This is a genomic window from Zestosphaera sp. (assembly GCA_038843015.1).
Lineage (GTDB): Archaea > Thermoproteota > Thermoprotei_A > Sulfolobales > NBVN01 > Zestomicrobium.
Genome location: JAWBSH010000002.1, coordinates 1 through 57,671, shown reverse-complemented (window position 1 = coordinate 57,671; position 57,671 = coordinate 1). Strand labels below are relative to the sequence as shown.

Here is a 57,671-nt window from a genome sequence, read left to right as displayed (position 1 = left end):
TTCCTTAACTAGGACGGCCCCCCTAGTTCCTGCAGAGACTGGTTATGTCTGGATTAAAGATGTTGACGGCAACGTTTTTCTAGATTTTGGTTCAGGGATTGCTGTTACGAATGTGGGTCATAGACATCCGAGAGTTGTTAAGGCATTGAAAGAAGTCATTGATTTACTCGACCATACAAACTCTTGCGACTTCTACAGCCATCTTCAGGTGGTTTATGCTGAGAAGTTACTCCCGCTAATACCGGGAGATTTTAAAAAGAGGGTCTTCTTCGGTAATTCAGGAACAGAGTCTGTAGAGTGTGCTCTGAAAGCTGTTAAGTGGCATTCTCCTGGCAAGCCATACATACTAGGTTTCGTACCAGGCTTTCACGGGAGAACTATGGGTTCGCTGTCATTCACCACAACAAAATTAAGTGCTAGGAGAAGGTTCTTCCCGTTCATGGCTGGAGCTGTTCACATACCTTTCCCTAACACGTATAGGTGTCCCTTCAAAGGTCTTGAAGGAGACGAGTGTGTGGAGGCAGTCTTGTCTTACATTGAGGACTTCTTGTTCCAGCATGTAGTCCCTCCTGACGAGGTTGCTGGAGCGATAATTGAGCCAATACTTGGTGCTGGAGGAGTTGTACCAGCTCCTGAGAGATTCTTGAGAGAGCTGTACAAAATGAGCAGAAAATATGGGTTCTACTTGATAATAGATGAGGTACAGACAGGGTTTGGAAGGACAGGCAAGTTATGGGCAGTACAGCACTATGAAGGCGTGATACCTGACGTAATGACTATGTCTAAGGCCGCGGCGAACGGGTTGCCTTTCGGCCCCTGTGTTGCTAGGGCTGAATTACTTGAGTGGGAGCCGGACGCGCACGAGAACACACTAGGCGGTAACCCGATAGTAGTCGCTGCAGCGATAGCAGTCTTAGACGTGATTTTAGAAGAGAAGCTCCCAGAAAACGCGGCTAAGCAGGGCGAGTATTTAATGAAGAGATTGAGCGAACTTAAAGAGAAATATGAGGAGGTAGGTGACGTGAGGGGTAAGGGATTAATGGTTGGTGTTGAGTTTGTTAAAAGTAAAGAGACGAAAGAACCTAACAAGAAATTTAGGGAGAAAGTCATAGAAGAAGCTTTCAGGAGAGGCCTAATATTACTGGGTGCGGGCATATCATCTCTAAGGCTACAACCACCACTCGTTATTAAGGAAGAACACATAGACGTAGCTGTCGAGATATTAGAGGAATCTATAAAAAGTGCTAGAACTTAAGTAGTGAGAGGTTCGGGCATGAGTTCAGATATAAGATTGTTTTTTGAGCCCAAATCAGTAGCTGTTATAGGAGCTTCTAGAGACCCATTAAAGACGGGACACATCATACTCAGAAACATTATTGAGGGTGGGTACAAGGGAGGAATATATCCGATTAACCCTTCAGCTGACGAGATCCTTGGTTTAAAATGTTATAAGTCAGTTTTAGAAGTTCCTGAAAGCATAGATCTGGCAGTCGTAGTTGTTCCAGCTAGGTTGGTGCCTAATGTTATTAACGAACTAAGCATTAAGGGAGTTAAAGCCGCCGTGATCATTTCAGGCGGTTTCAGAGAAACTGGCACTCAGGAAGGGCTTAGACTAGAAGAAGAACTTAAATTTAGAGCTCGTGAGAGTGGCGTAAGAGTTTTAGGACCTAACTGTCAGGGAGTAAATAATCCTCACGTAGGGTTGTGTGCTTCATGGCCTCTAATAAAGACTAAGGGACCTCTATCCATAATATCACAGAGCGGCACTATAGCAGCAGCTTTCGAGTTGTGGGCTGAGGAGGAGGGCATAGGCGTGAGTAAGATGGCGGCATTAGGGAATAAGATAGATGTTGACGAGACTGACTTACTAGAGTATTTAAGAGAAGACGCTGACACCAAGTCTATTGCTATGTACATAGAAAGCGTTAAAGATGGCAGGAGATTCTTGAAAGTAGCTACTGAGACTAGCCTCGTAAAGCCTGTAGTGGTTCTTAAATCAGGCAGGACTCCTTCAGGGGTTAGGGCAGTAGCCTCACATACAGGCTCGTTAGCCGGCTCTTACGCTATCTACTATTCAGCTTTCAGGAAAGCCGGGATAGCAGTTGCTGATACTATAGAGGAACTCTATGATATGGCTAAGGGTCTAGCTTTACTGCCCAGAACGTACGGTGACCGTGTTCAGATAGTCACTTCTTCAGGAGGTTCTGGAATAGTGTCTGTAGATTATGCAGAGATGCTTGGTTTAAGACTAGCTAACTTAGACGATTCATCTAAGGAGAGCTTACGTAGTGAACTGCCATCCCACTGCATAGTAGGTAATCCGCTAGACCTTACCGGAGATGCTGACGCGTCAAGATACGATAAAGTCTTAAGAGTCCTGGCAAAAGACCCCAACATAGACATAGTCTTAACTATATTCGGCGATCCAATACCTAACGCAAGCGAAGTCGTTAAGAGATGGTTTAATTCGGGGAAGACTATAGTTCCAGTATACATAGGTGGGGGTTCTGTTGAGGTAGTAGAGAGAAGGAAGATGCATGAATCTAGAATACCTACTTTCAAGACACCTGAGCGAGCAGTTAAGGTAGTGAAGGCTTTAGTAGACTACACCAGGTTCTTAAAAATTCATCAAGTCTTATGAAATTAAACCTATTTATTAAGTCTACTACATTATTTAAGTTCTGGTAGTCTCATTGCGTAGTTTAAATAACAGTTTACTAAAATAGATTAATCCATGTTTAAAATTGACGGTAATGCGTTACTTACTTGTGGTGTTGTAGTAGTGCATATTGTTGGACTAGACAAACCCGGAGTTAGGTTCCTTCTTCAAGGTAATGAAGCAGTAGCTAGAGGCGCTTTAGAAGGGGGTGTTCAAGTAGCTACTGGCTATCCCGGCACGCCGTCTTCAGAAGTTATTGAGACTTTGTCTGAGATAGCTAAAGATTACGGGATTTACGTGGAGTGGTCTGTTAACGAGAAAGTAGCTTTTGATGTTGCTGTAGGTGCCGCCGTTGTTGGTGCTCGTGCTCTAGTGACTGCTAAAAACGCCGGGGTTAACTGGTACATGGATATGTTTGCTACGGTAGTTTATGGAGGGCTTCCCGGAGGTCTCGTAGTGTACGCTGCCGACGATCCTGGAGCATTCTACAGCTCTACAGAACAAGACACGAGACCTTTAGCTAAGAGTGTGGGCGTCTTGATTTTAGAGCCTGCTGATCAAGGAGAGTCTAAAGAGATGGTGAAGTTAGGTTTTGATTACTCAGAAAGATTTGAATTACCCGTGTTTGTTAGGTCTGTGACTAGGATTAGTCACTCAACCGGTGACGTATTGTTCGGTGAAATCAAGAAGGAAAGAAATAAAGTCTTCTTCAATAGGCATTACGGGTTGCCCTTCAGATATAACGTTTATGGTCCCTATAAGTACAAGGGTGAGGTAGGTCCTTCAGCTAAGCATGCATGGCAACTAGAAAAGTTAGAAATCATTAAAGAATTTGTTGAGGAAGTGCCTTTTAATTGGGTTGAGGAAGGAGACACAGACGTTGGTATAGTTGCTTCAGGTATTGGATATTCTTATGTTAAAGATGTTTTAGCAAGACTAGACGGTAGTGTTAAACCATGGGTGTTTAAGATAGGGACTCCATACCCTCTCCCTATCAGAAAATTATCTAAGTTTTTGAGCAACTTAAGAGAAGTCTTAGTCGTCGAGGAAGGTGACCCTCTAGTCGAAGAAGAGATTAAGGCTTTGAGCAAGGATTGCTGTCCTGAGATCAAGATTCTAGGTAGAGAGTCAGGCACTATAAGAAGCTTTGGCGAGTTAGGACTCTCTCAAGTCTTGAAAGCTGTTTCTGAGTTGACAGGCTCTAAATATTATGAGCCAAGCAACGAGAGGAGAAATATTAAAGCAGAGATAAAGAAGATCATAGCTCCAAGGTCCTCAATGCTATGTGCTGGTTGCCCGCACTTAGGGACTTACTGGGTGCTCAGATTCGCTCTCCATAAGACAGTTAACAAGTATAGGGATAGGTTTAAGGGTGCCTGGATAGTCAACGGTGATATAGGTTGCTACGAGATGGGCGGTTATGGACTCTTCGCGCGTGAGATAGAGCCCTGGAGAGAAAAAACTACTAAGAGAGTAAGCTTTGATAATCCGTACGAAATTCTCGACACTAACTACATAATGGGTGGTGGTATAGGTTTAGCACAGGGTCAGTATCATGCCGGCTACCGCGAGGGCCCTATAGTAGCAGTAGCTGGTGACTCCACATTCTTCCATGCGTGTATGCCCGCACTACTTAACGCAACATATAATAAGGCCGCGATAACCTTCCTGGTGCTAGATAATTCCTGGACAGCTATGACAGGTCATCAACCAGCCCCCACAACAGGTTTCACTGCCACGGGTTCGCCAAGCAAGACTTACAGAATAGAAGACGTTGCTAGAGCTTTAGGAGTAGATGATGTGTGGGTTGTCGACCCATACGACATAAAAAGCGCTGAAGAAGCTTTATTGAAAGCTATGGACAAGACCATAAATGAGAGTAAAACTACTTTAGTTGTCTTCAGGCGAGAGTGTGCGTTACAAGTGGTTAGGAGACTCACTAGAGAAGGTAAGGTAATAACACATTACCTAGTTGACGTGAGTAAGTGTGTGGGTTGCAGGCTCTGTGTGCAGTTAGGGTGTCCAGCTATTGGGTGGGACGAGAGTTCTAGGAAAGCTTTTATAGACTCTACTCTCTGCGTTTCATGCTCTCTCTGTGCTCAGGTGTGTCCAGTAAAAGCGATAAAACCATCAACTGAGAAAGTAGTGGGTGTTAAGGAGGTGTGACTCAGTGAAGTACTATCATATAATGATAGCTGGTGTTGGGGGGCAGGGTAATCTACTCCTCTCAAGAATCATAGGTGATGCAGCTCTCTCTAGAGGCTTAAGAGTCAGGCTAGGAGAGACTTTCGGCGCGGCTCAGAGAGGCGGGTCAGTACACTCTCACGTGAGAATTGGGAGAGAAGTCTACGGGCCATTGATGCTTGAGGATGAAGCAGACGCGTTACTAGCGCTAGAACCTCTTGAAGGATTAAGACGGGGTGTTCAGTACTTAAAAGAAGGGGGCTTAGCAGTCCTGAATACTAGGAAAGTGAGTTCCATCGATGTTAATGTGGGTATAGCCAAGTACCCCAACATAGAAGAAATAATTGAGTCTTTCAAGAAGTTAAAGGCCAGGATAATATACCACGACTTTACTAAGATAGCTGAGGAAGTGGGGTCCCCAAGACTAATGAACGTCGTTATACTAGGTGTGTTTGCCGGGATCGCTGAGAATGAGCTTCCCTTTACTACGGAAGACTTGAGAACTGCCGTAAGAAACAGAGTTCCGTCAAGATGGGTTGAATTAAATTTAAGAGCTTTCGATAGAGGTTATGAATTCTCTAAGAGTTACTCTAGTAGTCTTTAGTAATCAGTAATTCAGCCTAGAAACAACTTTAAAGACCTTTTTTATTGTTTTCTTGGAAAAGTCTAGTACTGAAATATCTTGCTGCATAGTCTGGAAGAAGAGTAACTATTTTCTTTCCTTCACCAATACCAAACCTTCTAGCTATCTTAATAGCTGCTGCTACGTTAGCACCTGAAGATATTCCTACCGCAAGTCCCTCAAGCCTAGCTAATTTTCTAGACATTTCTATAGCTTCTCCCGAACTAACTACTTCAAAGTGATCTATTAGGTGCTTATACTTCTTAACTATATTCGGCACGAACCCGTCTCCCACGCCTTCTATCTCATGTCTACCCCAGGGTCCTTCTACGCCAGTGTAGAACCAGTGGTATGCTACGGGACATTCGGCAGGTTCTGCACCAACAACGAGGGTTCTGGGATTGACTTCCTTAAGCTTCTTAGCAACACCTACTAGAGTTCCTCCAGTACCTACGTGAGCTACGAAAGCGTCTACAGTACCCAATTGCTTAATTATCTCTTTTCCTGTAGTTTCATAGTGTGCTTCGACGTTTGCTTCATCATCCCACTGGTCTAAGAAGACGTACTTGTCAGGATACTTTCTTTCGAGTTCTCTACCGTACTCTAGAGCTTTAAAAGCGTCTGACTCGCCACCAGGCACCTTAACAATCTCTGCACCGTAATGCTCAATCAATGAGAATCTTTCTCTACTCATTTCTTCCGGAATCACTATAACTACTTTATAGCCTAACGCAGCACCTAAAGCAGCAAAAGCTATCCCAGTATTGCCTGTGGTCGCTACTACTATAGCTTTGCCCTTACTTAGCCTGCCTTCTCTCTCAGCTTTTTTAATCATGTAGAGAGCCATCCTATCCTTAACACTACCTGAAGGATTCATGAATTCTAGCTTAACCCAAATCTCAGCCTTCACATCCTCCGGTATTACTTTCTTAAGCTTCACTACGGGAGTTTCACCTACCACATCCGCTATTGACTCGCCAACTCTCATTCACGAACTCACCTACCCACCTCAAATTAAGGGGGCCTTTCTTATATAAAATATTTCACAGAATCTGAAGAAACGTTAAATACGAGCATCTTACTCAACAAATTTTTATTGTCTCATGTAAGTGAGACGTGGTGTTAAACTTTGGCGTACCCCGTCATAGATTTACATGAAGATGTTTCACTTTACTTCTTGTTATTTGGCGGAGGACAGCCTTTAGCAGACTTTAGCGATGATGTGATGGGCAGAAACGCGGACATGCCTAAGTATGTTCGCGGCAACGTGAGGTTAGTATTCTCGTCTATTTTTCCAGGCACTCACACTTTCGACATAAAACTACTTGAGCAGAGGGGGAGAGATAAGTGGCTACCTAAAGTCATTATGAGGTACCCTCAAATACAAGTCTTTGAGCACCTTAAGATCTATTACTCACTTTCTGAAGCTTACAACATAAGAGTAGTTGAGTCTTTTAGAGAAGCTGACGAGATTATCAGGTCGAGTGACTATAAGTTAGGCTTCATTATTCATGTAGAGGGGGCTGACGCTATCGACGACCCGTACGACCTAGTTCTTCTTAAGAAGCTCGGTGTGAGATCTTTAGGGATAACGTGGAATTACAATAATAAGTGGGCTTCATCCTGCTTCTCAAGTAAAGACTATGGGTTGACTCCTGAGGGAGAAGAACTAGTTAAGTATGCTAACAAGCTAGGCATGATAATAGACTTAGCTCACGCAAGTAAAAAGACTGCAGTAGATGTGCTTCAAGCTTCTAAGAAGCCTGTTATAATAAGTCATGCTAACATAAAGTCACTACACGACCATAAGAGAAACGTAGATGATGAGGTTTTAGAACTCCTCTCGTCAAATAAGGGAGTGATTGGGTTGTCTTTTGTGAGTTCTTTCATATCTTCTAAGAAGAAATCTAACGTTAATGACTTAGTCAATCACTTCGTGTACGTTTACGAGAGATTCGGCTCGAGCATACTAGCTATAGGCACTGACTTTCACGGACTTTTAGGTCTTCCAGGACCTGAAGGACTTGAGTCTGTCGATAAGGTGCAGGTACTTCTAGACGCGTTGAGAGACAGAGGCCTCAACGAATCAGACATTAGGAAGATAGCGTATGAGAATGTTCTTACTTTGTTAGAGAATGTTTTCAGCTAAAGTAGCCCTAGAGCCAAGCCATCACCTCTTACGTCAACGTAACCCGCCTTCACGTTGTCTTTGGTCTCCGCGATTGCCGCCACACCGAGTCTTGCAGGATACTTGACTTTCCGCAACGTATACTCCTCAATAACCCCCTCTTCAAAACCTTCTTCAAGTTCTATGATGTTAGTTCCAGGATACCACACAAATCTGGGGTGTTCTATAGCTTCCTGCGGGTTCATCTTATACTTGAAGATATTCTGGAATATTTCTGCATGTAATTGCGGTCTGAAGTGACCTCCTGAGAGTCCTAAAGCCATCTCTCTATCTCTAGCTACTATTATCATCGCCGAGAGTGTGTGTAAGGGTTTCTTTAGCGGAGCTAGTGAATTCGGGTGATTCGGAATCAGGTTAAAAGAAGAAGCTCTAGAGTTTAAGGTTATACCGTACGTAGGTTCTGTTATTTTAGAGCCAAAAGGATAAAAAAGTGACTGGATCCCTGATACTATGGCGCCCTCACTATCTACGACTGCGAAATAAGTAGTGTCGCCGCCATATACTCTATGCTGGCCTGCGGCGCTACTACGTAGGAAGTCTATGTTTAGTAGCTCGTTCGTTTTAACGTGCATGTAACGTGGGTCTCCCACGTGAGAGTCTCTAATCTTGTATACTGTCTTAAACAGGTGTATGTATGTTTTTAATCTGTTAATAGAGTTCGGCTTGTCAACATGTTCTTCTTCAAGGAGCTTTAGCAGTTGGAGGGTTGTAATGCCTTGAGTATTGGGGGGCATTTCGTATACTGTGATATCATCTAAGGATAACTTAATCGGTTCTCCGATTTCTGCTCTGTAGTTTCTCATGTCCTCGTAGCTTAACACTCCACCCACGGACCTCACATATTGTGAGATCTTGACGGCTATATCGCCTTCGTAGAACTGTCTAGGATCTTCTCTGATGAGTTCTAACGCTTTAATCATGCCGTCAAACCTAATGAGTTGTCCTGGCAAGTAATAGTGGGCGCTACTGTAGTAAGTCTTTCTAGAGCCTTCATCTCTGAGTAGCAGGTCTCTGAAGTTGTTGAGAGCTGTGGCAAAACCTGGCGAGACTGGAAAGCCGTTCTTTAATGAGCTTATCACTAGGTCTACAATCTTTCTCCACTCAAGAGATCCTAGCTTCTCCCACATGAGTCTGAGTCCGTCAACTATTCCCGGAACTACGATTGAGAGAGGCCCTTCTAAGGGGATTTCCTTAAGACCCATTGACTTGATAAGCTCTATGCTCATCATTGAGGGGGCGTAGCCCGAGCCATTGATAAACGTGATTCTCCCTTGAGAGTCTTTAACTAGAGCGAAGAAATCGCCCCCCAAGCCACCTAAATGAGGTATATTAACTGAGAGCATTAAAGATGTAGCTACGGAAGCGTCTACGGCGTTACCTCCAACTTCAAGAATCTTAACCCCTACGGCAGAGGCTAAAGTAGTTTCACTAGCTACTACACCTCTAGAAGAATAGAAAGGAACCCTAAGCACGTACATCACCACATATTAAGAGACTAACACGAGAATAAATAAAAACTTCACATGCTTGCACGAGGTCTTCGTTTTGCTGGGGCGGTGCCGGCTATAGCCCGCCTTCAGTACTACGGCGGCATTAAGCTCAACGGCCTACCCGCGCCTCACGCGGTCCTCATCGGCGCTACTTGGCCTTGCTCCCGAGGGGGCAGCCGTTTCAACGCATCCGCTCCCATACTCAGCGGGTTACTGACGCTTCGTTGCCGAAGCGTCCTCGCCGCCTCATTGACATTCGGGAGCGGCCGTGTCGTTTCTGTGCTGTTGCCGCGGGTCTCCCCGCACCCCTTACGGGGTCCTCGCACCGCGTGGAGGGCGGTGCTTCCTCAGGAGTGCAACTCCCGTGGCCGCCAGCCGGCTCCGCCCAAAACTAATGAGACTTCTAAAGTTTTAAACCTTCGAAATAATTCTGAAGTATCCGAGTCTCAAGGGCTCCGTTGGGTCTTCTGGCTCAACATACCTTACCAACTCTGTTTCTAACCCTACTTCCCTAAAAACATAGACGAGGTCCTCAATCCAGTCATATATGCCGCACCACATGCAAAAACTGCCTGAAAATTTAACAACTATGATATCTCCCTTAACTTCAAGAAGTTCTGCGAAGGCTTCCGGAGCTCTCTGCTTATTGTAGGCTTCAATACCTGCCTTAATTAATTCAATTAGTGCTTCACCACTCATTAAAGACCCTAGTATGTCTAAGTTGAAGAAGATAAATAGTTAACTACTATGTCAACTATCTTAGAACACCCGCATAAATTATTTGAGAGTTGATGATAAAAAAGAGTAGATTCTATGCTCACAACTTACTTCTTTTTCGCAAAAGCCAGGACTAACGAAACTATCGATAAGACTAAAGCTACACCGCCTAAAGCTAGTGATGTAGTAATGTTTGTCGCAGCACCCTCAAGACTTGAAACACGTGACTCTAATGTATTAACAGAACCTTCAAGAGTTGTGACACGGTTATTTAAATTCCCTACCGAGCCTTGAATGTTTGTAACGGTATTCTGTAATGAAGACACTGAATTACTTAAGCTGTTGACGCTTGAGGCTAACTGATTTAAGTCAGAACTTAGTTTCTGAGTCTCGCTGACTACATTCATTAAGACGCTCTTACCTTCAAGCAATTCTTTATAAGCTAGTAACTCACCGTAGTATCTAGTAGCCCATAACACTATGTTCCTAAATAATCTCATACCCTGCATTACGACACCATAATACACGTAGGTCAACCCTGACTGGTAGCCACCGTAGGGCGACTCACCACTCACTATTACTCTATTCTCGTTAGGTAAAATCTCTACAGCTAAGAGAGGAAATACTCCAGTGTCGCCAGGCGAGTATAGCTGGTGAATCATTCCTGGAGCACCAGGCGCTGAGGGCTGATACTCACTTATTTTACCGCCTTCCGTAGTTCTAGCCACTATGTAGACGTTAGGTATTTTAACGTTTATGGGATTAACCCAAGTACCATTATCTAAGACTGCTGCAAGAGGTCCTGGGCCGTGGAATAACGCTACCTGAACACCGTAACCTAACTCAGCAACTTCAGGGTCAGGGTCTACAATCCCCACAACCCTGTAAGTCGCTTTAGCATTTGAGATCGTGTCATCCACAGCAACATAGTCTATTCTTAGGTGGGACCCCAACGCTTCCGCAATCATATTAACCACTTGCTGCGCTATTTCGTTGCCTTGTGCGGGGTAGTCACTATCGCCAGCTAGCCATATAGCTCTAGGTGTACTATTAAACCATGAGACTAGAGCACTTATTTCCTCAGGCGTCACTAGCCTCAACGCCTGCCCGATTATGACCATCTCAACATCTTTCAAAGTAGTTGAGGTAAAACCTCCGTACCTAATCTCAGCATTATTCTTGATATAATCGGGGAGTGTCTCCAGATCTGCTTCACTAGATAGTAGAACGACCCAATTAGCCTCGGGAATCATCTTCATCATTTCAATAACCCCACCGACTGTCTGGCCATGTGATAAGTCTATTAGTATGCCTATCCCGACCTTAGCTGCCTTGAGTTGCGGAGTCACCAAGCCGGTAATGGGGGCGAGAAGCAATAAGAGTAGGGCTATAGTAGCTAACTTACGCATAGAGGCACCTCAATTAGAACTACTACGGAGAGGTTAATAAATAGAATCACGAAAACTGCTAAACGCGTGTATACTCTGAATGAATTAGAAGTTTTTATTTATACGAACTATAATCTTACTGGAGATGAGTATGAAGTACTGTAAAGCACTCTCAAAATTGAGTGTCTTAGTTATTAGTGTCGTGATTTTAAGTGCTGTTGCCGCTACTGTGTTGTTTTTCATGACCACACGAGCACCACCAACAACTACAACACCGACAACCACACCAACCACGACACCGACAACTACACCGACTACAACACCGACTACAACGCCAACTACTACACCAACTACGACACCAACTACGGAGGGTGTAGTGCTGTACGTAGTCACCAGACATTCAGGTGATATTCAGGAAGTCGCTAGAAGTGAGTTCTTGAATTCTGAGATTGCGAGGAGGTATAACATCAAAGACGTTAAATTCGTGTACTTGGAGGCCGGGTGGTGGGTCCCCATTATTCAGCAGAAGAATTACGATGTTGGCTGGGGAGGCGGTCCCACGCTCTTTGATACTCTGTATCAAGCTGGATTACTGGCTCCCTTAACTTCAGGAGAAGTTTTAGATGCAGTGAATCAAATACCGGACTACATAGCCGGCGCTCCGATGAAGAGGTTAGGTCCGGATAACAAGATATATTGGGTTGCTGCGGCAATGTCTTCTTTTGGATTTACCGTGAACTTAGCTACTCTCAATTCTTATGGTTTGCCTCAACCGACTAAGTGGAGTGACTTAGGTAGCGTAGATTACGCTCGTAAGCTCATTCTTTTAGGTAAAGAAGCAGTAGGAATAGCTAACCCAACTCAATCAACCAGCAACACTAGAATGTATGAAATAATCTTACAGGCTTACGGATGGACAAACGGCTGGAAAGTACTAACTACCATGGCTGCTAATGCTAAAGTATATCAGGGGTCAGCAGACGTGAGAGACGGTGTTATCGCGGGAGACATAGATGTGGGGATTACTATAGACTTTTACGGGTATATAGCTCAATCACAAAACCCTGACTGCAAGTATTTAATTCCTACTGGCGAAACAATAGTCAACGGAGACCCTATAGCTCTCCTAAAAACCTCCCGTAACCCTGAAGCTGCTCAGGCCTTCATAGCATGGGTCCTTACTGAGGGTCAGTGGAAGGTTTGGTTTAAGCCTGACATAAACAGACTCCCAGTAAATCCAAGAGCTTTCGAAACTCCTGAGGGAATGAAAAGACAAGACCTCTATCAAGCGTTCCTAGAAATAAACAGAACTGTTGGCATCCCATTCGATGATAACTTAGCCCTATCCTATGAGAAAGCAGTGATACACTACTTCGAGGCTGTATTAGTAAACCTCAATAGTGATTTGAAGCAGGTCTGGAAAACGTTAGTCAGCAAATATCTAAGCGGGCAACTCTCTCAGAGTCAGTTCGATTATTATGTGAGCATTCTTAGCGCCCCACTCACCTACATCGACCCCAAAACAGGGCAAGCGTCAACATTTACGCAGGAAGACGCTATAAGGGTAACCAGCATCGTAGGGAGTGAACCACAAATGCTAGACCTCTATAAGCTTGCGTGGACGCAAGCAGCGTCCCAGCGATATCAGCAAATACTAAGCGAGCTTGGGAGATAAGCTAAGACACACTCATGGTTCAAATCATTATAATTAATTTTCATAGGAACTATAATCACTCTCGTATCGCTTAGCGCGAGTCCTGTTCATTACTGGTGAATCCTTGTAGCGACATTAATTAGAGTAGCTGAGAAAGAGAGTCAGTGATTTTTCTAATTAGTCATGGGTTAGTTCCTCAAGTAGGGGTCTGAGTTTATTGACTTTGTATTTCACGTACCTTATAAAGGCTTTCAAGAGTATCCTGACGGGTAAGTATTTTGATTCTTTAATGTAAAACTTATTCATTATGTCTTCGGCCCAGTATATAGAGTGGTGTAGTGTTTTGAGCATCACGTCTATGTGTTCTCTCCTGATAGCGTTCTTCCTAAACCAGTCTCTATCTTTTAAGGCACCCATAGGAACGAAAAACATGGGCACCACGAGACTTCTATACTGGCGTATCCTGTCTAGGAGCTCAGACGTTTTAATTAAGTCGTCAGGAGTTTCTTCTGGTATTCCCAGAATTAGTGTCACGGCAGGCACTATCCTGTTCTCGTGGAGTATTTTAAGAGCTTCCTCAACTACCTCAGGCCATTTTTCAGGGGGGTATGGCGCTGATTTAGCAGGCATTATTTTCTTAGCTAGGTTCGGGCTACCTGTCTCAAGACCTATCTCAACGCCTAGGTAGTCTTGCTTGTCATATAGTATGTCGTTCATTATCTTAGATAATAATCTGTAGTTGTCTTCAGCAAACTTGACTGCCGCGAAGCTGGTGTGTGCCCAAGCTATGCTGTCTGGAGTTAGTCTTTTAACTAGCTCGTGTAACTTAATTAAAGGTTCTTCTTTAGGCTTAATGCCGTCAGCACCGTATAGCAAGACATCCTCACTATGAAGTATTGTGTTCTTGACCCCGTTACGCACGTTAATCTCTACCTCAGCTCTAATCTTCTCTAGCGGTATGTACCTGAGCGGCCTTAACGTAACCGAACAGAATTTGCAGCCTCTGGGACATCCCCGCATTATCTCTACAAGTCCGTTCACACTCGCTCCTCTAATCACAGGTATTTCACTCACTTGCGGCACTTCATAAGGTCCTACGAAAACGTATTGAGGTAATTCCTCGTTGTTTAAGGCTCTCTCAACTATGTCGCCAATTACTAGCTCAGCTTCCCCGTCAATCACTGTATCAACACCAAACTCACGCATCAACTCAACCTCCCACAACCACTGCCACGCCGCCGGACCACCAGCTATTATTTTTACGCCCTTTTCTCTAGCTTTACGTACCGGCTCACTCCTCATAAATCTCACGAATGATTTCCTATTCACGGGTTCCTTACCTGTGATGAACCACCACTCACTGCTTGGGGGTCCGTAAGCAAAGTAGTCGTGATGTCCTATCATGAGGATCTTCATGTTATTTAAGTGTTTGCTTATATAGTCAGGGTCTATGACGGCTGCCTTGTAACCTAAGTCCTGAAGTCTTGCTTCGATTTTCCTTAGCCCGTAAGGTGCTTCAACAGGTCTACCTAGCTCATCAACTTTCACTTTAGGAGCTGCGATCCACATCCATAAAAACTCAGGGATGCCTATAGCAGGGCCCGTAGTCATGAACCCCAGGAATTCCTTCCCCCTATGGTTTGTCATCATCGTTCTATCAGTAGTTATTACTATCTCAAAACTCACAGACTCTCACCCGCCAGGATTGGTGTGATTCCGAATTGCTTAATTACTTCTAAGTACTCATCACTCAAACTACGTGAAGAATATACTCTGAGGTCGTTGCCTGACTCAACTAGCTTCTGCAGCAGTTTTTTCAGTGAGTCAGCGTCGCGACCAGAATACCTGACGACTATACCTACATGTATATTCGACAAGAGCAAGTCTCTGATTTGCTTAAGGTATAAAGGGGGTGGCAGAGGACTTATTACGTAAAGCTGTATCTTCTTATACTTACCTCTAACACTCTCTCTAATGATATCATACGTTAAATAGCGGTGCATGAAGTCATCTTCCCTACTCAAAATAACTACAGCATTCAATACCTTATGAGAAGTAGCCGCACCCCCGGGATTTGAGAGAGGTGTCACGTGAGGGGGTTGCACGTAATTCATGCACCATGCCTCACTAATCTATTAGTGATAGCTTCATAAAAATGTTTAGCTTTACACAATAATCACTATCATTTATAACTAGTGTTGAGTAATTAATTAACGGTGTCTTTAAAATGAAGTATGTTTATACAGACAAAGCTCCTAAGCCTGTAGGACCGTATTCTCAGGGAGTTTTAGTCGGCAACTTTCTCTTCATTTCAGGGCAGTTGCCCATAAACCCCTTAACTAGTGAGTTAGTGAAGAATGATTTTAAAGGGGCTGCTAAACAGGCTTTAACTAACGTGATAGAGATAGTTCGCGCGTCCGGAGGAGACGTGAGAAACATAGTTAAAGTTACTGTATACTTGAAAGACATAGCCAAGTTTAGTGAGTTTAATGAGGTCTATAGTGAATTATTAGGCGATCATAAACCAGCTAGAGCTGTAGTAGCTGTGTCCTCAATACCTAGAGATGCTGACTTAATGATTGAGGCAATAGCATACATAGAAAGTTAAGTGATTGGGCGAAACACTATGGTGTGACTCTCTATTTCCTTATTTTATCTTGCTTGATAAGTATCTACTCAGTTCCCGAAGCATTACTCTATACATGTCTACAGCTTTCCTCAACTCGACAATCTCAACATACTCGTTAGGTTTATGAGCTAATATCTCATCCCCCGGACCTAAACCAAGTCCTTCAGAGTCAAACTCGTTCACAACAACTAAGTCTGTCGAGAATCTCCAGTAATGTCTTGAGACGCTACTATATGTCTTTTTGAGAGACTCTATTAAGGACTTAATTAGGTTTACGTCCTCGTTTATCCAGCCAGGAAATAACTCCTTAGTACGTAAGAGGTAACCTCTCCAAGACCTAACTTCTTCTTCTCTTAATGAAGGTCTGCACTCAGTTTTCTTCAAGTTCTTTACCTGGTTACATAAATCTTCGTACGTCTTGATTATGTCTGCCTCGCTCCTGCCTGGCAGTAACCTATGATCTATAGTGACTAAACACTTATCAGGTATTTGGGGCTGTATTTTAGGCTGACAGTCGATGAGGGTAGTCGTAGCTGATTCGCTACCAAGTAGTTCGTGAGTGGGTAAGTTACTAGACATCTCAACCACCTTCAAGATAGTTAGGGCGGCGCCTTCAAGAGAGTTAATACCTTCACTAGGCATTGACGCGTGAGCTGAAACTCCAGAAACTTCGATGTCTATTACGGCCCTGCCCCTATGTCCTAAACCTAACTTAAGAGAAGTAGCTTCTCCAGTCACTATCACGTCAGGACGTATTCTCAGTGAGTCTCTTAGAGCGTGTCTTAACGCGACACCCTCAATTATTTCTTCATGTATCGTGTATATCACGTAAAGATCACTTTCTAAAGTCTTCAAATCCTCAAGCGCTTTCACTTGAGAAGCGATCGCGCCCTTCATGTCAACAGCTCCTCTCCCGTATACTCTCCCCTCAATCTCAGCGCCAGAAAAAGGCTCAACAACCCACTGCCTCAAATCACCGGCATCCACAGTATCTAGGTGTCCTTCTAAGACGACAGTCCCCAAACCACTACCCTTTACCGGTGCAATCACATTTCCCACACTATCTATAAATACTTTATCAACTCCTGCATAACCTAAAAACTCTTTAACTATGTTTGCTAAGTCTCCTTCACTTCCCGGTAAGCTCTTTATCTTTACGAGCTCCTTAGTTAATTTAACTACGTCCATGCTTACTTCCCTACCCTGACAACCCACTTAGTGCCTGACGGTGTGTCTTGGAGTTCTATACCTAGTCCTCTCAAATCTTCTCTTATCTTATCTGACAACTCCCACATTTTCCTCTTCCTGAGTTCAGACCTGACATCAACTAACAACTTAATCAAATTCTCAACTAATTCTCCAGTCTTACTCGGTCTCACCACGAAGCCTAGGACGCTGTTCATGTATTCTAGTGTGTTAATGACTAACTCGTGTGTGAGTGCGTCAATATCGCTTCTCTTATTAGTGTATTCGTTTATAGCCGATATTAGGTCTAGGTAGCTAGCTACGGCCTCAGCAGTGTTGAGGTCGTTATTCATGGATGTATCAAACTTTTCTCTAGTCTTCTCAGCTTTCTTTCTTAACTCTATTTCGTCATCACTAACTTTGCTGTCTCTCCTAATTTCTAGTTGCTCTAATCTTGAGTGAGCTACTTCAATCCTGGAGAAAGTCTTGTAAGCGCTCTCAAGCGCGTCCCACGTGAAGTCTATAGGTGACCTGTAATGAGTTTGCAGCAGATATAATCTTAGAGCGTTAGCGCCGTACTTACTGACAGCTTCTCTTATAGTAACGTAATTACCTAAAGACTTACTCATTTTCTCACCACCTACTGTAAGCAGACCTACGTGAATCCAGAAATTAACGAAGGGCTTTATACCCGTAAAAGACTCTGCTTGAGCTATCTCGGCCTCATGATGAGGGAATATCAACTCTACCGCACCGCCGTGTATGTCGTACTGCGGGCCGAAATGCCTGATAGTTATTGCAGTATCTTCTATGTGCCATCCAGGCCTGCCGTAACCCCACGGCGAGTCCCAGCCGAACTCGTATTTAGGCCTAACTCTCCATAAAGCGAAGTCTCCCGGGTTCTTCTTCGTCGGGTCTGGCTCAATCCTGTGAACAATCAATTCTTTAGGGTCCCTACCTGATAACTTGCCGTAGTCACTGAATGTAGTTATGTCAAAGTATACGCCAGTCGGCGTAACGTACGCGTGATTCTCACTCACTAGCTTCTCTATCTGCTCGAATATCTCTCTCAAGTAATCAGAGGCTCTCGCATACAGGTTGGGAGACGTAACATTAAGTGACATCATGTCTTCAAGGAAAAATTTCTCGTACTTCCTAGCAAGATCTAGCGGGTGAACCCCCTCCTCAACCGCTCTCCCAACAATCTTATCATCAACGTCAGTTATGTTAACTATATAAAACAGTGAATACCCTAACCTCCTCAACCAACGCGCCACAACATCAAAGAACACAAAGACTCTCGCGTGACCTATATGAGAATAGTCATAAACTGTGGGACCACACACAAACATAAACACTCTATTACTATTAAGAGGCTTGAATACTTCTAGAGACCTAGTCCTAGTATTATAAATCTTGAGCTCCGCAAACATACCCACCCACTAACACACACCTCTCATAATATTCATAACATAACGATATTTAAACTTGCAACGTGCCCGCGAGTAGGAAAAGACTGTGTATTAGCTACTTAATTTGGTTGTTCGAGCCGTTTAATAGATAATTTTTAATTCAGAACTTGGTGCATGCTGAGCGTGAGGCACGTAGGGGAGTCTCAGAGTTTATAAGTTAATGAGCTCTTAGTGACTGACCTTCTTCTCGCCCTAAAAAGCGAGGCTTTCGGGTTGTAAAGTCTCAGGAGCTATACAAAACCTAGGTTTCCTTGAATTTCAAAGAAATTAATTTAGCCACGTATATGCACACGAGTGAGGAGCTCCTGAAATCTCAGAGAACTAAGCCGGAGGTCGCGCTAACTAACTTCTTAGAAAAATACGTTCACGAAAAACATGCGTGAATACTCTCTTACGGATTTATTAAAAAACATGACCAGTTTTTCTTATCTGTAGTTAGAGAATTGTGTTTCGTATGTCATTGGGTCGTTATAGCTGTACCACCAGTAATACCATGCTTGTGTATTTCCGCTCACGTCTTTAACACTAACGTATGGAGTTATGTACATCTGGTCGTTCCTACCAGCCTTATAGAAACTTACTGTAAGGATTGCTGACCAACCCTCAAGCACATAACCAAAGCTTATACTTATACTCGCAATTACGGTATCTGACTGTTCGACAGGAGTAAAGAATATTGTCGTGTCCCCTACTAGTCTTCCTCTAGCATACGAAGGTGCTGGAGGTATGAAGCTCAAGTACTTCTTCTCGTAGGGAACTTCTGGTAAAGCCTCACTTCTCTCAAGACCTGTAATCTGTAGTGGATAGAGAAGCCATTGAAGCATTCCTATCCCTGCGAAGCCGTCAAAACTTACGTACCATTCTTCATACCTATATACTACGTTGAAGTATACTCGGTCTTTCCACCTGCCCGATAGTTCTGCGGTCTCGTGCGAGACTACGCTGGGTGTTAGTTTCTTTCCAGCACTGCTCCACTCTTGTGGGGTGTCGCGCTCGCATTGCGGGGTGCAGAGTACTGAATCCACGTATGATTCGAGATATACTGCTGATCGCGGATACGCTCCAGACACTCCGAAAGCTGTTTTAAGACCAGGTAGTGAGTACAAGTAGGGTCCTCTAACCCAAGTGACACACTCTGCAGCATCAAGAGCGCCTGGCAGGGAAATTCGGTAGAGGTTGCATGAGATGGGAGTGGTTGAGGAGCTGACTTCACTACCCAGAAATTCTCTACTAGTTTTCTCTTCGAAGTTTACTTCAATTTTGTGTGTGGTTATTAGTTTGTTTGGGAATATTTCGTGTATTTTGCTGTATTTGTGTGTTGTTTCTTTGTTTTTGCAGATTATTGTGGTGAGGTATTCTGCTGGTTCGTAATATTCTATTTTGTATTCTCCTCCCTCAATTTTTGTTTTAGCTATTATTGCTGTGAGTAACTGCTTAACTACTACTATTTCTCCTGGTCTGTGATTACCTACATACACTTCCTCACTAAATCCTGTTTTTGTTGGTCTGTACATTGTGGGTATTCTCCTAACAACAACACCACAGAATTCAGCCTTGATTGCTGGTATGTGTATTTCTAGTTTGATCATTATTTTAGGTTCTCCAGAAGCCCAGCTATTAAAGACTACTGTTAAGTCATCTTGATAAGCATAAACAGCTACTACAGGAACTACTAACAAAGCAATCAATAAGTAAGTATACCACCCCCTCCTCACCAAAACCCCAACAAAAACAAAACAAAAAAATTAATAAACCTAACCCCCTATAATACAAAAGTAGCTTTAGCTAAGACCTGACCTCCCGTCCTAAAGGGCGGGGCTTTCAGGTTGTAAAGAGAGGGCAAAACATTCAGTAAGAAGTTATCACTATAGTTCTATGAAGAATACAGTCACTACAAAACATCATCTACATGCTCTAAATGCGGACTAACAGGAGACAGAAACGTAGTCATGTACATTAACTTATTCCTCAAGCACTCAAGATGTGGAGGTCTAGGGGCTCTGAACGCCTCCAGAGGTAATACAAACTAAAGACCAATACAGGAGAACAGGGATGATGCAGTGACATCAATCAATACAAACTAACATAAGAGCTGAGCGCCTCAAGCTGTTAAGTCAGAGAGTCTTCAGAGATTCGGTTGCTTAGCTGATGATTTTCTTAAGATGTTTATTAGTGCTTTCTGGTTGAGTGCTCTCTCTCGTACTTCATTGATCAACTCTTCTATGAATATGTTGAGAGGTACGTTATTTGCTTGCAGGTTACCTCTACCTCTGACTGTGACTGTCTTCTGCGTTAATTCTCTACGCCCAACTACTAAGACGTAAGGTACTGCCTGCTCGTAAGCCATCTTTATTTTCTTTTGTAGAGTCTCGTCACTTAAGTCTTCTACAGCTCTGAGTCCTGCGTTCCTCAGCTTCTCAGCTACTTCTGCGGCGTACTCAGCTATTTCTTTGGATACCGGCACTACTATTACCTGAGTAGGACTTAACCAAGTGGGTAGTCTGCCTTCAAATTCTTCAATGATTATAGCCATGAATCTCTCAATACTTCCTAGTATAGCCCTATGTATCATTACGGGCCTCTTCTTACTCCCATCACTGTCTACGTACTCTAGGTTGAATCTCTCTGGCAGTGCGAAATCTACTTGTATGGTACTGCATTGCCACCACCTACCAAGAGAGTCTCTGAAGTGGACATCTATTTTTGGTCCGTAGAAAGCTCCTTCACCTTCTTTAACCTCATACTGGATGCCCAGCTTCTCGAGAGCTCGCTTGAGTGCTTCGGTTGCTTTATCCCACGCCTCGTCAGAACCTATGTATTTCTCTGGTTTCGTTGATAAGTATATCCTAGTGTTTTCTCTAACTATGCCGAAGAGTGAGAGGAGGTTGAAGACTTCCCTGAGTATGTTTCCGACTTCCGACTCTACCTGGTCTTCTCTAACGAAAGCGTGCCCATCATCTTGTGTAAAACCTCTAACTCTGAGTAGCCCGAATAACTCCCCCCTCTTTTCCCACCTATACACAGTCCCGAACTCAGCAAGTCTTATAGGGAGGTCTCTGTAGCTTCTGGTTTTGCTCTTGTATATTAGGATATGGCCCGGACAATTCATTGGCTTGACGCCGTACTCCTCGCCGTCAACATCTGCTAAAACCATCTTATCTCTGTAGAGGTCGTAGTGACCGCTGATCTTCCAGAGTGCTGACCTGTATACGTGAGGTGTGTAGACCTCGCTGTAGCCTAACCTACTGTTTATTTCTTTAACTAACTTCATCAGTTCTTCTCTAATTATCTGTCCTTTAGGATGGTATATGACTAGGCCAGGCCCTGCCTCCTCGTAAAAGCCGAATAGGTCTAGTTTCTGCCCGAGACTCCTGTGGTCTCTCTTGATAGCTTCCTCGTAGTACTCAACCCACTCCTTATACTCGCTCAAGTTGTCGAAAGCCACGCCAATGAGTCTGACTAAACTGACGTCTCTAGTCGGATTATGTGCGGAGATATTCTTTATCAACACTGCCTTAACAGAGTTTTCGGCAGGTCTTACCTCAGATTCTAAGAAGACCTCGGTCTCGTTGATTTCGTAAGTGGCGTTCCGCCCAAGCAGTCTGACAAGCTCATCACTCGCTTCACCAGCGTACGCGAGGGTCACGCTTCCAGAACTCTCTAACTCGATAATAGCTTTCTCTACTTTCCTAATGAGGTCCTCATCAGGCCACTCGCCCGAGGTTGATATGAAATCGCATTTAAAACCGTCTTCACCCACACTACAGCCCGCGGGCCTCAGCCAAGGTACGTCTCTAGAGACCACGTACTGCAGTAGTAGTCCTGCCCGCGCAAGCACTTCAGGTTTTAGTGAGACTATGTTTGGCGTTGCATTATCACCAACCTCTTACTGAACATCACTTAATAAACACGAAAAGAACCTAATATAGTTTCGCTTGAATGCTGATTTACGGGGCTCGAAAGTAAGTCCCTCTAGATGGAAATAGTTAAATTGCCTCACTTATACAGTTATTTAGGTGATGAAGTTTGTGTGCTGTAGTTGCGGCTAAGCTTAAGAGACTTATCGTCGTAGACCCTGACTTATGTGTTGGTTGTATGTCTTGCATGTTTGCTTGCTCGCGTAGATTTGCTGACGCGGGGTTAGGTTACACGGCGATTCACGTGAGGAGTGTAGGGGGTGTTGAGAGAGGGTTTTCAGTTATCGTTTGTAGGGCTTGTAAAGACCCTTCATGTGCTAAGGTGTGCCCTACTAAGGCTCTCATGTTGAGGAGGGGAGGAGGCGTTATATTGAATCCTAACTTATGTATTGGATGCGGTAACTGCAGGAGTGCATGTCCTTTCGGGGCTGTTCAATGGAATGTTTACTTGAATAAGCCAGTCATATGCACTTACTGTGGTTACTGTGTTGATTTCTGTCCTTTCGGGGTCTTAGCTCTTGAGGAGGTTGGTCCTTGATGTGTGCTCACACGTTAGTTGATGAATACTTGAGTAGAGTACTCTACGTAGACTTAACTAGGAAGACTTTCTGGATTAAGAATAGGCCCGAGTTATTCACGAGATACTTAGGAGGGACTGGAGTCGCTACTCAGCTACTTAAGGAAGAGTTGAGTCCTGACGTCGACCCACTTAGTCCTGAAAACGTTGTTGTGCTGGCTGTGGGTGTCTTTACGGGGGTTTACCCAACGGCCTCTAAGGTTGTAGCGATGTTCAAGTCTCCCTTGACGGGTAATCTAGGCGAGTCTCATGCTGGGGGGAGAGCTCCAGTAGCTATAAGGATGGCCGGGTTTGGCGCGATAGTTATAAAAGGTGGTAGTGAGACGCCGGTATATCTATCGATTCATGACGGTAGGGTCGAGTTTAGAGACGCCAGTGCTTTATGGGGTGTGAGGAGTTCTCTTACTATAGGTAAGGTGTTGAGGGAGAGAGAGCCGTGGCCGGGGCTAAGGTCTATTATGAGGATTGGGAGGGCTGGAGAGATGCTTGTCAGGTACGCTTCAGTCATACTCGAGACGTACAGGCACTTCGGCAGGTTAGGTTTAGGAGCCGTATGGGGTGCTAAAAAACTTAAAGCTATTGTTGTGGGTGGTAAGAGAGATATCCCGGTAGTCGACATATCTGCTTACAGGAGGGTTTACAAGGAGTTGTTTGATGAAATCACTAAGAGTCCGGCAATGCAGAAATACCATGATTTGGGGACCTCCGTCAACGTGTTGCCCCTAAATAAGATAGGGGGATTGCCTACCAGGAACTTAACATCTAATGTTTTCGAAGGCGCTGAAGACGTGAGTGGTGAGGCTTTCGCTGAGTACTCACTAGCTAGGAGAGTTGCTTGTGCTCACTGTCCGGTAGCCTGCATTCATATAGCAGTCATAAGAGAGAGGTACCCGCACGAGAAGTACTTCTACACTACTAGGTACATAGGATACGATTACGAGCCTATATACTCTCTCGGCACAATGCTAGGAATTAGAGACAGGGAAGGTCTGCTTAGACTAATAGAAGAGGTAGACATAGTAGGTCTTGATGCCATGAGTACGGGAGTAGCACTAGCTTGGAGTACTGAGGCCTTCAAGAAAGGACTGATAAGCGAGAGAGACACGATAGTGAAGCCTGAGTGGGGTGATTGGAAGACATACATAGAAATGGTCAAATACCTGGTCACACAACCAAACGACTTCTACAAGACTCTGGCTGCGGGCGTTAAGAAAGCTTCTGAAGTTTATGGGGGTTCAGAATTCGCCTTAGTGTTCGGAGGTAACGAGATGCCCGGCTATCACACAGGACCTGGAGCACACATCGGGTACTTAATAGGGCTTAGACACAGCCACTTAGATAATGCGGGCTATTCAGTAGATCAGAAGTATGTGGGCAAGGAATACCCGCGTCCGCAGACATTAATAAACGAGTTAGTTGAGGAGGAGGCATGGAGGCAGGTCCTCTCATCTCTCGTAGTGTGTTTCTTTGCGAGAGGGGTTTATAAGCCCTCTATAGTTTCGAGAGCTCTCGAGCCTCTCGGAATAAAAATGAGTGAGGAAGAGTTGAAGAAGCTTGGTATTGAGATCTACAAAGAGAAACTTAAGCTCAAGATGAGGCTAGGGCACAGGCTAGAAGACCTCAAACCACCTAAGAGGATCTTTGAGACCCCATCACCCTTCGGTAGTATAAGTGAGGAGTACGTGAGAGAAGCTCTCAATTACTATAAAGAGAAAGTATTAAATCTCTTAAGTAGTTAATTCTTCTTCTCTGAAGAAGATCTAATTGCAATTTAGTTTTTATTAAGTAATTAATCTTAGAGAGTTGTTAGTTTTAGAGATAGTTTTAAAGACTTTATTAATTTAATAGCGACTATTAATTTGAGGTGTTATAGTCTGTGAGTGAGAAACCTACTGCAGCGTTTGTCTTATCATTAATTAGCGGGATATTAGTGCTTTTAACGGCTTTGATTATGTTCGTTGCAGCGGGTTTGCTGAGTTCGGTGAGTGGTGAGTTTCCAGAAGTTCCGGGAATGCCTTATCCGCTGGAACTCGTAGGGACTTGGATTGCGATTATTGGTGTTGTAGGTTTGGTTTTCGGGGTCTTGATTATAGTGGGGGCAGTCCTGATTTACTCGGGTAATCCGGGGAGAGTGAAGACTGGTTCTATCTTAGTATTGATCTTCTCGATCTTAAGTTTATTCACGGTGGGTGGCGGATTCTTCATAGGGTTTATACTGGGGTTAATCGGGGGTATACTAGGCCTTACTTGGAAGCCGCCTGTAAGGCAAGAGCCTTCTATGTCGGGGCTTCCGCAAGTATAGCTCCGCACTTAAGCATGCTTTTAAGCCGTGGGTTTTTTCCCGTAAATGCTCTCCCAGTACTCTAGTATGTCGTAGCCATACAGCTTCTTAAAAAGTTCTCTGCCTTCTGGAGTCATCTTCTTAGGGTCCCACGGCGGGTTGAAAGTTAAGTCTACAGTAACGTTTCTTACGCCGTCAATACTTCTTATAGCGTCTTCTACGAGCATTACTAACGTGTTTGCTAGAGGGCATCCCGGCGCTGTTAAAGTCATTACTACGTGAACGTCTCCCTCTTCGCTGACTTGCAAGTCGTACACAAGTCCTAGATCCCATATGTCGATCGGTATTTCTGGGTCGTAAATATTTTTCAGTGTTTCGATTACTTTTTCTCTCACGTTGTTACTCACTGCCACCACCTTATAGTTATACGTTAACAGAGTTAAAAACGCTAGTATCGAGTGTGTCTTGCTTCTAGTGCTTACTAAGTTATAAGTGTGGATGTCGTTAATAGTATTGGTGTTTGTTTTGATTAAAGTGGGGGTATTTGATTTCGCTAGCAAGTATGTTGTTCCCGCTATTAAGAAGCGGATCATTAAAATCCTGTATTTTGAGTACGGGCATAATCAACTGGTGATTTCTGAGTTGTTAGGTGTTTCTCAGTCTTCAGTTTCTAAGTATGTCTCAAGACAGAAGAAGCTGAGTATTGACTTGAGTAACATACAGTTTGCTGAGTCCAGGATAAGGGAATTAGTTAATGAGATTGAAGAGAGGGGCTTGAGTGGGGAGAGTTTAGAGTTAGCTATTAGCAAGCTAGCTATAGAGTTGCTTCGTGGGGGGTACTTATGTGAGTATCACTCGCTTGTTGAGGAGGGAGTTAAGAAGAGTTCGTGCGAGATATGCCTGAAGCTATTTGGGTAGATGTGGGGTGTTAGCTTGGTTTTAGGTAGGTACGTAGCTAGAGTTATGCACCCGAGACCCGTGTCAGTCATTGTGGGTATGTCGAGAACTGGGGAAGTCAACGGCTGTAGCGTGTCGTGGTTTATGCCGGTGAATGTTGACCCGTTCATCTTCTCAGTGTCTTTAAGTCCTGAGAGACTAACATATAGCTATATCAAGGAGACCAAGGAAGTTACTCTAAACATAATGCCGTTTAAGTTTGTTGAGAAAGTTCATCGCGCGGGCAGTATTTCAGGTAAAGAATTAAAGAATAAGCTTACTGTGCTGGGTTTTGAGCTCGAGAGCTCTTCTGTCGTTAGAGTCCCGCACATAAAGGGTGTTCCAGCATACGTCGAGGGTGTACTGATTAACGAACTACTTTTTGAGGACCACTCGTTAATGGTGTTTAAGGGTCTTAAAGTTTATGTGGATGAGAAGTACTTCAGGGAGAACGTCCTCACTGAGGATGCTGAGGTGTTGCTTCACGTTGGAGGAAACGTATACGCGAAACCCAGTAATTACGTTAGGGTGTGACGACTGACTAGATGTGAGTCCCGTGCTGTTAGGCTTGAAGGGTTAGGTAAAGCTTGATGTTCTGGTTCTGAGTTCTTATGTTGAGGCTAGTGCAGACACTATTATAGGTATTAGGAGAGTTAAGAAGGCTCCGTGTATGAACGCTATGATTCCTGCTTCAGAGCCTCCTACAGACGCTATTACTGGTAATGTGGTGTCCATCGTCGTAGCACCTCCCAAGCTTATTGAAGAGTACCTCAGCTTCTTAGCTAGTAGGGGGTACGTGATGTAGGTGTAGACCTCGCGCAGAATATTAGATAAGTACCCGAGGAACCCGAGATAGGGATCTATACTCGCTAAGTACGTTCCAGTAAAGCTATACCAGCCCATGCCTGCGGAGATTGCTAGTGAATACTTCAGTGCTGGTTCACCGATTAGCAAGTAGATTACTGCGCCGCCTGTTAAGGAGCCTGTGAGGGTGGCTAGAATCAGCTTAAGCCCCCAAGAGATCTTCTCTCTACTCATTGACGCAATCTTATTTATTTCTAGGCCCATAGAGAGTCCTACCGCGAATATTAAGCACAATAAAGTAGTCCATAGAATCTCCTCACCTACTCTGAGGTTAGTAGCTAGACCCGTGATTAATCCTGCCGCGAACAATAGAGTGAGTCTCGAAGACTCGAGTTTTTTAAGCATTGCTGGTCAGCTCCTCAGCGTTAAGTACGAGATCGCTAGACTGAGTACGGCAGGTATCGTTGAGAACGCTATGACGACTAAGACTACTTGCTGACCTCTCGTTATTATGTCTGGCAAGATCTGGGAAATTCTTAACCCGATAACGAACACCAGAGCGTATGTTAAGAAGAGTGTTGTCTTGCTTACAATGCTCGTGAGTAAATTCTTTTCTTTGTTGCTTAGAGCTCTGCCTAGTAAGGTGCCTACGAGTATTCCGGCAATCAGCGCTATGATTACCTCCATAGAGACCACCAACATAACGATTAAGTGTGGCTTAAAACGTTGTTTAATACCTGACTTGATATCTCGATTTTTATGAGTTTATAGTTCTTAATGGATAGGGTAAGGAGGAGTGAGTAGCAAGACAGAGGTAATAATGCAGTTAGTTGATGTGTGGAAGGCCTATAGAGTAGGTGACATAGTTACTTGGGCTTTGAAGGGGGTCAATTTAAGTATTTTGAGAGGTGAGTTCATAGCTATAATGGGTCCTTCAGGCTCAGGCAAGACTACCCTACTAAACATTATTGGCTTACTTGACAGACCTACTAAGGGTAAGGTGTATATAGACGGTGTTGACGTGTCAGCACTGCCTTCAGATGAGTTAGCCAGGCTTAGGAACAGGAAGATAGGTTTTGTTTTCCAGCAGTTCAACCTAGTCGCTCGCATGAGTGTATACGAGAACATAGAATTACCTCTTATGCCTGCTGGAGTACCCCCTCGCTTAAGGCGCGAAATGATTTTAAAAGCTCTTAAAGCAGCTGGTGGTGAGAGTGAGTGGCTTGCCAAGAAACCGACTCAATTATCTGGGGGTCAGCAACAGAGAGTAGCTATTGCTAGAGCCTTAGTAAACAACCCTGAAATAATACTGGCTGACGAGCCTACGGGAAACCTAGATAGGGCGTCAGCCAGAACAGTCGTAGAGACTTTCACTAGACTGAATATGGAGGGTCAGACTATCGTTATAGTGACGCACGACCCTGAAGTAGCTAACTGTGCTAGCAAAATATACGTAATAAGAGATGGCGTCATTAAGGACTTACGAATCCCTTCTAAGAGTGAGTGTCTCCTATATAAGGAGATAAAGTGAGTTCCGTGTAGGGGGTTTGAGTTTCATGTTTGTTGTCGACCCTTGGCTTCATAGACCTTAGACCTCCTTTCATTGGAGGTCTTATCATTAGTCTTTACCCTTTCAGGGTAACCCCACCCACAGCTCACCCTCATTTGGCTCACAGCTGTGGGGAAACCCCCACATCCTGGCTTTAGGTGCCCACCCACTCGAGTCTTCACTACACACTCACATCGTGAGCGAGCTCAACCCACAATAAAATAACCTACATCAACCCCTTACAAACCTTTATAAAACCCAAAACAGTTGCGCTAGGCATTACTTCCTGGTAATCAGTGTTTTTAACTTCTGGGGTTAGTGTCTAATTGAGGTGGCTTAGTTGAGGAGGGTGAGGCTAGTTAACTCTTGCTTGTTTCTAACTCTGCTGACTTTATCTATAGTTTCAGGTCTGCCGCTAGCTATAAGAGTTTCAGGAGATTCACCAGGGCTCACGCTTGTTACTACAACACAACGTAATGCTGCGGGCGGTGCGTCGGTTTATCCTAGTAGCAGGAATGTTGGAGTGTCTGTTGAGATAAGGAATGATGAGGCTTCTAGTATAAGAGGTGTTCAAGGGTGCTTTAGCTTGCCGGAAGGCTTTCATTTCTCGGCAGGACTTTCTTCGTGTGTTTCGGCGTACTCTGTTAACGGGTCTTGGACTTACGAGTTCGCCCCAGGAGAGGTTTTCTTAATAGGGACTAGACTCAATATAGACGACTACGTATTGCCAGGTAGTTACGCTCTAGGACTTAACGTGACTTACAGAGTCTTCAACGGGTCTGACGAAATTCTTAGGTACGTGTGGTTCACTGTATACGTTAACGTGAGTGAATATCCTGAGGTTGAGTTATCTGTGGTTGACGTTTGGTGGTCCGCTCGTGTTTTTCCGGGAACGCAGGGTGCTACACTAAATGTGCGCATAAAGAACTCCGGCAACTCAGAGGTTCTGAGTGGTTACGGGATTCTCACACTGCAGTCTCCCTTAATGCCTGAAGAAGTTAGGGTTGAAGTGCCTGCGATACCTGAGGGTAGCACGTATGTTCTAGTAGTTGGGGGTGTTGATGTGCCACTCTCAACAAGCCCAGGTTCTTATGAGGGTTTCTTGAGAATCAACGTGACTTCCAGAACTGAAGATGGGGTTACTTACGAGTCTAGCACGAGCTTGAGCTTCACAGTAGTTGTTGAGGTCCCTGAAGCACCAAATATTGTAGTTGTTGATAGTGGGTGGAGTTATGGTGCTGCGTATAGTGAGGGTCGCTCACTAACTATGTTTGTGACGCTACAGAATAGGGACCTATCAACAATAAACTCTCTGGTTGCTGTACTCAAGCTCCCTGAAGGACTCAAATCAAGAGATGGGAGGAACTACGTAGTAGCAACGCTTGAAACGCCGCTGAGTTACGGTAACATAGCTACGCTGACTTTCAGTAATATAGTGACTAACATGTCTGGGTATCTAGGAGACGTTATAGTGGCTGAGGTCTCTCTTGAGGGATTAGCTACTTATCGAGGTTCTGAGTTCTGGTTTAACCTAACTTTAAACGTCACTGCAACTTTAGTGTCTGAAGACGTGCTGAGGATTGGTTGGGTTGAGTGGAGTTATCAGGGAAGCGCTGCTGAAGCACTCCCTACATCAAGAGACATAACGTTATCTATTAGATTAAGTAATTTCGGTCAAGACATTCTTACGCCGCTATACGTGAATCCGCTACTTCCTGACTTTATTCAGGTTAAGTCTGTTGGAGGGACTTGCTTGGCTGGGGTGCAGCCAGGGAGCACTTGTGTTCTTCAGCTAGTTATTGATGTGGGCCCTGAGGCGGGCCCGGGCTTCTATAACGCGTCCCTAATAGTAACTTACGACGTTAGGGTGGGTGCTTCACTCCTGTACAGGACTGTTACTCTAGACTTCCAGTTCTTTATTTCAGATCCGCGTGACTATGTGGCTGACCTAGTCTTAAGCAAGGTTTGGTGGGGGGCGACAGCGCCTACAGTATCTTACGGTTTAGAGAAGCTTTACCCGCTACACGTAGAATTAACGAATTTGGGCAGGTACGGGGCTAGCTACGTTTACCTCAAGGTATCAGGACCTGATGGTGTGGCAGTCGTTGATGGTGAGGGCGTGTGTTCTACGTACTTGAGTCCAGGGTCTTCGTGTAGGCTAGTTCCTTACCTGAACTTGAGTGGGTTTAGCGCGGATACGTTAGTTCTGGTCATTAAGGTTACTTACTACATAACAGTTTATGGTTCTTACATACCGGTCACGACAGACTACGTAGTTAGAGTTCCTTTGAGTACTTACCCGCCAAGCTCTCTGGGAGGATTAAGCGTGATTAGCTTTGGGTGGGTTAACAATAATCCTGTGTATCCCAACACACAAAACGCTACTTACGTGGTTTACTTAATAAACCATTACCCATACACCATATCTTCAGTCTATGCTGAGTTAGTGTTGCCTGAAGGATTCACTGCTAGTAAGGGCCTTAATAAGGCTTACGTCTCGGGACCTGTGCCGTCAAATCAAGTTCTTCAGCTGAGTTTCGCGCTTAATGTAGGTGATGTGAGTCCTGGTTGGTACAGCAGCGTTGTGAGGCTCTTCTACTTAGTTAATTCTGGCGGTGAGGGGTTGGGTGTGGTGGAGGAGGTTACGTTGCCTGTTTTAGTCAACGACGTTTCTTTAGGTGTGGAGTTGGTGAGTACTTCGTGGGCTGGGAGACCGGCAGAGCCTGGGACTTACGGGAACGTCTTAGTTGTTGTTATGAGGAATTCTGAGTACCCGTCTATTAGGGGTCTTGTAGCTGACGTAGCACTGCCTGAGGGTTTCGTTTCTTCAATTAATAACGAGAGTAGGGTTAGAGTAGCTGCTACCTCTTCCTTACCTCAGATACCTGTGCAGCAACTCGGTAACGTGCAGGACTTACTGAGATACTATACTCAGTTGTTAGGGGCTCAAACACCTCTTCAAGCCCAGTTTGGTAAAGGTGATTTCGTATACTTCGTGATACCGATTAACGTGCTTTCCGTGGCTCCCGGTATTTACTATGCTGAGATGACGCTTTCGTTTGTTGATCACTGGGATAATATCAGAACGCAGGAGTTGAAAGTCCCTCTAAGTGTTCTTGGGTCGCCAATACTTATTCAGGTGTGGAGCGAGGATTCCTTAAACTTCAGAGATTCCAGGGAGACTAACATGACTCTCAAGATTCTGAATTTGGGTACGGCGCCTGCCTACAATGTGTACTTAGCTGTGTACCCGTACGGTAGCTACGTACTCATTCCTAAGTCGACTCCGACCTATATTAGTAGGTTAGAGCCTGGCGTGATTACCTCGGTTAGCATACCTGTTTACTTAAACCCGTTGCCCTCAGCTCAAATCCCAGTTCCCATAACTTACGGTAACATACCCTTCATGGCTACCGTGATTTACACAACGTCTAACGGATTGAGGCAGGTAATTAATACTTCTTTCACCGTAAGTATCGAGCCCTTCATAAAATTCATGCTGTCTGACGTTAAGGTATCATATTCTAATGGGTTGGTGAGGCTCTCCTGTACTTTAATAAACGTGGGTAATGCTCAAGCACAGAGGATAACAGCTAAGCTGGTAGGTGGTGGTAGAGAAGGTGAGGAAATCTTCATAGGAGACTTAGACCCTTCTTCACAGACTAGCTTTGCTATCTATCTTGAGACCGGGACTTACGTTGAGTCTGTTAAGTTGTTGCTAAGCTACAGGAACCCATATAATGAAGTCGAAGTCTTGAGCAGAGAATTTGGAGTGACTCAGTTAATTACTCAGACTACCACTCCTCCACCCCAACAACCAGCTGACCTACTGAGATACGGCATTATGGTTGCTGTCATAGTGTTCTTAGGTCTTGTAGCGTTTATCCTCTACAGGTATCTGAAGACGCACCCCATACCTCAAGTGAGGGAATAGTAGTGCTTAGAGATATATTCAGGTACGCTATGAAGGTGTTGACTGAGAAGAAGTTTAGAGCTGTATTAACTATAATCGGAATATCTATAGGTCCTCTAGCTCTAGTGATGATGACCTCTACTGTGAGGGGGTATGCTAATTACGTTGAGAGCGCTATACTGGCTTTAGGTCAGAACACCGTAGTTGTATTACCTTCCGAGAGATACAGACTTACTAGTAGTGATTTAGACTATATAAGGAGTCTTGATGAGGTTAGTGAAGCAGAGCCTTTTTATTCTACGCAGGGGTTCATACAGACTGTTGAGGGCAGGAAGAATGTGTTTATATATGCTGTAGACGCGTCTATCTTAACTAAAGCTATAGGTAATCTAGAGTTAGATGAGGGTGAGTTCCCCCTCGATGTAGAGACGACTTACTGCGTGATAGGCCACTCTATAGCGTACTCAACTACTTCAAACACTAAGTTGTTTGATGTCGGTGATGTCATCACGATCAACATAGTTGAGGTATTGAGTGGCGGCAAGCTCAACTTGAGGAAAGTCTCACTTAGAGTTAAGGGAATCCTTAAAGAGTTTGGTGGTGCTGCTTTCGTGTCGCCGGACCAGACGGTCTTCTTGCCTGTGAGGAGTGGTCCCTCCATCCTCAACATAAAGGATGTGTCAGGTATTTTCATAGTAGCTAAGGACCCCTCACTAGTTGATGTGCTGACTAGAAAAATTAGAGAAGTTTATCAAGATAAGGTGACGGTAGTGGCTTTCCAGCAGATAGCTAGAACTGTTGCTTCAGTAACTGCAGCACTAGATTTTATAGTTTTCTCTGCTTCTCTCTCGGCTTTCGCGGTGGCTGTGGCGGGGACTGCGTCAACAATGATTACCTCAGTTATTGAGAGGACGCGTGAGATAGGTGTTTTAAAAGCTTTGGGCTTCACAGACAAGCAGGTAGTCTTCATGATACTGGCTGAGTCTATAATAATGTCTTTGATAGGAGGCGCTATAGGCATAGGATCTGGTGTTGTAGGGGCTCACGTCCTCTCATCAAGAGGTCTCACAATATCTGCTGGTAGTAGTGGGTTAGTCATAGTGGCTAACCCAGAGATAACCGTAGATTTGATACTGACTACAGTCTTCATAACTGTGGCGGTCGGCGTCGTGGGCGGGACACTGCCTGCTTACAGAGCTGCTAAAATACCTCCAGCGACTGCTCTGAGGTACGAGTAGGGTTTGCGGCTGAAGTCCCGCATTAAAGAATTAAGCTACTTTTTAGATGTGTTAAAGAAACTTAAGACTTGATGCGTCAATGAATAAAGTGCAGGATACGCACTAGACAACTAAAGTGATGACTATCTTCTCTCTTTCTAGTTAGACTGTCTGTATGTTGTTTAGTTTTGGTTTTTCGGTTGTTTGGGTTATTTCCACGGGTTTCAGGAATCGACATGAGTTGATGAGCTGTTGGCGAGAGACGAGGCTCTGTGAACCGCTCTTCACCGATGGCTCTAGGGACCCCGGCGACCCCCTGGAGCCGTAAGCGGGGAGAAAAGAGATAAACAGGTGGGATGAACCCGTGTCCAGAAAAACCAAAAACAACCAAAAACCTAGCTAACAGACACGGGCAACCACTAACTAACCTCTTCCCCGCCCTAGAGTGCGAGGCTTTCAGGTTGTAAATCGTAAAGGGAGACGACGTCTCTTTAGCCAGAATATATAAGTCACTGCTATTGCTGACCCTGCCAGGATTAGTGTTAGTCCAAGGTACGTAATTAGCTGGTTGTCTTCAGGTGTTGCTTGTGTGTTGGTAGCTGTTTTCTGTGTTAGGACTTCCCCGTTGTCGGCCAGCACAGCCACGTTCTTGTAGGGGGTTATGGCAATTATGTATGCTGGTCTGAGCACTCCGTATAGTATCACGTAAGACCTGGTGACTCCTCTGTATTCAGTTATGTTTAGTTTGTTCTTAAGTGTTTCTATTGCTTCCTCCTCACTTAAGTTGAAGTTAGTGACCTGCGTGAGCAGCTTCTTGACTGCAGGGAAGTAGTTGATGAATGTGTAGATTACTATAGGAGGTGACGGGTAAACAAAATACCTCACGAGAGCCGGGGTTGCTGTAACGTAGTTAGGGTCTATGAAGTAGATTGGTGTGTCATTAACTACCAACTGTCCCCCGATAATTCTGGCATTTGATGTGTTGCTCACGAGATCTTTGACATCACTAAACAGTTTTTCCACTCCCGTTTCCAACTCATTTAAAAGGTTGTTGAGGTTTGACTCGTTTAAGTATCTAGAATCGACAGTTACTTCAAAGCGCGTTATCTCGCAAGTTTCTTCAGTTACTTGAATTCCTATAGATACTCCCCTAGAAACCCACTTAAAAACAAGTATCTTTAAGTCTGTGTAGTTGAGGTTAGAGCTTATTACAGTATAGTTGTCTAGGTTCACGTAATTACTCAATAGAGGAAAACGAGAAGCTAGAAAGTTGCTTACTGAAAGATGGCAGGCGGTGTTAGCGTGTGGTAGGGGATACCCGGTGGCGAGAGGAGAGAGTGTTAAGAGAAATAGCGTGAGGATGCTTAAGCTTATGTGCTTACTCACTACCACGTTAACCCCTATTAGGATATAGCTTCAAAGTTAAATACTGCAGGTTCTTAATCACTTCTGCTTACGGCGTTCTAGACTAATTTGTGTGGCAGTATTCTCTTAAGGTTCCTGAGATTCTTAAGAATCTTACTGCTGGACCATATTTTAACTCACTAATATATGCTGAAATTTACTTATATTTTGGTATTGTAGCATAAGTATTTATATACTTAGTTATTAATATATAATTTGGTGGTAAAATGTATAAGTATTACCTGGAGAGTTTAAGTCTGTTTAAATTGGAGAGAATAAGCTCCCTCTCCGACTTAGTTAGGAGGTTTTCTCATTCTCTGAAGAACTTAGCTTGTAAGTTCTCTTCTTTTATTGCTCTCCTTGAAAACCTAGTAAGTAGTAGAGTTTTCAAGATGATAGAAAACAAGTCTGAGAAAGACCAGAAGAAGTTAGTCGAGTATGTATTTATAGCGCATAAGGTATTATTAGGGTTTTCTCTGATAGCCCTGTACTTCTTGACTTCATAAGAATACGTTTTTAACTAAACTCTAATTATTTTTCTCTTTAGCTAGTTTTATTACTAGGGCTTTAGGATGGGAGGCTTAGTAGTTGTTTCTGGGTTGCTACCATATAATTCTGGCAAGACCTTCTTTACTCTGGCTTTAGCTGAATACTTGAGTAGGTTAGGTTATTCCGTAGGTGTTGTTAAGCCTGTTGCTGCCCACTCTTTCTGGGAGCAGTACGAGTATTTCTTAGAGTCTCGTAAGTTGGGTGTTTTAGTTGGTGAGGACGTTGTTAAGTATGTTAAGGCTGGCTTCATCTATGACATCGACTTACAGAATCCTGTTGACGTTATGACAGCTCCTCACGACCTTATGAAGCACCCGTCACTAGACTCTTACCTCACTTCACTAGCTTCACTGATTGATCAGGCAGTACTTGTTAGGGTCTCCTCAGCGAGGCAGAGAAACTACTACTTAATCACTAATAACTTGAGTAAGTTGAGTGACTACTTAGCTGATGAAGTCATGAAATTTGCCGGCGGCTTAGGCAAGACTGAGGAAGTAGACAGTTTATGGCTATACAATAAGTTAACGAGTAAAGATATTGACGTCTTGGTTGCTGAGTCTACGAACTCTATAATCTCAAGACATGACGTAACTCTCTGTGAGTCTTTTAGTAGTGCTTTGCTACCCGCACTCGGCTTGAGGAAGTTCGTTAAGCACGTGATTGTAGTAGCTCCTTCTAGAGCATTAGTTTACGGACCTAGTAAAGTGACTACGTACTTGAGTGCTCTAGACCGTCTCAGGGCAGAGACTTCGTTTTTAGTCATGCTCTTCAAGCCAGACATGGTATTGAGTGTTAGACCCGACGTCAAGTATAGTGGGGTACTTGAGGTAGGGGAAGCCAGAAAATTAGTGGATTTCCTGCTTGCGAGCAACTGACCTCCTCTCCGCCCTTTAGGGCGGGGGTTCTGGGGAGGTTTGGAGCTACATCCCCAGCGTGTGCTGGGTTTAGCTCCGCGCCCGGTCTCAGGCGCTTTACCCCTACCCCGTGTAGAGCGGGGCTCAGGGATATGGCTTCCCAATACCTAAAGAATACAGAGCTTAAAACCTTACTACATCATCCCCGCCCTAAAGAACGAGGCTTTCGGGATTGTAAACTAAGTTTTTATGTCCTCTAGCAATCTTCATTAATTGGGTGACTATAGATGAGTCTCTCAGAGATCTTGCTCTTCTCAGGGCTCGTCTTGATTGTGGGAGGTTTTTTACTATTCTTCATCGCTTTATTACGTCGGAGTAGTGACTACAAGCTTGAGGGCGGTGGCGTGCTTATAGTGGGGCCCATACCTATAGTATTCGGCACTAGTCAGAAGGCGTCAGCGATTCTCATAGTACTCGCTATAGTTTTAATGTTGATAGTTCTCACCACGTTCATCTTAACTAATGTTAGGTGATTAGCGGTGGTCAACTCTCTCCTAAAAACAGGTATTCTACTCTTAATTGCTGGCTTCGTGCTGGTTTTCCTGGCTGTGTTATTGCCGATATTAACTTCAGTAAGTCAAGTAACGACTTCTTCAGGAGTTGCTGGCTGCGTGATACTGTTTTTCATCCCAGTATGTTTTGGTTTAGGCGAGTCGGGAGTCGTGTCTCTCATGATAGTATTGTCTTTAGTCTTAACACTGATTCTCGTAGTCTTCACATTCTTGATTTCTAGGAGGTTGCTGAGGGTAGGTATGTAGAGTAGTTGAGAAGCTCTCACAATAATTTTAATTTACGATCAGGTCTTAAAGTAGGTGTGTGTCTTGAGTTTTGGGGAGAGAACTCCTGAGGAGATTATAGCTAAGTATGAGAAAGTATTCTCCAGAGTTCAGAGAGTTTCTTACGCGCCAGTCATAGCTGTTAGAGGCAGGAATTCTAGAGTGTTTGACGTTAGTGGTAGGGCATACATAGACTTTACTTCAAGTGCTGCCGTAATGAATCTCGGGTACTGCGATCCCGAGATAGTTAAGGTGATTAAGGAGCAGGCTGAAGAATTAATTCATTTTACTTTCATATACGGCTACAACGTACCTGCTCTCCAATTAGCTGAGGAGTTACTTGCTCTCTCAGGCTTTAAAGACTGGAGAGTTGTTTTAGGTTTGAGCGGTAGTGACGCTAACGAAGGCGCCTTAATGCTTGCTAAGGGGTTTAGGAAAGATTCTAGAGTGTTGATGAGTCATGCGGGCAGTTTCCACGGCTGCTGTGTTGGCACTACTACAGTCTCGGGCGTGGACCTCTCTGTCAAGGTCTCTAAAATAGTAGGTTCCTGGCTAAAGAGCGTTAAAGTGCCTTACCCATACTGCTATAGGTGCCCGCTAAGTCTTGAGCTCAAGTCTTGCGGGATGTCGTGTGTTGAGAACGTGAAGGCCTTGATTGAGGAGGTGGGTCCTGAAGACGTAGTAGCACTTATTACTGAGCCTATTCAGGGTGATGGAGGTATTGTGGTGCCCCCGGAAAACTACTTCACACGACTTGAGGGGGTTTTGAGGAAGCACGGAATACCCATAATAGTAGATGAGGTTCAGACATGCTTGGGAAGGACTGGGAAGTGGTTCGGTTACCAACACTTTAGTTTTAGACCTGACGTAATGACTTTAGGGAAGCCTCTCGGCGCTGGCCTACCTATCTCGGCTATATTAGGTAGGGAAGACATAATGAATTCTCTGCCTGAGTTCGCGTACTCCTTCACGCTGGCTGGCAACCCACTCATAGCTAGGGTTGCGTTAAGAGGCATCCAGCTAATTAAGGAGAGAGACTTAGTGAGGAGAGCTGAGAAGCTCGGTGAGATTGTCTTAAGGAGATTGAGTAAGTTACGTGATGAGTGCTCCATAGTAGGTGATGTGAGGGGTAAGGGCTTAATGATCGGCTTAGAGTTAGTTAAGGATAAAGAGAGTAAAGCGAGAGGGCTTGAGGAAGCTAAGAAAGTAGTCTGGAGAGCTTACGAGTTAGGACTCTTCATCATGTTCTTGTCTGGGAACGTGCTCAGGATACAGCCCCCACTAACCATAGAGGAGGAAGTCCTTGAGGAAGGTCTCAGCATACTGGAGAGGTCTATCAGAGAGGTTGAGGAAGGTAAGGTAGGCGATGAAGCTCTTGTTAAGATTCATGGGTGGTAATTAACGTTTATTAAGAAACAGCAGAGAGTTATTTGTCTTGGGATAGCTTTAGTGTTTCACTATATATTAATGTAATCTTCTAACACCTCTACTATTCTATGAATGCATTCACTTACGTCTCTCCATAGGCTAATCATTGACCACTTCCCATATCTTTCTATAGGTAAGAGATATTCCTTTATACATCGTTCTTTCTCTAGCATTTTTTTGAGCTTTGTGTCCTTACTAGCTGAGGAGAGAACATAGTTAAAGTATGATATGATCTCATTCGGATCTGCAGTCTTATTTTCAAGTTTCCTAACTATATGAACAGATCTAGTAAGTATTTTGTAGACAGCAGGGTCCAAATCATATCTCTTAAGATTCTTTAGTTCTTCTTTTGCACTGATACTGTCTCTCAATACTATGTGGGATTCAAAAAGTTCAAGAGTTGTTTTAAGATCTCGCGTGCCCTGTGAGATAATTGTTCTAAGCTCGGTTCTCAAATAATCGTAAAGTTCTCCGTAGATATCTCTAAAGCTCGGTCTCTCACCGGGATTTTTACGTAAACACTTATTTACGAGCTCTTCGAGTCTCGGATTGTGAGGAATTTCTACTCTAACGTCATTCTCTATCCGCTTTTCATATTCGGTGAGGTTCTTGAAAAGTCTATTCTGTGTCAAGACCTCGTATAGAATAACCCCAAAACTCCACACATCGCTCTTCTCCGTAAGCATTTTTTCACCGTATTTGTAGATCTCAGGTGCAGCGTAGCATGGCGTAAAACCTCCTCCCCAATCTGCAAGTACTGGATAATATTTGCCGTCTTCCTCCTTGATAAGGATGTTTTCAGGTTTTAAGTCTCCGTGATTAACACCAACATCACTAGCGTAAGCCAGAGCCTTAGCAATTCTTGCCATAATCTTAACTAAGTCTTTGTGCGAGACACCTCGCTTGGTGAGACTCCTCAAGTTTTCTGGGTAGTAGTCCATCACTATATACGGGGCTGGACTAGTTCCAAAATCTAATATCTTTACTATGTAGTTTGATACATATGGGTTGTCTCCGAGCTTTTCTAAGAGCTGAGTCAGCTTCCTCAATTCCGTAACGAAGGTCTTGTTACTTCCCTCACCTTTTTTATAGATCTTTATAGCTACGGTTTTTCCCGATTTTCCTAGCTTGTCTAAAGCTTTCCACACTTCTGTATATTCCTTTCCACTCACTAGCTGAATGAGTCTATAGGTGTTTTTCTCGGTTTTAAATATCCTCTCAAAGTACTCGGTTTCCTGAGTCACTACCTGAGAAGTTACTGGAGATCTAAGCAAAGACTTAGATGGTTCTACACTTTTATTCTTGAGTGAGCGAATATTTCTGGGTTTCTTGGTAATAGCTGACATAATTATTATTAATGACGAAATAATGGCCGCTAAAATAATCACGAGATTGCTATCCAACTAAATCTATCCCCCTCTCCTGATTAATAATGCTATAATAGTCGACGAAACGATCATAGCAAATGCTATAAGATATGTTTGCAACGTTACTTGTTGGTCAGTTAAAGTTGGCATCACAGTTCTCGTTATCTCTGACGATAAGAGATGAGTGGTGGTGATCGTAGCTGGCTGAGTAAATGTGACGGTATTAGTAATTGTGAAATAAAAGGATTGCGTTGCTGTAGTAGTTTCTGTTATGGTGATGGTCCTAGTTATTGTAGTCGCTGTAGTAGTTTCCGATGTGGCTTCAAGCGCAATCATGACTAGGTCCCCGTTTCCGGAACCGACGACTACCTGATTTCTGTTAAAACTACCAGTGATCCAGGTGAGTTGAACAGCTGTCGGACTTATCTCATTGAATGTCCATGTGATATTCCCTTGCTTTAAGTCTATTATGTATAGATTGTCAGATGCAACAACAGCGTTTGAGTATCCGTTTTTATCTATATCTTGATAGTAAGGGTCTATAAAGAAAATATAGTTGAGATTAAGGTACCAGACTGTTGAGCCAGACGCGCTTGAAACCGCGTAAATACCTTGTCTTGTCCCAACTATCAAGTCATATATGCCGTCCCCGTCAAGATCTTCGCTAACTCTCCAGATAGTATGGGGTCTGACACTCAACGCCTTTGTCCAGAGTTCATCTCCTGTTCGACCGTTGAAAGCCATGATCGCTGAATCTGTTATTAAAGCTATCTCGTCGTAGCCATCAGCGTTTAAATCGAAATATGTAGCAATATACGTCCTTGGCCAGAACACGATACTTATACCGGAGCTAATGCTCTTTGACCACAACAAGGTTCCGTCCTGAAGATAAACGTCAACTTTTGAAGGACCCTTACCCGCGTACGCAACGACTCCTAACGTATTTGAAATTCTCAGGAAAGAAACCCCGTTTACTGGTGATGCACCGAGATTTTTAGACCATATGATGTTTCCGTTGACGCCGTTGAGCACATATACATTACCGTTGCTATCCCCTACTAACACGTCCCAAGTTCCATCATTGTTTACGTCTTCATAAGAATACAGCGCTGTTATTTGAGATCCTAGTACTTTCTGCCAAACTACCTGACCATTCGAAGAATCCCTTCTAGACACGATATTACCATCACATACTATAATGTCTGTTTTATAGTCTGTGGTGAAAATGTGCTGAACTATGGGCGTTGTAGAGGTATTCAAACGCCAAATCAAATCTCCGTTAAAGGTGTAAACGTTAACTCCATTGGAATGAACCACATAAAGAGCAGGTCCGCCGAAGCTGTTGTATCTAAAGATGTAACTGATAAACCAGATGGTGGTGTCTGGTATTAACACAGACCATAAGATCGTATGCACCAACTGAACGGATGCATAAATAGTAAACAATGTCAATAACATGAACGAAGTTAATGCTAATATTAGACCTAGACGGATACACGGTATTGAGCGCAAAGCGCCCTCAACTCGTTATTTACTATTTACGTAAACCTTTATAAGTCTTTGATTCCCAAGATATTAATGCATCATTAACTACATATTACTTAGTAAATACACTTACTCCAATGATTACGAGCTTGCTGCGACCAGAAATCTCAAGGCTATTGATAGCTTTAACTCGGGCACAATCGGATACAATATAGTTTTTAAGCCTTTTACTTTCATCAAGAAACTCGCTGAAAGTGACAAAACCTTGCTTATGATGAGAGAGCTTCTTACGTACCATGAAGTACCAACGTTTACTATCATCACTTTATAAATATTGCTTCCTGCTAGCTAGAAATGTCGTTGATTTTGTCATGACTTGACTTATCTCTAATATCGTAGAAAAGAAGTAATAGTTTGGGGATGTAGTTGATATCAAGGTTTGTCTTCACGTAAGACCTATAGAGACTGTACGCGGAGTTTCTGAGGTCTTTTGGCAGGCCGCTTAGGAACAGCCTCACGCGAAACTTAAGTAGTAGGGCTGGCTTAATTAGTGTTAAGTAGAAGAAAATGTAAAGTCCTAAGTCTGCTAGAGCGAGCAGTACTAGGAGTATCTGATGAGCTATTAAGGTGTACTCAGCTATCTTAGCTATTCTTGAGACCCTCACTATCTGAGTTCCTCCTTAAGTAGACTCTAGCTACGTTGCCGGACCTCTTTACCTGCACTAATCCTTTACTTTCTAGAAGCTTAATCCTTTCAGTCACTATTCTTCTGGACGCAGTACCTCTGACTTTCCTGACTCTCCTAGTTAGTTCTGATATGCTTATGCCGTCTTCTGAGGATGCTAGTACTTCTAGTACTGCCTTAGTTATCGGGTCGACTTCAGAGACCCCCTTAAATAAAAGGACTAACTCTCTAGCTAACTTAATTGCTTTCTGTGCAGGGACGGAAAAATAGAGTGTTAGTTCTACGGCGATGGCGTAGGTCGGGTCGTTACTTAACGTAGTGAGTAGCTCCTCAAGCCTCTCTAGCTTCTTGACTACGTGTTCAAGTAGTTCTTCAACTCTCTTAAGCGCGTCGCTAGAAGACATTTAATTCACTGTCGATGCTTGTTGAGAGCTTTAAGGACTTTCTAGTCTTTCTTCTCTTCCTCTTCTTCTCGGCTTCTTATCTTAGGCTTCTCACTTATTAAATCTTTTAGGAAGCTTAGGCTAGGAAGTGATTTCAGCCTCTCGTCAAGGAATTTCTCAGTCCACTCTTTAGCTGTCTGTGGGTCAACACCGCTATCTACTAAAGACTTATAAAACGTGCTTACTTCCTTAGCTAGTTTCTCACCACTCACACTCTCTATTAGTGTCTTGAGTAAGTCGCCTAGAGGCTCTTTAATTCCTGTTAGGAACTCTGACACAGCTTTCAAGACCTCACGCAACTCTTCTACATCTTTCTTCTCTTCACTCATCGTTTCCCCTCAAGATACTTAACGTTGGTCAGAGTAATAACTTTATTAGGTTTTGTGTAGTCAAGTAGTGAGCAATGCTTTAAATATATTTCTGAGGAATATAGTGGTCGGGGACGGTATTGAACGCTGTCGAAGTGAGGGACTTGGTTAAGGTTTACGGGCGTGAGGTCAGAGCGCTGGATGGCGTGAGTCTAGATGTTGAGGAGGGTGCTGTCCACGCTCTGTTAGGACCTAACGGGGCTGGCAAGACTACGCTAATAAGAGTCATAACTACTCAGCTTAAACCTAGTAGTGGCTTCGCAAGAGTTTTTGGCTATGACGTCATCAAAGAGTCTTCTGCGGTTAGAGAGCTGATTGGTTATGTACCTCAAGAAATGTCGCTTTGGAGTGACTTGAGTGGTTATGAGAATATGCTCATATACTCGAAAATATATGGGGTTCCGAGAGGAGTTAGGAGTAAGAAGATTGAAGAACTGCTTGATTTTATGGGGTTGAGTGATGCTTCAAGGAGGCTTGTCAGGACCTACTCTGGAGGCATGATAAGGAGGCTCGAAATAGCTATCGCTTTAATGCGTAACCCTAAGCTCTTAATCCTTGACGAGCCTACCATAGGGCTCGATCCGGGAGCGCGTAGTCTAGTCTGGGACAAGATAAGTGAGTTTAGAAGAGAGAATGGGGTGACGGTATTCTTCGCTACTCACTACATGGACGAAGCAGATAAGTACGCTAATTACGTAACCCTGCTTAACCAGGGGAAGGTAGTGACTCACGGGACGCCGAGTGAGTTGAAGAGGCTTGTTGAGGGTAATAGAGTCGTCATAGTTTTTAAGGGTCGTGTAGATGGTTCGAAGTTGAGCGAAATCATCTCAGGAATTCATGGAGTAACTATCTCTAGCTTCAATGATGAATACCTAGACTTGGTAGTCAGTGACATACCTACTAAGCTCCCCGCCATACTAGAGAAGATTTTCTCTAGTGGTTATTCGGTTTCGGAAGTGGTGATTCGGGAAGCAACGCTTGACGAGGTCTTCATAAAGCTTACTGGTAGGAGGATAACTGAGGAGTCTGGGAGGGTGAAAGAAGTAGTTAGTGTGAGGAAAATGATTAGGAGGGGTGGGTGATGCGCGCCGCTAAGTTAGAGTCTCTTGCTTCGATGGCTGAGATGGAGTTGAGGAGGCTTAGGCACGATCCCTTCGAGATACTCACGCGCGCGGTTCAACCGATACTCTGGGTCGCTGTCTTCGGTTCTGTCATGGCCAGGATAAGAGCATTCCCAAGCGTTGGTGATTACGTGACTTTCATAACTCCTGGTGTGGTACTTCAGTCTTCTACGTTCATATCATTAGCTTACGGGATAGCCCTGATATTCGAGAGAGAATCGGGAATACTGAAGAAGCTCTTGACATCACCTATTCCTAGAAGCTACATAGTAGTTGGGAGAGCTCTCGCTGGGGGCGTTAGAGCCTCAACACAGTACGTCATAGTTTTGGCGTCAGCTGCTGTCGTAGGCGCTAGAATAAGTAGTGACCCGCTGAACTTGGTTGCTGGCTACTTAATACTCGTCATGGCATGCATGGGCTTCACAAGCCTCTCAATACTCATAGCTTCTCTACTCAAAACGCGTGAGAGGTTTATGGGGATTATAGGAGCTATAACGATGCCTCTATTCTTTGCTAGTAACGCTCTATACCCGATTGAGGTGATGCCCGATGTAATCAAGTATATCTCTCTAGCTAACCCGCTCACATACACGGTGTCGGCTTTAAGGAAGTTGCTCGTGAGTAACTCTTATGATGTGCTCCAGGAAATACTGGTTCTGGCTTGCTTCACTATCATTTCTTTAGGAGTTGCTGTGAAGAACCTGAAGAAGATTATTGAGTAAGCTATAATTTCCTGCTTAAGTAATTATCTACGGTAATAGTTATGAGTGAGTTTAGTTACGGGACGCAACGCGGGTGGCTAGCAGGCTTTTACAGAGCTTCTAAGTACCTAGTAATTGCTACACTACTTGAGAGTATCTTGTTTTTCTCGCTTTTGTGGTGGTTGATAGGGGTGTATTTGAGTTCTTTCTTCACGGGTGAGCGCAACTTTTTTGACTTAGGTAGGGAGTTACCTCTCTTACTGTTGAGTCCTCAAATTCAGCTGATTACGTTGGGTTTCATGATCGGTTTTCTGATGTGGTTGTATGCAGTGTTTGGCGAGATGATTCCTTCTCTGAGAGAACTAGAGAATCAAGGAGTTAACTTAGGTGCTTCACTAACCATGGTTTTTGCTGGGACTGTAGCGACCCTGACATTAGCGGCTATTCAATTAACTATATCACTCGCTATTTACTTAATAGCGTCTAACATTACTGTTTTGATAGTTATTTATTCACTATCTTTAGGTGTTCTAGTCACTAACCTGCTAGTTTATGTAGGGTTCTTTCTAATCTTTGATAAGTTAGGGCACGTACTAAATAATAAGAGGTTTGTTATCGCGGGTGTTCTAGTCTTGATTTCTGCTTTCATATTCTTCTTAGGGCCTGTAGCGTGGTTTATTTCGTTCGTGACTGTGCGTAATATTCTCAGCACCACTATTTGAGTTTTGAGACCGAAAAGCTTATTAGTCTTTGTTCATTTATTGGATAGGGTATCCAATATGGTAAGCCAGAGAATCTATGTCGTGTTGCTTTTAATAGTTCTTGCGTTCAGTGTTGTTTCTTTCGCGGTCAACTATATGCTGGTCAACGAGGTTAGAGAAATCCTCTTAAAGCAGGAGTTAGCTATTAGTAGAGTTCAAGCTAACGTTTCCGAGCTTCAGGGAGTTGTTACCTCGCTTAGTGGGAGAACTAAAGAAATAAGTGACTTGATTAAGGACCTGCAGCTAAGGTATGAAGAACTTAGTAGTAGGTTTAAGGAACTCAAGTATCCTCTCGTAATGACTGACAGCATAGGGAGGAGTGTCTTCGTTAAGTACGAACCTTTAAGAGTTGTTTCAGTGGGTCCTTCGTTAACGGAGGTCTTGTTTTCTTTAGGTTTGGGTGATAGGGTCGTTGGTGTTGATAGGTTCTCTAATTACCCGCCTGTCCTTAACGAGCTAGTTAGTAGGGGCGTAGTCAAGGTTGTCGGAGATGCTTTCACGCTTAACGTAGAGTTAATAGTTAGTCTCAAGCCAGACATAGTGTTCCTCACTTACTCAGCCCAGCTAGAGAAGTACGTTAAGACCTTAACAGATTTAGGTGTTTGTGTTTATGTTGTTAGGGTTGAGGACCTTGGAGATATCTATAATGCTATCATGTCTTTAGGTCTGATCATGAATAGGGCTGACGCGGCGTTAGAGTTGCTAAACAATATAACTGGTAAGGTCATGAGTACTTACTTGAGAGTCACTAACTACCTCAACCTCACGGGAGTAGCTAAAGTTCGTGTTTATTGGGAGATCTTCCCTGATTACTGGACTCTAGGGGGGAATACTTTCCAGAACAGTATCGTGGTTTACGCTGGCGGGGAGAACATTTTCGGGAATACTAGTCTCTCGTGGTTTGTGGCTAGTCCTGAGTCAGTTATAGACTTGAATCCTTCCGTGATTTTATTAAGCTATAATTACGGCATGTTCGGCAGTCCTCAAGACTTGATAAGCATGATTACTTCGAGACCTGGCTGGAGTAACATTACTGCTGTTAGGGAGGGGAGGATATACGTGTTGGGTGGTGAGGTCGAGGATATAGTGTCTCGCCCGGGCCCTAGACTGGGCCTAGCTGTTGAGATCTTAGCTAGGATTCTCTATCCTGGAGCCTACAACATAACTCAAGTTCCTAGTTTTGTTGACGAAAGTGTTGTTAGTGAGTGGGGACTCACGTTAGGTTAGTCGGTGATGTTTTTAGCATGAGTCACGTGAAGTCGTTTATTTTCTGGAGGAGGAGAAGGTTTCTCACGGTATTTTCCGTATTAGTTCTCTTGCTAACTCTTGCTTTCCTCACTCACTTAAGCTTGGGTTACAGAGTAATGAATCCTCTGGAAGTCTTGGTTTCCGGCGTCACCCAGTTAGTTCTTGGTGATTTAGGTATTGAAGGATATAGAGTCTTGAGAGCTTTAACGGCTGTTATTGTTGGTGCTACACTAGCTCTCTCAGGATACTTGATGCAATTGAGTACTAAGAACCCGTTAGCAGACCCATACATACTGGGTGTTTCTTCAGGAGCTTTATTCACGGTCTCCCTAACCTTATCTCTCACTAGTTACTTAACACACCCTCTAGGGATCGGTGTTAGGTCCCTTACTGCTTTCTTAGGCGGGTTGATCGCGTATTCAATGACTCTCTTCATAGCTTCGAGGGCCGGTATGACGCCTACGTCTCTAGTGTTGGCGGGGGTTGCGGTAGGTACTTTCTTCTACTCAGCTTCTCTCTTACCGCAGTATTTCATCTCTCGCGACATACACAAGTTGATCGCGTGGAGCATGGGTTCTTTCGTGAGTCCATCTGCAGACGTTCTAGTCTTGTTAGTTTCCTCGTTATTGCTGGTCGCGAGCTACGTGTTGTTCGTTAGGCACCCACTCAATAATCTTCAAGTCAGTGACGATTTCGTGAGGCAGCTGGGGCGAGACCCGGCTAAGTTAAGGAGGTACTCTACGCTACTGGCTTCCCTGACAGCCTCACTCACGGTTGCTTGGTTCGGGGTGATAGGTTTTGTTGGTTTGGCGGCGCCGCACATTTCTAGGAGGCTTCTTAAAACCAGCGACATAGCTTTTGTTGCGTCAGCTTCTGTGGTTTTAGGGTCACTTCTACTTACCTCATCTGACCTTCTCGGCAAGACTTTAGTGAGTGGTGTTGAGATACCCGTTAACGTCATTGCTTCAATGATTGGCGCGCCGGTGTTGGGTCTAGCTATACTTGAGTTGAGGAAGTATGGTTCTTGAGGTTCTCGGGCTGAGTGTTTCTTATAATGGCACACAAATCATTAAGGAGGTTAGTTTCTCTTTCGGTAGCGGTGTTGTCGCGGTAGTTGGTCCTAACGGTGCCGGGAAGACTACGTTGCTTAAGGCTCTCTCAGGGCTAGTGAGTTATGAAGGTTTTGTGAGGATACTCAATAAAGACTTGCGTGCTGTTAGTGCTGAGGAGAGGGCGAGGCTAGTGACTTACGTGCCTCCCCTAGTTGACGTAATGCCTGACATGACTGTCGGGGACCTAATATTGAGTGACCCGATGATTGACGAGGGTCTGCTCGAGAAGTATGTTGAGTTGTTTGAGTTGAGTAAGTTGCTGAGGAGGAGGCTGAGTAGAGTGAGTAGTGGTGAGTTGAGCAGGACCCTGCTAGTGAAGGGACTCTCAAGAAATTCTAGGGTAGTAGCTCTTGATGAGCCTCTCTCACACATAGATGTGAGATTCCAGCTGATCTTGCTGAAGCACTTGAGGACTTTAAGCAGAGATGGTAGGGTAGTCTTAGTGGCTTCTAATCAGTTAAATCCTCTGTTGAGTTACGTGGACTGTGTAGTGGGGCTCAAGAACGGTGAGGTAGTCTTCACGGGCGATGTGAGGAGTTTCTTAAAGTCTGGCACGCCCGAGAAAATCTATGAGGTAGAGTTTGAGGTTATCTCAAGAGACGGTTACGTAGACTTAATACCTAGGGGAGTGTAGCGTGTCACGTTGTCTTAATGAGGTCTCTGTATTCTGCGTAGTTGATCCCGAGCAGTGAGGCAATGATTCTCAGTTCTTCTCGAACGTCACCAGGTATTAGTACGTGGTGGTTAGAGACTGCTACCATAGGTATTTCTTCTGTGCGGAGGTTGAGGTCAATTACTGCTTGTGTCCTGCACATAGACTCGTGTAGCATTCCACTCTCTACTAAGCGTCCTAGTGACGCGATCATGGTGCTGTAGTCTGGACTTAGTGACGTGATCGTGTAGGTATCGTTTTTTAGTTCTCCAGTTATGGAGTATGGATATCCTGACTCGAAGTGGGAGAGAATTACTGGGTTTTTAATCATGTTGAGCGCTATAGTGCAGTGTGCGAAGTAAGCTTTCCTGTCTTCAAACATTGACGCGTTAGCGATCCAGCCACTCACGCCACTGAGTTTCTTAGAGATCAGCATGAGGGTTAACGCTACTAAGTCTCCCTCACACGCTATTACTAGGCCTTCCGCGTTCAGTAGGGACAGCGCTAGGCAGGGAGTCACGCCGTGTTTTATGAGGTACGGGAAGCAATCTAGCGCGGCCCCGTCGTAATTGCGTTCCTCGAATACAGACCTGATGACAGCGTATAGCTTGGCGACTTCAATCAACTTGTTTTTCAGTAGCTTATGTTCTGCATTTTCAAAAGTTCTTAAGAAGTGCTCAACGTAGTCGCTTCTTGCAGACTCTAGCATTGATGTTAATTCGTTGACAGTCATCACGTCAACTACTGAGTTGAAGCGTTTTTCGAAATCTTCCGCGTTTTCAGGCTTCTCCGCGTAGGGACCTATTAACAAGACTCGCGAGTTAAGGAGTGACGCGATCGCCTCAGCTATATTCACCGCACGCCAGATCTTGTTCGGGCACTCGACCGAGCCTACTTCCCTGCAGTGGAGTAACCAAGTCTTAATTCCTGCCATACTCATCTTCACTCTAGCAGATATAGCGGACGGCAAGCTGTTGTGCTCGCCGTGTGCCAAGAATAACACCACACCGTAATTAGCTACTGACGCGAATTTACGCATGAGTCTGCTTGTGCCGCCTGTCAAGACAGCAAAAACTGGTACGGCATCGCTATTCTCGCGCGCGAGAGACTCTATATCTTCATTGTCAGTCACTGGCGGCAAGACCTTCACGTTCACACCTGCTCTCAGGATATGGCTCCTCAGCACGTCATATACGGACGAGTAATAGAGCTCTCCGTGAAGTCTGGACGCGAACGGGACGACTACTACTCTCTTCAACTCTCAACCACCTAAATAATCATGAGGGACACCAAAAAGATAAATCTTGAGAGTCCGTCTTTCTGGGAGTTTGAGGACGCTATTAGTTATGAGTTCTCGTTAATAGAACACACTATGAAGACTCTTCAGGCGTTTCACTACGTTTATTTCTCGTTTTAAGAGATTAGGTTTTCAGTTGTATTACATTGTATTACTTAGATTTTTTAATGATCTTATCTTGTACTTAACGAGGTGTCTTTGTGCCTCAAGCTAAATCTGTTTGGGAATTAGTTGAAGGGGAGATTAGGAAGCCCGGCACAGTCCATATAACGGTCTTTGCTTTGTTGATAGGTGTTGGGGCGGTTGCCGGAACTTTCGGCAGTATAGCAATACCGTTAGGGTATGGAGTGACTGGTTTCTGGCCGGGGGTTGCTGTGCAGGCTGTGGGCGGTATCTGGTTCGGTATGTGGGGAGTTCTTGCTGGCGGTCTCTTCCCCTTCATAAGCAATAGCTTAGCTGGTGCCCCCCTATACGTTAGTGTTGCGTACTTCCCTTCTAACTTCATTCAAGGTTTTCTGCCTGCTTGGGTCTTCAGGGCTTTGAAGCTAGATCCTAGTCTTAAAAGCTCTAGAGACTGGATTCACTTTATCTGGTCTGCGGTCATAGTAAATAACTTTCTGGGGGCTTTCTGGGCGGTTACAGCGCTTCAGTGGTTTGGTTTGATAACTGTGGCTTCTGTCCCGCTATTCTTTAGTGGATGGGTTATAGGTAATGGGATTCCATCACTAGTGTTTGGCGCTATATTGCTTAAGGCGCTCTCGCCGTTGGTTGTAAGGCACAGGGCTTTCTGTAAGGGTTGGTGGGCTTGAGAGGGTTTTCTAATGAGTCTGAGAAGCTCGCGTATGAAGAGAACTCTTCTAGGCTACTTACCGCTGGAATCCCCAGTCCATAGTTTTCACCCAATCGTCAAGACATTTTTCTTGCTAATAGTTTCGGTGTATCCTTTGTTGATTGACTCGCCAGACTGGAATCTAGTAGGGATCTTCGTACTCTTAATTATTTTTTACTTGAGTAGAATAGACGTAAGTATACTCAGGTTTTATACGACGATAATGCTTAATATCTTTTGGATAATCTTCATAGCGTACACTTTCTTCGGGGGTTACTCTCCAGACTATCATGTTGTTGGGAGGTTAGGTCCTATCATAGTGTCTTGGGAGAATATTGCTTGGGCTTTTTCAGTGTACTGCAGAATGTTTTGGGGTATACTAATAATAATTTACTTTTTGTCTGTGAGCAGAGAAAGAGACATCATACTTGGTTTGAGGTGGTTGAGGCTTCCCTACGTGATCTCTTATACTGCTGGCTTAGCTCTTAGGTCGATAGGTCTCTCCATAATAGACTTCAACACTATACGTGAGGCTGAGAAAGCCAGGGCTCTAGATATGGGAGAACTCCCCCTAACACACAAGATAAAGAAGTTTGGACTCTATATAGTGCCTTTGATGAGTCTGGCGCTAAGAAGAACTGATGAAGTCTCTAATGCTCTAGACGCTAGAGGTTTCAGTTTTGCTGGATGGAGGGACTCTAGGAGGACCGAGTATATGCTGAGTAAGTATGAGGTGAGGTTGAGAGACTTGCTGGTTATCGCTTTGATGGTATTCATGTTACTAGCTCTGCTGTATCTTAAACTTACCACAGCGGTCTTAAGCACTAGCAACTCGCTCGTTTTAGGAGTGTTAGCGCGTGCTTTAGGGGTGTCTTGATTTGGGCACGCCTGTGATAGAATTTCGCAATTATTACTGGAAGTACTCACTAATGAATGACTGGGCCTTAGCAGACATTAACCTAACAATACATAGAGGTGAGTTTGTGTGTATTACGGGACCTAACGAGTCTGGTAAGACGACGTTGGCTATGTCTATGAATGCTCTGATACCTCATAACTATCAGGGTGTGATGAGGGGTGAGGTCCTCATATTCGGTGAGGATTCTAGGAAGCTTCATCCAAGTCAGGTCAGTAGGAGAGTCGGGTTAGTCTTTTCAGATCCTGAAAGCCAGTTCTTAACTATGTCTGTTGAAGAAGAGATAGCTTTCGGTCCCGAGAACTTAGGTCTAGACATCGATGAAATTAGTAGGAGGATTTTATGGGCTTTAAAGCTCACCAAGCTCAGTGAAGACTTACTAGATAAACCTCCTTACGAGCTCTCGGGAGGTCAGAAGCAGAGGGTAGCTATAGCGGCTATCCTAGCTATGAAGCCTGAGGTGATTATTCTTGATGAACCTACCTCTATGTTAGATCCTTTAGGGAAGGCTGAGGTATTAGAAGTTTTGAAGAGGCTCAGAGAAGAGCTCAACTCTACTATAATTGTGATAGAGCATAGATTGGAAGATATAGCTCCGTTAGCTACTCGTTTTATCCTCTTAAATAAGGGGAGGATAGTTAAAGACGCAGACCCGCGAGAATTTTTTGATGATATAGACTTTCTCTTGGCAAACCACGTTAATCCGCCTGAGTTTATGGTAGTGCTGAATGAGTTAAGGAGGGGTGGTCTCTACTCTGGAAGAGTGCCCTTAAGATTTGATGAAGGACTTGAAGTTATTAGGAGGTTGCTTAGCCATGACTAGGGAAGCAATTAGGGTTGAGGACCTGACGTACGTATACAGAGACGGCACTCTAGCCTTAAACGGGGTTAGCTTGTCAGTAGATGAGGGAGAATTCATAGGCTTAATAGGCCAGAATGGGTCTGGGAAAACCACACTGGCTAAATGCATTGCCGGCTTGCTAAAGCCTGCAAGGGGTAGGATCTTGATATATGGTAGGGATACTAAGGACATGAGGGTTAAGGAGCTGGCTACCTCCGTAGGATATGTCTTTCAAAACCCCGACCATCAGATATTCAATTCTACGGTTTTTGATGAGCTGGCGTTTGGCCCGAGAAATCTACTGCTACCTGAAGATGAGGTAAGGCAGAGAGTTCTGGAAGCAGCTAAAATCGTTGGTCTTTCTGAAGAACACTTTAATCAGTCACCCTTCTTCCTACCTAAAGGACTTAGACAGAGAATTGCTATAGGCTCTATCCTAGCGCTGAGGCCTAAGATCTTAATAATAGATGAGCCAACTACCGGTCAAGACTGGAGGCAGTCGCTAGAGATAATGGAGTTTCTGAAGAGACTTAATGAGCGCGGTCACACGGTGATAATAATTACGCATGAAATGGAGATAGTAGCTAGGTACGCGAGGAGAACTGTAGTTATGTCTGAAGGAAGAATTATACTGGACGGGCCGACTAGTGAGGTCTTTCTAGAGAGTGATATATTGGCGAGAGCTTTTGTCAGACCACCGCAAGTGGCTCGTATTTTGAGTTCTTTGAATTTATCTAATAATCAACTCTTGACTAATGATGCTTTGACGCCTGAGAAGTTTGCTGAAGTGATTCTTAAGTATTTAAAGAATAAAAGCATTTGAATTAGGAGGTAGCTAGATATACCTAAGGTTCTGGTTAGTTTAAGAATTGATGAGGAGCTAGTAAAGAAGCTTAATAAGAGGGCTAGTGAGTTAGGTGTCGGTATTACTACGCTTATGCGTAGATACGTGGAGTTCATGTTATTGCACGAGAGTACAAGGTCTTACCCCATGATATGGGTTTCGTCTGCAGAATACACGTACTTGGCGAAGATCGTATCGAGTGATGCGGAGCTAGTGAGTAGGTATGTAGACTACGTAAGTGAGCTCTATAAAAGCCTAATTCAGGTGTTCGGAGGTGAGTTTACTGATGTTAGTGAGGTTCTAAGAAAACTGCTGGAGTTATTGAAGCTTGAGGGGAAGGTGCTGGAGTTCAGGTTAACTGTTGAGAAAGACGTGGTGAATTCCGTTGTTACTGCGATTTCGGAAGAGAGTGCTCTTTTGCTGGGCAAGGTCCTTGAGAGAATTCTGGCTCCGAGAAGAGTTGAAATGAGGTGTTTTGAGAACATGATGCTCCTTAGGGTGAGAAGATTTTGAGTGAGCTGACGCAGTTAGAGATGATTGTTAGGTCTCTGTACCTGACCCTTATAGGTCTTAAGATAATATTAGAGTTAGTTGCCTTCACTCTATTCTATCAATGGCAGAGAGTGGTTAATTCTAGGTTTCACAGGGGTATGCTAGTGTTTCTAATTCTACTAATAGTTTCTAGCCTTGCACAAACTTTTATTCAGTCAGCTTCAGGGACGGAAATTTCATACACGTACTTAGTATTTCAAATACTTGAGACTTGTGGGTGGGGTGTTTTCGTATATACGTTAATTAGAGAAGAATAATAAAATAGAGTAAGCTTTCATAAAATTTCTCGTACCAATTGTTAGTTGCCTTAAAAATTGATGCACGATATAGATATTGGGACGATCTGTTGGTTTCGAAGGCTTCGTCAGCTATTGTTGTTGAGGGTTTGGTTAAGAAGTTTGGTGATGTTGTTGCTGTTGATGGTCTTTCTTTTACTGTTGGTTTTGGCAGGGTTTACTGTTTGGTTGGTCCTAACGGTGCTGGGAAGACTACTACGTTGAGGGTTGTTGTTGGTTTGCTTAAGCCTGATGCCGGGCGTGTCTTTGTTGATGGATTTGACGTTCGTTTGAGGAGGGTTGAGGCTTTGAGGAGGGTTGGGTATGTTCCTGATTATCCTAATCTCCCTAGCTACTTGACTCCTCTTGAGTTTATGTATTATGTTGCGGCTCTCCGGGGCTATAGTAGGGGTGAGGTTGAGGCTGACGTTAAGTACTATGTTGAGGTCTTTAATCTTGAGGGGGACTTAAAGAAGCCTATAAGGACTTTATCTCGCGGCAGTCTCCAGAAGACTGCTATTGTTGCTTCACTTCTCGTCAGGCCTAGGATTTTAGTCATGGATGAGCCGCTAACTAATATCGAGATAGACTCTCAGTTTATGTTTAAGAAGGTCGTGCAGAGGCTTGCGTCTGAGGAGGGTGTTGCGTTTCTCTTGTCTAGTCACATGCTTTCTTTGATTGAGGGTGTCTGCACGGATGTCGGCATAATTAATAAGGGTAAGATGGTTGTTGAGGGTAGTATGGACGCCATCATGAGGTTGGCTGGGGAGAGAGCTAGTTTTGAGGACCTCTACATGAAGATTCTGGGGAGGAGTGTTGAGGGGAGCCGTTAAGATAGCTAAGATAGTTTTTCTTAATCAGCTCGCGTCTTTGTGGAGGCAGTACAGGCCTGGAAAACTCTATAAGAAGCCAGGGATTATTGGTGCAGCAATTATTTACGGTGTGGTCTTACTCAATATGCTCTTCGTTGTCTATAGGTACGCTGGTTCAGTCACTAACCCGCTTGACCCTAGCCTTCCTGAATGGTGGTTGCCGGGCGCGGTACTTGATGTCGTGTCAGCCTTAATACTAGTTCTCACATTTACTCAGTATTACGTGCGTGAGAGTCTGGTGGTGGTGCCGCCTGACTTCGAGTTTGTTCTTTACCAGCCATTACATGTTAGGGAGATTTACGCTGGCATAGGCTTAGGGATCGCCGCGTTCGTTCTGGTGTCTTTAGTTCCTATGGCCGTACTTATCTCCTTCATTATTCCCTGGTTTTTCTTCATGTTGATTTACTTATTTACTTACGTGATGTTGGTGCTTGACCCCATATTCTTTATTTCCTCGAGGGTTTTACGTAGGCTCGGTCGCTTGAGTATCGTGTCCGTAGTCGTTCAGGCTTATATTGTTTTTGGGGTGCTTCACTCTCTCTTTAACTCGTTCTTGTTCGGCGGCTTATTCGTTTCTCCTTTCTTGAGCTACCCTATTACTTGGTTGTACTTTATTGTGTTGAGTCTCTATGAGTTAGTGGGTTACGCTAGTTTCCTGGCTTACTTTCTTATCGTGTTTTGCTTTTTCTTGTTAGTTGTTTTCTTCGCTGGTGGCTGGCTCGATGTAAGTGATTTCACTAGCTTCAGAGACGTTTATGAGGTTAGGCTCTTGAGAGACCTTAAGAAGGTTTTGAGGAGGGATGTTCTCGTTAGCTGGAGTTCGCCTTCTGATGCTTTGAGGCGTGTCGTGCTTGAGTTCACGGTCTATAGTCCTCGCTTAATGTTTAGGAAGTACCTGCCTCTGTTTCTGGGGAGTTTGGCGGCGGCTTTCCTCGTTAGGGGTTTCTTACCTCAGGAGTACTTGGTTGAGTTGGTTGAGCAGTATCTGATACCTATCGTAGTTGCTTTGGGTGTGGGGGCTTACGTGGGGTTTATTAGAGAGTTGCTCGCTAATGACTTGAAGTACTTGTGGGTTTACAGGGTTTACTTAATTGACTTGAGTTTCTTCAGTAGGGTCTTGATGCTTAAGTACGTTATCGCGTCTTTAGTAGTCGTGTCTGTCGTGAGTGTTTTGGCGGCTTCCTTAAGTGCTGACTTCGCTGTGTTTTTAGGGGTTTTAGTTGTTGCGCCTGCGTGCGTGTTTTCCGTCTTTATCGTTCTGCTTACTGCGGTTTTGTTACTTAGGAGGGCTAAGTCTCAGGAGCCCGCGTCTGAGGTGTACTTGCGTGGTGGCTTACCTGTCTTAGACCCTGTTTCTCAGTTGTTGTTTTTGCCTTTAGTTATTTCAGGTATCATGACTTACTCGAGCTTGGCGTTGTATTTATTCTTGGTCTTTCATGGTTTGATTCCCTACATTTACGTTGCGGCGGCTTCAGCGACTTCTCCGGTAGTGTCTTACGTTGCTTACTCGCTATTTTCTAGTCTTCTTGCTAGAGTGCTTGCTGAGGTTGATGTGCGTGTTTAGTTCTTCGTCAGTTTCTTAAGTTTTCGTTACTTGGTATGTTCCGTCTCTGAAGACAATTATTTTTATGGGCTTGACTACCCTAACTCCCTCAATGTTTTCTGAGGCGTTCATTCTTATGTAGTCGTATATTGTGGTGAAGTTTCCTCTCAGCTTGACTCCCTTCTCGTCTGCTAGCTGGACTAGCTTCTGAGGTATCGTGACTAGGTGGGTTCCCGGCTCTATGATTATCTCGCCCGCCTTCATTAAGTCTTTATAGACTTTCAGGGTCTCTTCAGCTAGTCTTATTTTCCTTAGTGCGTTCTTCTCTATGACTGAAACGTTCTCTCTAGTAGTTCCCATAATTTCAGCTACTTCCTTCTGTGTTTTCCCTTCAGCTCTTAGCTTGAGTACCTCGTATTGTTTCTCTGTGAGTAGTCCGTACTTCCTCTCCTTACTCAATGTCTCGACCGCCCTACTAAATACATTACTTCATTAACACTTATAATTAGAATTGCCTTAATCTTTGTAGTGGTCGTGATGACATATCTAGTCTACCGAAATAGGGGTTTCTACTTCAGATTGAGGAGTGAGGTCTTCGATTTCTTCGCTTCTTGGGTTGTTTTGAGCTTCTCTTTCGCTCTGTTCATGAGCCCGGGTCCTGAGAGACTGCCTTTAAGCCTAGTGTATTCCTCGGTAGGTGTTGGGTCTGCCTTCATACTCCACGAGCTAGCTCACAGACAGGTCGCTAGAGCTTACGACCTTGAAGCCAGGTATAGGGCGTGGTATTTAGGACTACTCATAACCCTGGCTATAGCCTTAATCAACACTGTAGCTAAGCTACCAGTACTGTTCGCGGCTCCCGGCGCTGTAGTGATTTACGGGTACTGGGGTCACGTAAACCCTCTCGCTGAGTTGAGAGTAGCAGAGTCAGGTCCTCTCACAAACATAGCTGTAGGGATCACTACGTGGGTGGTCCTCATGACTATCCCGAGCACACCAATAGTTACTGATGTGCTGTACTACGTAATGAGAATCAACGCCTGGATAGCTTTCTTCAATCTCTTACCTCTGCCTCCTCTAGACGGCTTCAAGATATTCAGGAGGTCCCTCATAGAGTGGGTTGTGATTTTCGTGGCTAGTGTCGCTGTACTGAGACTGACTGCGTAGTCAATTTAGGTGTCGCCGAACACCAATTTTATTCCTGGTGTGTTCCCTTGTTTCCGCGGCGTTGATGGTCTTCAGTTTCCTCAGTACAGTTAAGAGCATAACAGCTCTTTAGTCTCTGCTTAGAACCTGTCTATAAGTC

General features: G+C 44.2%; 59 protein-coding genes and 1 other RNA gene (1 of these 60 running past the window's edge). 37 read left to right on the top strand and 23 right to left on the bottom strand.

Annotation, left to right across the window (positions count from 1 at the left end):
* The 4 genes from QXL29_01845 to QXL29_01830 form a co-directional block, all read left to right on the top strand.
* Nucleotides 1-1,255, top strand: the 3' portion of a protein-coding gene (locus tag QXL29_01845) for an acetyl ornithine aminotransferase family protein (protein MEM2283332.1). Its footprint begins 92 nt before the window's first position; 1,255 of the gene's 1,347 nt are visible here — the last part of the coding sequence; its start codon lies beyond the left edge, outside the window; it ends in the stop codon at nucleotides 1,253-1,255.
* An 18-nt stretch (nucleotides 1,256-1,273) separates the two neighbouring features.
* Nucleotides 1,274-2,641, top strand: coding sequence for a CoA-binding protein (locus tag QXL29_01840; protein ID MEM2283331.1), 1,368 nt, complete (start codon nucleotides 1,274-1,276; stop codon nucleotides 2,639-2,641).
* 93 nt (nucleotides 2,642-2,734) lie between these two features.
* Complete coding sequence (locus QXL29_01835) at nucleotides 2,735-4,825, top strand: thiamine pyrophosphate-dependent enzyme (protein MEM2283330.1); 2,091 nt, start codon at nucleotides 2,735-2,737, stop codon at nucleotides 4,823-4,825.
* 4 nt (nucleotides 4,826-4,829) lie between these two features.
* On the top strand, nucleotides 4,830-5,447 hold the full coding sequence (locus QXL29_01830; protein ID MEM2283329.1) for an indolepyruvate oxidoreductase subunit beta: 618 nt from the start codon (nucleotides 4,830-4,832) through the stop codon (nucleotides 5,445-5,447).
* Between the two features lie 28 nt (nucleotides 5,448-5,475).
* On the opposite strand, the gene QXL29_01825 is transcribed toward QXL29_01830, so the two are convergent.
* On the bottom strand, nucleotides 5,476-6,453 hold the full coding sequence (locus tag QXL29_01825; protein MEM2283328.1) for a cysteine synthase family protein: 978 nt from the start codon (nucleotides 6,451-6,453) through the stop codon (nucleotides 5,476-5,478).
* Nucleotides 6,454-6,594: 141 nt separating this feature from the next.
* Between QXL29_01825 and QXL29_01820 the strand changes: the two genes are divergently transcribed.
* A complete protein-coding gene (locus tag QXL29_01820; GenBank protein MEM2283327.1) occupies nucleotides 6,595-7,614 on the top strand; it encodes a membrane dipeptidase in 1,020 nt (339 codons plus the stop codon).
* On the opposite strand, the gene QXL29_01815 is transcribed toward QXL29_01820, so the two are convergent.
* The 5 genes from QXL29_01815 to QXL29_01795 form a co-directional block, all read right to left on the bottom strand.
* Nucleotides 7,611-9,125: a gamma-glutamyltransferase family protein gene (locus QXL29_01815; protein MEM2283326.1), complete on the bottom strand. Its 1,515-nt coding sequence runs from the start codon at nucleotides 9,123-9,125 to the stop codon at nucleotides 7,611-7,613. The genes QXL29_01820 and QXL29_01815 overlap by 4 nt on opposite strands.
* A gap of 82 nt (nucleotides 9,126-9,207) precedes the next feature.
* An RNA gene (gene rnpB, locus QXL29_01810) (RNase P RNA component) lies at nucleotides 9,208-9,527 on the bottom strand.
* A gap of 27 nt (nucleotides 9,528-9,554) precedes the next feature.
* The gene (locus QXL29_01805; GenBank protein ID MEM2283325.1) at nucleotides 9,555-9,842 is read right to left on the bottom strand and encodes a hypothetical protein; all 288 of its coding nucleotides are present in this window, start codon (nucleotides 9,840-9,842) and stop codon (nucleotides 9,555-9,557) included.
* Nucleotides 9,843-9,967: 125 nt separating this feature from the next.
* Complete coding sequence (locus tag QXL29_01800) at nucleotides 9,968-11,269, bottom strand: hypothetical protein (protein MEM2283324.1); 1,302 nt, start codon at nucleotides 11,267-11,269, stop codon at nucleotides 9,968-9,970.
* Between the two features lie 84 nt (nucleotides 11,270-11,353).
* Nucleotides 11,354-11,641, bottom strand: coding sequence for a hypothetical protein (locus QXL29_01795; protein ID MEM2283323.1), 288 nt, complete (start codon nucleotides 11,639-11,641; stop codon nucleotides 11,354-11,356).
* Here QXL29_01795 and QXL29_01790 point away from each other — a divergent pair.
* On the top strand, nucleotides 11,625-12,923 hold the full coding sequence (locus tag QXL29_01790) for an ABC transporter substrate-binding protein (protein ID MEM2283322.1): 1,299 nt from the start codon (nucleotides 11,625-11,627) through the stop codon (nucleotides 12,921-12,923). The two genes, QXL29_01795 and QXL29_01790, sit on opposite strands and share 17 nt — an antisense overlap.
* Nucleotides 12,924-13,079: 156 nt before the next feature.
* On the opposite strand, the gene QXL29_01785 is transcribed toward QXL29_01790, so the two are convergent.
* Together QXL29_01785 and QXL29_01780 are read right to left on the bottom strand one after the other, a co-directional pair.
* The gene (locus QXL29_01785) at nucleotides 13,080-14,552 is read right to left on the bottom strand and encodes a radical SAM protein (protein ID MEM2283321.1); all 1,473 of its coding nucleotides are present in this window, start codon (nucleotides 14,550-14,552) and stop codon (nucleotides 13,080-13,082) included.
* A 32-nt stretch (nucleotides 14,553-14,584) separates the two neighbouring features.
* Nucleotides 14,585-15,016: a hypothetical protein gene (locus tag QXL29_01780; protein ID MEM2283320.1), complete on the bottom strand. Its 432-nt coding sequence runs from the start codon at nucleotides 15,014-15,016 to the stop codon at nucleotides 14,585-14,587.
* A gap of 113 nt (nucleotides 15,017-15,129) precedes the next feature.
* On the opposite strand from QXL29_01780, the gene QXL29_01775 reads away from it, so the two are divergent.
* Nucleotides 15,130-15,510 carry a Rid family detoxifying hydrolase gene (locus QXL29_01775; protein MEM2283319.1) on the top strand — a complete coding sequence of 127 codons (381 nt, stop codon included), beginning with the start codon at nucleotides 15,130-15,132 and terminating at the stop codon, nucleotides 15,508-15,510.
* 39 nt (nucleotides 15,511-15,549) lie between these two features.
* On the opposite strand, the gene QXL29_01770 is transcribed toward QXL29_01775, so the two are convergent.
* Together QXL29_01770 and cysS are read right to left on the bottom strand one after the other, a co-directional pair.
* Nucleotides 15,550-16,719 (bottom strand): M20/M25/M40 family metallo-hydrolase, encoded by a 1,170-nt coding sequence (locus QXL29_01770; protein ID MEM2283318.1) that lies wholly within the window; start codon nucleotides 16,717-16,719, stop codon nucleotides 15,550-15,552.
* A 2-nt stretch (nucleotides 16,720-16,721) separates the two neighbouring features.
* A complete protein-coding gene (gene cysS, locus QXL29_01765; GenBank protein MEM2283317.1) occupies nucleotides 16,722-18,149 on the bottom strand; it encodes a cysteine--tRNA ligase in 1,428 nt (475 codons plus the stop codon).
* Between the two features lie 290 nt (nucleotides 18,150-18,439).
* Between cysS and QXL29_01760 the strand changes: the two genes are divergently transcribed.
* A complete protein-coding gene (locus tag QXL29_01760) occupies nucleotides 18,440-18,571 on the top strand; it encodes a hypothetical protein (GenBank protein MEM2283316.1) in 132 nt (43 codons plus the stop codon).
* Nucleotides 18,572-18,613: 42 nt separating this feature from the next.
* Here QXL29_01760 and QXL29_01755 read toward each other — a convergent pair whose 3' ends face one another.
* The gene (locus QXL29_01755) at nucleotides 18,614-19,903 is read right to left on the bottom strand and encodes a hypothetical protein (protein MEM2283315.1); all 1,290 of its coding nucleotides are present in this window, start codon (nucleotides 19,901-19,903) and stop codon (nucleotides 18,614-18,616) included.
* A gap of 410 nt (nucleotides 19,904-20,313) precedes the next feature.
* Nucleotides 20,314-22,026 (bottom strand): threonine--tRNA ligase, encoded by a 1,713-nt coding sequence (thrS, locus tag QXL29_01750; protein MEM2283314.1) that lies wholly within the window; start codon nucleotides 22,024-22,026, stop codon nucleotides 20,314-20,316.
* Between the two features lie 188 nt (nucleotides 22,027-22,214).
* Here thrS and QXL29_01745 point away from each other — a divergent pair, with 188 nt between their 5' ends.
* From QXL29_01745 to QXL29_01735, 3 genes are all read left to right on the top strand, one after another.
* Nucleotides 22,215-22,643, top strand: a complete 429-nt coding sequence (locus QXL29_01745; GenBank protein MEM2283313.1) for a 4Fe-4S binding protein — start codon at nucleotides 22,215-22,217, stop codon at nucleotides 22,641-22,643.
* Nucleotides 22,643-24,421: an aldehyde ferredoxin oxidoreductase family protein gene (locus tag QXL29_01740; GenBank protein ID MEM2283312.1), complete on the top strand. Its 1,779-nt coding sequence runs from the start codon at nucleotides 22,643-22,645 to the stop codon at nucleotides 24,419-24,421. The genes QXL29_01745 and QXL29_01740 overlap by 1 nt, the downstream gene beginning before the upstream one ends.
* 137 nt (nucleotides 24,422-24,558) lie before the next feature.
* Nucleotides 24,559-24,984, top strand: coding sequence for a DUF4064 domain-containing protein (locus tag QXL29_01735; protein ID MEM2283311.1), 426 nt, complete (start codon nucleotides 24,559-24,561; stop codon nucleotides 24,982-24,984).
* Nucleotides 24,985-25,004: 20 nt separating this feature from the next.
* Here the strand turns inward: QXL29_01735 and QXL29_01730 are convergent, their stop codons facing one another.
* Nucleotides 25,005-25,370: an iron-sulfur cluster assembly protein gene (locus tag QXL29_01730; protein MEM2283310.1), complete on the bottom strand. Its 366-nt coding sequence runs from the start codon at nucleotides 25,368-25,370 to the stop codon at nucleotides 25,005-25,007.
* 91 nt (nucleotides 25,371-25,461) lie between these two features.
* On the opposite strand from QXL29_01730, the gene QXL29_01725 reads away from it, so the two are divergent.
* Together QXL29_01725 and QXL29_01720 are read left to right on the top strand one after the other, a co-directional pair.
* Nucleotides 25,462-25,881, top strand: a complete 420-nt coding sequence (locus QXL29_01725; protein MEM2283309.1) for a hypothetical protein — start codon at nucleotides 25,462-25,464, stop codon at nucleotides 25,879-25,881.
* Nucleotides 25,882-25,896: 15 nt separating this feature from the next.
* On the top strand, nucleotides 25,897-26,433 hold the full coding sequence (locus QXL29_01720) for a flavin reductase family protein (protein MEM2283308.1): 537 nt from the start codon (nucleotides 25,897-25,899) through the stop codon (nucleotides 26,431-26,433).
* Nucleotides 26,434-26,508: 75 nt separating this feature from the next.
* On the opposite strand, the gene QXL29_01715 is transcribed toward QXL29_01720, so the two are convergent.
* Together QXL29_01715 and QXL29_01710 are read right to left on the bottom strand one after the other, a co-directional pair.
* Nucleotides 26,509-27,108 carry a lysine exporter LysO family protein gene (locus tag QXL29_01715; GenBank protein MEM2283307.1) on the bottom strand — a complete coding sequence of 200 codons (600 nt, stop codon included), beginning with the start codon at nucleotides 27,106-27,108 and terminating at the stop codon, nucleotides 26,509-26,511.
* Nucleotides 27,109-27,114: 6 nt separating this feature from the next.
* Complete coding sequence (locus QXL29_01710) at nucleotides 27,115-27,399, bottom strand: hypothetical protein (GenBank protein MEM2283306.1); 285 nt, start codon at nucleotides 27,397-27,399, stop codon at nucleotides 27,115-27,117.
* A gap of 124 nt (nucleotides 27,400-27,523) precedes the next feature.
* On the opposite strand from QXL29_01710, the gene QXL29_01705 reads away from it, so the two are divergent.
* The 3 genes from QXL29_01705 (at nucleotide 27,524) to QXL29_01695 (ending at nucleotide 33,403) form a co-directional block, all read left to right on the top strand.
* Nucleotides 27,524-28,234, top strand: a complete 711-nt coding sequence (locus tag QXL29_01705) for an ABC transporter ATP-binding protein (protein MEM2283305.1) — start codon at nucleotides 27,524-27,526, stop codon at nucleotides 28,232-28,234.
* A 358-nt stretch (nucleotides 28,235-28,592) separates the two neighbouring features.
* Nucleotides 28,593-32,186 carry a hypothetical protein gene (locus QXL29_01700; GenBank protein MEM2283304.1) on the top strand — a complete coding sequence of 1,198 codons (3,594 nt, stop codon included), beginning with the start codon at nucleotides 28,593-28,595 and terminating at the stop codon, nucleotides 32,184-32,186.
* Between the two features lie 2 nt (nucleotides 32,187-32,188).
* Nucleotides 32,189-33,403, top strand: coding sequence for an ABC transporter permease (locus tag QXL29_01695; GenBank protein ID MEM2283303.1), 1,215 nt, complete (start codon nucleotides 32,189-32,191; stop codon nucleotides 33,401-33,403).
* Nucleotides 33,404-33,838: 435 nt separating this feature from the next.
* On the opposite strand, the gene QXL29_01690 is transcribed toward QXL29_01695, so the two are convergent.
* Nucleotides 33,839-34,774, bottom strand: coding sequence for a hypothetical protein (locus QXL29_01690; protein ID MEM2283302.1), 936 nt, complete (start codon nucleotides 34,772-34,774; stop codon nucleotides 33,839-33,841).
* Between the two features lie 278 nt (nucleotides 34,775-35,052).
* On the opposite strand from QXL29_01690, the gene QXL29_01685 reads away from it, so the two are divergent.
* The 5 genes from QXL29_01685 to QXL29_01665 all read left to right on the top strand — a co-directional run bounded on the left by QXL29_01685 (nucleotide 35,053) and on the right by QXL29_01665 (nucleotide 38,423).
* Nucleotides 35,053-35,292: a hypothetical protein gene (locus QXL29_01685; protein MEM2283301.1), complete on the top strand. Its 240-nt coding sequence runs from the start codon at nucleotides 35,053-35,055 to the stop codon at nucleotides 35,290-35,292.
* A 66-nt stretch (nucleotides 35,293-35,358) separates the two neighbouring features.
* Nucleotides 35,359-36,210, top strand: coding sequence for a hypothetical protein (locus QXL29_01680; protein ID MEM2283300.1), 852 nt, complete (start codon nucleotides 35,359-35,361; stop codon nucleotides 36,208-36,210).
* 266 nt (nucleotides 36,211-36,476) lie between these two features.
* Nucleotides 36,477-36,722 (top strand): DUF131 domain-containing protein, encoded by a 246-nt coding sequence (locus QXL29_01675; protein MEM2283299.1) that lies wholly within the window; start codon nucleotides 36,477-36,479, stop codon nucleotides 36,720-36,722.
* Nucleotides 36,723-36,728: 6 nt separating this feature from the next.
* Entirely contained in the window at nucleotides 36,729-37,007 is a 279-nt protein-coding gene (locus tag QXL29_01670; GenBank protein ID MEM2283298.1) for a hypothetical protein, read from the top strand.
* A 63-nt stretch (nucleotides 37,008-37,070) separates the two neighbouring features.
* Complete coding sequence (locus tag QXL29_01665) at nucleotides 37,071-38,423, top strand: aminotransferase class III-fold pyridoxal phosphate-dependent enzyme (protein ID MEM2283297.1); 1,353 nt, start codon at nucleotides 37,071-37,073, stop codon at nucleotides 38,421-38,423.
* A 59-nt stretch (nucleotides 38,424-38,482) separates the two neighbouring features.
* Here the strand turns inward: QXL29_01665 and QXL29_01660 are convergent, their stop codons facing one another.
* The 5 genes from QXL29_01660 to QXL29_01640 all read right to left on the bottom strand — a co-directional run bounded on the left by QXL29_01660 (nucleotide 38,483) and on the right by QXL29_01640 (nucleotide 42,762).
* On the bottom strand, nucleotides 38,483-39,856 hold the full coding sequence (locus tag QXL29_01660) for a serine/threonine-protein kinase (GenBank protein ID MEM2283296.1): 1,374 nt from the start codon (nucleotides 39,854-39,856) through the stop codon (nucleotides 38,483-38,485).
* A gap of 6 nt (nucleotides 39,857-39,862) precedes the next feature.
* Nucleotides 39,863-41,278 carry a PQQ-binding-like beta-propeller repeat protein gene (locus tag QXL29_01655; protein MEM2283295.1) on the bottom strand — a complete coding sequence of 472 codons (1,416 nt, stop codon included), beginning with the start codon at nucleotides 41,276-41,278 and terminating at the stop codon, nucleotides 39,863-39,865.
* 371 nt (nucleotides 41,279-41,649) lie between these two features.
* On the bottom strand, nucleotides 41,650-41,970 hold the full coding sequence (locus QXL29_01650) for a hypothetical protein (protein ID MEM2283294.1): 321 nt from the start codon (nucleotides 41,968-41,970) through the stop codon (nucleotides 41,650-41,652).
* Nucleotides 41,948-42,394, bottom strand: coding sequence for an ArsR family transcriptional regulator (locus tag QXL29_01645; protein ID MEM2283293.1), 447 nt, complete (start codon nucleotides 42,392-42,394; stop codon nucleotides 41,948-41,950). Before QXL29_01645 ends, QXL29_01650 begins: the two co-directional genes overlap by 23 nt.
* Nucleotides 42,395-42,435: 41 nt before the next feature.
* Nucleotides 42,436-42,762 (bottom strand): hypothetical protein, encoded by a 327-nt coding sequence (locus QXL29_01640; GenBank protein MEM2283292.1) that lies wholly within the window; start codon nucleotides 42,760-42,762, stop codon nucleotides 42,436-42,438.
* 119 nt (nucleotides 42,763-42,881) lie between these two features.
* Here QXL29_01640 and QXL29_01635 point away from each other — a divergent pair, with 119 nt between their 5' ends.
* Genes QXL29_01635 through QXL29_01610 form a run of 6 tightly spaced genes read left to right on the top strand, consistent with a single transcriptional unit; the run spans nucleotide 42,882 to nucleotide 48,378 of the window.
* Nucleotides 42,882-43,883, top strand: a complete 1,002-nt coding sequence (locus QXL29_01635; GenBank protein ID MEM2283291.1) for an ABC transporter ATP-binding protein — start codon at nucleotides 42,882-42,884, stop codon at nucleotides 43,881-43,883.
* Nucleotides 43,883-44,644 carry an ABC transporter permease gene (locus QXL29_01630; GenBank protein MEM2283290.1) on the top strand — a complete coding sequence of 254 codons (762 nt, stop codon included), beginning with the start codon at nucleotides 43,883-43,885 and terminating at the stop codon, nucleotides 44,642-44,644. The genes QXL29_01635 and QXL29_01630 overlap by 1 nt, the downstream gene beginning before the upstream one ends.
* A 41-nt stretch (nucleotides 44,645-44,685) precedes the next feature.
* The gene (locus tag QXL29_01625; GenBank protein MEM2283289.1) at nucleotides 44,686-45,345 is read left to right on the top strand and encodes a hypothetical protein; all 660 of its coding nucleotides are present in this window, start codon (nucleotides 44,686-44,688) and stop codon (nucleotides 45,343-45,345) included.
* A 57-nt stretch (nucleotides 45,346-45,402) separates the two neighbouring features.
* The gene (locus QXL29_01620; protein MEM2283288.1) at nucleotides 45,403-46,611 is read left to right on the top strand and encodes a helical backbone metal receptor; all 1,209 of its coding nucleotides are present in this window, start codon (nucleotides 45,403-45,405) and stop codon (nucleotides 46,609-46,611) included.
* A gap of 17 nt (nucleotides 46,612-46,628) precedes the next feature.
* Nucleotides 46,629-47,660 carry an iron ABC transporter permease gene (locus QXL29_01615; GenBank protein ID MEM2283287.1) on the top strand — a complete coding sequence of 344 codons (1,032 nt, stop codon included), beginning with the start codon at nucleotides 46,629-46,631 and terminating at the stop codon, nucleotides 47,658-47,660.
* Nucleotides 47,650-48,378 (top strand): ABC transporter ATP-binding protein, encoded by a 729-nt coding sequence (locus QXL29_01610; GenBank protein MEM2283286.1) that lies wholly within the window; start codon nucleotides 47,650-47,652, stop codon nucleotides 48,376-48,378. The genes QXL29_01615 and QXL29_01610 overlap by 11 nt, the downstream gene beginning before the upstream one ends.
* Nucleotides 48,379-48,382: 4 nt before the next feature.
* On the opposite strand, the gene QXL29_01605 is transcribed toward QXL29_01610, so the two are convergent.
* Nucleotides 48,383-49,654 (bottom strand): hypothetical protein, encoded by a 1,272-nt coding sequence (locus QXL29_01605; protein MEM2283285.1) that lies wholly within the window; start codon nucleotides 49,652-49,654, stop codon nucleotides 48,383-48,385.
* 21 nt (nucleotides 49,655-49,675) lie between these two features.
* Between QXL29_01605 and QXL29_01600 the strand changes: the two genes are divergently transcribed.
* From QXL29_01600 to QXL29_01560, 9 genes are all read left to right on the top strand, one after another.
* Nucleotides 49,676-49,813 carry a hypothetical protein gene (locus QXL29_01600; GenBank protein ID MEM2283284.1) on the top strand — a complete coding sequence of 46 codons (138 nt, stop codon included), beginning with the start codon at nucleotides 49,676-49,678 and terminating at the stop codon, nucleotides 49,811-49,813.
* 80 nt (nucleotides 49,814-49,893) lie between these two features.
* Complete coding sequence (locus QXL29_01595) at nucleotides 49,894-50,502, top strand: hypothetical protein (protein MEM2283283.1); 609 nt, start codon at nucleotides 49,894-49,896, stop codon at nucleotides 50,500-50,502.
* A 12-nt stretch (nucleotides 50,503-50,514) separates the two neighbouring features.
* The gene (locus QXL29_01590; GenBank protein MEM2283282.1) at nucleotides 50,515-51,399 is read left to right on the top strand and encodes an energy-coupling factor transporter transmembrane component T; all 885 of its coding nucleotides are present in this window, start codon (nucleotides 50,515-50,517) and stop codon (nucleotides 51,397-51,399) included.
* Nucleotide 51,400: 1 nt separating this feature from the next.
* Nucleotides 51,401-52,261, top strand: coding sequence for an ATP-binding cassette domain-containing protein (locus QXL29_01585; protein MEM2283281.1), 861 nt, complete (start codon nucleotides 51,401-51,403; stop codon nucleotides 52,259-52,261).
* Complete coding sequence (locus tag QXL29_01580; protein MEM2283280.1) at nucleotides 52,227-53,102, top strand: ATP-binding cassette domain-containing protein; 876 nt, start codon at nucleotides 52,227-52,229, stop codon at nucleotides 53,100-53,102. The genes QXL29_01585 and QXL29_01580 overlap by 35 nt, the downstream gene beginning before the upstream one ends.
* 141 nt (nucleotides 53,103-53,243) lie before the next feature.
* Nucleotides 53,244-53,636, top strand: a complete 393-nt coding sequence (locus QXL29_01575; protein ID MEM2283279.1) for a hypothetical protein — start codon at nucleotides 53,244-53,246, stop codon at nucleotides 53,634-53,636.
* Nucleotides 53,633-53,932 carry a hypothetical protein gene (locus QXL29_01570; GenBank protein MEM2283278.1) on the top strand — a complete coding sequence of 100 codons (300 nt, stop codon included), beginning with the start codon at nucleotides 53,633-53,635 and terminating at the stop codon, nucleotides 53,930-53,932. The genes QXL29_01575 and QXL29_01570 overlap by 4 nt, the downstream gene beginning before the upstream one ends.
* Nucleotides 53,933-54,021: 89 nt before the next feature.
* The gene (locus QXL29_01565) at nucleotides 54,022-54,783 is read left to right on the top strand and encodes an ABC transporter ATP-binding protein (GenBank protein MEM2283277.1); all 762 of its coding nucleotides are present in this window, start codon (nucleotides 54,022-54,024) and stop codon (nucleotides 54,781-54,783) included.
* Nucleotides 54,767-56,386: a hypothetical protein gene (locus QXL29_01560; GenBank protein MEM2283276.1), complete on the top strand. Its 1,620-nt coding sequence runs from the start codon at nucleotides 54,767-54,769 to the stop codon at nucleotides 56,384-56,386. The genes QXL29_01565 and QXL29_01560 overlap by 17 nt, the downstream gene beginning before the upstream one ends.
* 15 nt (nucleotides 56,387-56,401) lie before the next feature.
* Here the strand turns inward: QXL29_01560 and QXL29_01555 are convergent, their stop codons facing one another.
* Nucleotides 56,402-56,824, bottom strand: coding sequence for a Tfx family DNA-binding protein (locus tag QXL29_01555; protein MEM2283275.1), 423 nt, complete (start codon nucleotides 56,822-56,824; stop codon nucleotides 56,402-56,404).
* 69 nt (nucleotides 56,825-56,893) lie between these two features.
* Here QXL29_01555 and QXL29_01550 point away from each other — a divergent pair, with 69 nt between their 5' ends.
* Complete coding sequence (locus QXL29_01550; protein ID MEM2283274.1) at nucleotides 56,894-57,532, top strand: hypothetical protein; 639 nt, start codon at nucleotides 56,894-56,896, stop codon at nucleotides 57,530-57,532.
* Nucleotides 57,533-57,671 lie beyond the last annotated feature (139 nt).

Bases quoted from the DNA above. Each gene is read 5' to 3' on its own strand.
- QXL29_01590 (MEM2283282.1), top strand. From the start codon at position 50,515: ATGAGTCTGAGAAGCTCGCGTATGAAGAGAACTCTTCTAGGCTACTTA.
- QXL29_01640 (MEM2283292.1), bottom strand. From the start codon at position 42,762: ATGAGTGAAGAGAAGAAAGATGTAGAAGAGTTGCGTGAGGTCTTGAAA.
- QXL29_01620 (MEM2283288.1), top strand. From the start codon at position 45,403: ATGGTAAGCCAGAGAATCTATGTCGTGTTGCTTTTAATAGTTCTTGCG.
- QXL29_01770 (MEM2283318.1), bottom strand. From the start codon at position 16,719: ATGGACGTAGTTAAATTAACTAAGGAGCTCGTAAAGATAAAGAGCTTA.
- QXL29_01785 (MEM2283321.1), bottom strand. From the start codon at position 14,552: ATGATGACAAACCATAGGGGGAAGGAATTCCTGGGGTTCATGACTACG.
- QXL29_01675 (MEM2283299.1), top strand. From the start codon at position 36,477: ATGAGTCTCTCAGAGATCTTGCTCTTCTCAGGGCTCGTCTTGATTGTG.
- QXL29_01645 (MEM2283293.1), bottom strand. From the start codon at position 42,394: ATGTCTTCTAGCGACGCGCTTAAGAGAGTTGAAGAACTACTTGAACAC.
- QXL29_01680 (MEM2283300.1), top strand. From the start codon at position 35,359: ATGGGAGGCTTAGTAGTTGTTTCTGGGTTGCTACCATATAATTCTGGC.
- QXL29_01835 (MEM2283330.1), top strand. From the start codon at position 2,735: ATGTTTAAAATTGACGGTAATGCGTTACTTACTTGTGGTGTTGTAGTA.
- QXL29_01775 (MEM2283319.1), top strand. From the start codon at position 15,130: ATGAAGTATGTTTATACAGACAAAGCTCCTAAGCCTGTAGGACCGTAT.
- QXL29_01615 (MEM2283287.1), top strand. From the start codon at position 46,629: ATGAGTCACGTGAAGTCGTTTATTTTCTGGAGGAGGAGAAGGTTTCTC.
- QXL29_01840 (MEM2283331.1), top strand. From the start codon at position 1,274: ATGAGTTCAGATATAAGATTGTTTTTTGAGCCCAAATCAGTAGCTGTT.
- QXL29_01600 (MEM2283284.1), top strand. From the start codon at position 49,676: ATGAGGGACACCAAAAAGATAAATCTTGAGAGTCCGTCTTTCTGGGAG.
- cysS (MEM2283317.1), bottom strand. From the start codon at position 18,149: ATGTTTGCGGAGCTCAAGATTTATAATACTAGGACTAGGTCTCTAGAA.
- QXL29_01655 (MEM2283295.1), bottom strand. From the start codon at position 41,278: ATGTTATTGACATTGTTTACTATTTATGCATCCGTTCAGTTGGTGCAT.
- QXL29_01715 (MEM2283307.1), bottom strand. From the start codon at position 27,108: ATGCTTAAAAAACTCGAGTCTTCGAGACTCACTCTATTGTTCGCGGCA.
- QXL29_01805 (MEM2283325.1), bottom strand. From the start codon at position 9,842: ATGAGTGGTGAAGCACTAATTGAATTAATTAAGGCAGGTATTGAAGCC.
- QXL29_01725 (MEM2283309.1), top strand. From the start codon at position 25,462: ATGTCGTTAATAGTATTGGTGTTTGTTTTGATTAAAGTGGGGGTATTT.
- QXL29_01800 (MEM2283324.1), bottom strand. From the start codon at position 11,269: ATGCGTAAGTTAGCTACTATAGCCCTACTCTTATTGCTTCTCGCCCCC.
- QXL29_01780 (MEM2283320.1), bottom strand. From the start codon at position 15,016: ATGAATTACGTGCAACCCCCTCACGTGACACCTCTCTCAAATCCCGGG.
- QXL29_01610 (MEM2283286.1), top strand. From the start codon at position 47,650: ATGGTTCTTGAGGTTCTCGGGCTGAGTGTTTCTTATAATGGCACACAA.
- QXL29_01740 (MEM2283312.1), top strand. From the start codon at position 22,643: ATGTGTGCTCACACGTTAGTTGATGAATACTTGAGTAGAGTACTCTAC.
- QXL29_01630 (MEM2283290.1), top strand. From the start codon at position 43,883: ATGCGCGCCGCTAAGTTAGAGTCTCTTGCTTCGATGGCTGAGATGGAG.
- QXL29_01705 (MEM2283305.1), top strand. From the start codon at position 27,524: ATGCAGTTAGTTGATGTGTGGAAGGCCTATAGAGTAGGTGACATAGTT.
- QXL29_01625 (MEM2283289.1), top strand. From the start codon at position 44,686: ATGAGTGAGTTTAGTTACGGGACGCAACGCGGGTGGCTAGCAGGCTTT.
- QXL29_01825 (MEM2283328.1), bottom strand. From the start codon at position 6,453: ATGAGAGTTGGCGAGTCAATAGCGGATGTGGTAGGTGAAACTCCCGTA.